This is a genomic window from Pseudomonas sp. NPDC098747, from assembly GCF_044760045.1.
GTDB lineage: Bacteria > Pseudomonadota > Gammaproteobacteria > Pseudomonadales > Pseudomonadaceae > Aquipseudomonas.
The window spans coordinates 10,787-68,457 of sequence record NZ_JBIWAL010000016.1 but is presented as its reverse complement, the minus strand read 5'-3'; the positions used below and the strand labels follow the sequence as shown (position 1 = coordinate 68,457).

At 59.6% G+C, this 57,671-nt stretch carries 43 protein-coding genes, 5 tRNA genes and 2 pseudogenes (1 of these 50 cut by a window edge); 32 read left to right on the top strand and 18 right to left on the bottom strand.

What is annotated here, in order from left to right; translation table 11 throughout:
* The 5 genes from ACIQVE_RS12760 to pvdM form a co-directional block, all read right to left on the bottom strand.
* Positions 1–2,135, bottom strand: the 5' portion of a protein-coding gene (locus ACIQVE_RS12760) for an amino acid adenylation domain-containing protein (protein ID WP_402808601.1). 2,041 nt of this gene lie to the left of the window's left edge; only the first 2,135 of its 4,176 coding nucleotides appear in the window; it begins with the start codon at positions 2,133–2,135; the stop codon falls past the left edge of the window.
* A 126-nt stretch (positions 2,136–2,261) separates the two neighbouring features.
* Positions 2,262–3,923 carry a cyclic peptide export ABC transporter gene (locus ACIQVE_RS12755; RefSeq protein ID WP_402808566.1) on the bottom strand — a complete coding sequence of 554 codons (1,662 nt, stop codon included), beginning with the start codon at positions 3,921–3,923 and terminating at the stop codon, positions 2,262–2,264.
* A gap of 151 nt (positions 3,924–4,074) precedes the next feature.
* A complete protein-coding gene (locus ACIQVE_RS12750; RefSeq protein ID WP_402808563.1) occupies positions 4,075–4,983 on the bottom strand; it encodes a formylglycine-generating enzyme family protein in 909 nt (302 codons plus the stop codon).
* 31 nt (positions 4,984–5,014) lie between these two features.
* The gene (locus ACIQVE_RS12745; protein ID WP_402808562.1) at positions 5,015–6,295 is read right to left on the bottom strand and encodes an aminotransferase class V-fold PLP-dependent enzyme; all 1,281 of its coding nucleotides are present in this window, start codon (positions 6,293–6,295) and stop codon (positions 5,015–5,017) included.
* Positions 6,292–7,662 (bottom strand): pyoverdine-tailoring dipeptidase-like protein PvdM, encoded by a 1,371-nt coding sequence (gene pvdM, locus ACIQVE_RS12740; protein WP_402808560.1) that lies wholly within the window; start codon positions 7,660–7,662, stop codon positions 6,292–6,294. The genes ACIQVE_RS12745 and pvdM overlap by 4 nt, the downstream gene beginning before the upstream one ends.
* Positions 7,663–8,010: 348 nt before the next feature.
* Between pvdM and ACIQVE_RS12735 the strand changes: the two genes are divergently transcribed.
* The gene (locus tag ACIQVE_RS12735) at positions 8,011–9,630 is read left to right on the top strand and encodes a PvdJ/PvdD/PvdP-like protein (protein ID WP_402808557.1); all 1,620 of its coding nucleotides are present in this window, start codon (positions 8,011–8,013) and stop codon (positions 9,628–9,630) included.
* 123 nt (positions 9,631–9,753) lie between these two features.
* Here the strand turns inward: ACIQVE_RS12735 and ACIQVE_RS12730 are convergent, their stop codons facing one another.
* From ACIQVE_RS12730 to ACIQVE_RS12720, 3 genes are read right to left on the bottom strand one after another with little or no spacing between them, the layout of a single operon-like run.
* Positions 9,754–11,148 carry an efflux transporter outer membrane subunit gene (locus tag ACIQVE_RS12730; protein ID WP_402808554.1) on the bottom strand — a complete coding sequence of 465 codons (1,395 nt, stop codon included), beginning with the start codon at positions 11,146–11,148 and terminating at the stop codon, positions 9,754–9,756.
* A 7-nt stretch (positions 11,149–11,155) separates the two neighbouring features.
* On the bottom strand, positions 11,156–13,129 hold the full coding sequence (locus ACIQVE_RS12725) for a MacB family efflux pump subunit (protein WP_402808553.1): 1,974 nt from the start codon (positions 13,127–13,129) through the stop codon (positions 11,156–11,158).
* The gene (locus ACIQVE_RS12720; protein ID WP_402808551.1) at positions 13,130–14,302 is read right to left on the bottom strand and encodes an efflux RND transporter periplasmic adaptor subunit; all 1,173 of its coding nucleotides are present in this window, start codon (positions 14,300–14,302) and stop codon (positions 13,130–13,132) included.
* 319 nt (positions 14,303–14,621) lie between these two features.
* Here ACIQVE_RS12720 and ACIQVE_RS12715 point away from each other — a divergent pair, with 319 nt between their 5' ends.
* From ACIQVE_RS12715 to ACIQVE_RS12660, 12 genes and pseudogenes are all read left to right on the top strand, one after another.
* Positions 14,622–15,104, top strand: coding sequence for a sigma-70 family RNA polymerase sigma factor (locus tag ACIQVE_RS12715; protein ID WP_402808549.1), 483 nt, complete (start codon positions 14,622–14,624; stop codon positions 15,102–15,104).
* A gap of 132 nt (positions 15,105–15,236) precedes the next feature.
* Positions 15,237–16,571 carry a lysine N(6)-hydroxylase/L-ornithine N(5)-oxygenase family protein gene (locus tag ACIQVE_RS12710; protein ID WP_402808547.1) on the top strand — a complete coding sequence of 445 codons (1,335 nt, stop codon included), beginning with the start codon at positions 15,237–15,239 and terminating at the stop codon, positions 16,569–16,571.
* 591 nt (positions 16,572–17,162) lie between these two features.
* A complete protein-coding gene (gene mgtA, locus ACIQVE_RS12705) occupies positions 17,163–19,862 on the top strand; it encodes a magnesium-translocating P-type ATPase (RefSeq protein ID WP_402808544.1) in 2,700 nt (899 codons plus the stop codon).
* An 82-nt stretch (positions 19,863–19,944) separates the two neighbouring features.
* A pseudogene (locus ACIQVE_RS12700) lies at positions 19,945–20,601 on the top strand (MgtC/SapB family protein); the annotation flags it as partial.
* A 198-nt stretch (positions 20,602–20,799) separates the two neighbouring features.
* Positions 20,800–21,189 carry a hypothetical protein gene (locus ACIQVE_RS12695; protein WP_402808541.1) on the top strand — a complete coding sequence of 130 codons (390 nt, stop codon included), beginning with the start codon at positions 20,800–20,802 and terminating at the stop codon, positions 21,187–21,189.
* Between the two features lie 94 nt (positions 21,190–21,283).
* A complete protein-coding gene (locus ACIQVE_RS12690; RefSeq protein ID WP_402808538.1) occupies positions 21,284–22,492 on the top strand; it encodes an EAL domain-containing protein in 1,209 nt (402 codons plus the stop codon).
* Between the two features lie 87 nt (positions 22,493–22,579).
* The gene (locus ACIQVE_RS12685) at positions 22,580–23,002 is read left to right on the top strand and encodes a chemotaxis protein CheY (protein ID WP_402808535.1); all 423 of its coding nucleotides are present in this window, start codon (positions 22,580–22,582) and stop codon (positions 23,000–23,002) included.
* Positions 23,003–23,137: 135 nt separating this feature from the next.
* A complete protein-coding gene (locus ACIQVE_RS12680) occupies positions 23,138–23,764 on the top strand; it encodes a response regulator (protein ID WP_402808532.1) in 627 nt (208 codons plus the stop codon).
* Between the two features lie 10 nt (positions 23,765–23,774).
* Positions 23,775–26,993: a transporter substrate-binding domain-containing protein gene (locus ACIQVE_RS12675; RefSeq protein WP_402808530.1), complete on the top strand. Its 3,219-nt coding sequence runs from the start codon at positions 23,775–23,777 to the stop codon at positions 26,991–26,993.
* A 201-nt stretch (positions 26,994–27,194) separates the two neighbouring features.
* On the top strand, positions 27,195–28,061 hold the full coding sequence (locus ACIQVE_RS12670) for a pirin family protein (RefSeq protein WP_402808528.1): 867 nt from the start codon (positions 27,195–27,197) through the stop codon (positions 28,059–28,061).
* A gap of 138 nt (positions 28,062–28,199) precedes the next feature.
* Complete coding sequence (locus ACIQVE_RS12665; protein WP_402808525.1) at positions 28,200–28,994, top strand: exodeoxyribonuclease III; 795 nt, start codon at positions 28,200–28,202, stop codon at positions 28,992–28,994.
* A 100-nt stretch (positions 28,995–29,094) separates the two neighbouring features.
* Entirely contained in the window at positions 29,095–29,937 is an 843-nt protein-coding gene (locus ACIQVE_RS12660; protein WP_402808522.1) for an arylamine N-acetyltransferase, read from the top strand.
* Here ACIQVE_RS12660 and ACIQVE_RS12655 read toward each other — a convergent pair.
* From ACIQVE_RS12655 to ACIQVE_RS12640, 4 genes are read right to left on the bottom strand one after another with little or no spacing between them, the layout of a single operon-like run.
* Positions 29,919–30,344, bottom strand: a complete 426-nt coding sequence (locus ACIQVE_RS12655; RefSeq protein ID WP_402808520.1) for a DUF4952 domain-containing protein — start codon at positions 30,342–30,344, stop codon at positions 29,919–29,921. The two genes, ACIQVE_RS12660 and ACIQVE_RS12655, sit on opposite strands and share 19 nt — an antisense overlap.
* The gene (locus tag ACIQVE_RS12650; protein WP_402808517.1) at positions 30,345–30,674 is read right to left on the bottom strand and encodes a hypothetical protein; all 330 of its coding nucleotides are present in this window, start codon (positions 30,672–30,674) and stop codon (positions 30,345–30,347) included.
* Between the two features lie 27 nt (positions 30,675–30,701).
* Positions 30,702–31,094, bottom strand: coding sequence for a hypothetical protein (locus ACIQVE_RS12645; protein WP_402808515.1), 393 nt, complete (start codon positions 31,092–31,094; stop codon positions 30,702–30,704).
* Positions 31,095–31,144: 50 nt separating this feature from the next.
* A complete protein-coding gene (locus ACIQVE_RS12640) occupies positions 31,145–31,639 on the bottom strand; it encodes a PAAR domain-containing protein (protein ID WP_402808598.1) in 495 nt (164 codons plus the stop codon).
* A gap of 209 nt (positions 31,640–31,848) precedes the next feature.
* Here ACIQVE_RS12640 and ACIQVE_RS12635 point away from each other — a divergent pair, with 209 nt between their 5' ends.
* On the top strand, positions 31,849–33,375 hold the full coding sequence (locus tag ACIQVE_RS12635; protein ID WP_402808512.1) for a nucleobase:cation symporter-2 family protein: 1,527 nt from the start codon (positions 31,849–31,851) through the stop codon (positions 33,373–33,375).
* A gap of 126 nt (positions 33,376–33,501) precedes the next feature.
* Here ACIQVE_RS12635 and ACIQVE_RS12630 read toward each other — a convergent pair.
* A tRNA-Asn gene (locus tag ACIQVE_RS12630) sits at positions 33,502–33,577 on the bottom strand.
* Between the two features lie 219 nt (positions 33,578–33,796).
* Here ACIQVE_RS12630 and ACIQVE_RS12625 point away from each other — a divergent pair.
* Positions 33,797–34,027 (top strand): hypothetical protein, encoded by a 231-nt coding sequence (locus tag ACIQVE_RS12625; protein WP_042558588.1) that lies wholly within the window; start codon positions 33,797–33,799, stop codon positions 34,025–34,027.
* Here ACIQVE_RS12625 and ACIQVE_RS12620 read toward each other — a convergent pair.
* Together ACIQVE_RS12620 and ACIQVE_RS12615 are read right to left on the bottom strand one after the other, a co-directional pair.
* Positions 34,024–34,224, bottom strand: coding sequence for a hypothetical protein (locus ACIQVE_RS12620; RefSeq protein WP_402808509.1), 201 nt, complete (start codon positions 34,222–34,224; stop codon positions 34,024–34,026). The two genes, ACIQVE_RS12625 and ACIQVE_RS12620, sit on opposite strands and share 4 nt — an antisense overlap.
* Before the next feature lie 162 nt (positions 34,225–34,386).
* The gene (locus ACIQVE_RS12615; RefSeq protein WP_150594675.1) at positions 34,387–35,583 is read right to left on the bottom strand and encodes an amino acid aminotransferase; all 1,197 of its coding nucleotides are present in this window, start codon (positions 35,581–35,583) and stop codon (positions 34,387–34,389) included.
* 337 nt (positions 35,584–35,920) lie between these two features.
* Between ACIQVE_RS12615 and uvrB the strand changes: the two genes are divergently transcribed.
* From uvrB to ACIQVE_RS12550, 13 genes and pseudogenes are all read left to right on the top strand, one after another.
* Entirely contained in the window at positions 35,921–37,936 is a 2,016-nt protein-coding gene (gene uvrB, locus ACIQVE_RS12610; protein WP_402808506.1) for an excinuclease ABC subunit UvrB, read from the top strand.
* Positions 37,937–38,090: 154 nt separating this feature from the next.
* Positions 38,091–39,572: a glutamate--tRNA ligase gene (gltX, locus tag ACIQVE_RS12605; protein ID WP_402808504.1), complete on the top strand. Its 1,482-nt coding sequence runs from the start codon at positions 38,091–38,093 to the stop codon at positions 39,570–39,572.
* Between the two features lie 192 nt (positions 39,573–39,764).
* Positions 39,765–39,840, top strand: a tRNA-Ala gene (locus ACIQVE_RS12600).
* 81 nt (positions 39,841–39,921) lie between these two features.
* A tRNA-Glu gene (locus ACIQVE_RS12595) sits at positions 39,922–39,997 on the top strand.
* 53 nt (positions 39,998–40,050) lie between these two features.
* A tRNA-Ala gene (locus tag ACIQVE_RS12590) sits at positions 40,051–40,126 on the top strand.
* An 81-nt stretch (positions 40,127–40,207) separates the two neighbouring features.
* Positions 40,208–40,283, top strand: a tRNA-Glu gene (locus ACIQVE_RS12585).
* Between the two features lie 182 nt (positions 40,284–40,465).
* The gene (locus ACIQVE_RS12580; protein WP_402808501.1) at positions 40,466–41,005 is read left to right on the top strand and encodes a TetR/AcrR family transcriptional regulator; all 540 of its coding nucleotides are present in this window, start codon (positions 40,466–40,468) and stop codon (positions 41,003–41,005) included.
* A 30-nt stretch (positions 41,006–41,035) separates the two neighbouring features.
* The gene (locus ACIQVE_RS12575) at positions 41,036–41,869 is read left to right on the top strand and encodes an alpha/beta fold hydrolase (protein WP_402808498.1); all 834 of its coding nucleotides are present in this window, start codon (positions 41,036–41,038) and stop codon (positions 41,867–41,869) included.
* A gap of 47 nt (positions 41,870–41,916) precedes the next feature.
* Entirely contained in the window at positions 41,917–42,360 is a 444-nt protein-coding gene (locus ACIQVE_RS12570; protein ID WP_402808496.1) for an acyl-CoA thioesterase, read from the top strand.
* Between the two features lie 171 nt (positions 42,361–42,531).
* Positions 42,532–43,491 carry a tRNA dihydrouridine synthase gene (locus tag ACIQVE_RS12565; protein WP_402808493.1) on the top strand — a complete coding sequence of 320 codons (960 nt, stop codon included), beginning with the start codon at positions 42,532–42,534 and terminating at the stop codon, positions 43,489–43,491.
* Between the two features lie 13 nt (positions 43,492–43,504).
* Positions 43,505–43,756: pseudogene (locus ACIQVE_RS12560) on the top strand (Hsp20 family protein); the annotation flags it as partial.
* Between the two features lie 187 nt (positions 43,757–43,943).
* Positions 43,944–44,642: a DUF1266 domain-containing protein gene (locus ACIQVE_RS12555; protein ID WP_402808491.1), complete on the top strand. Its 699-nt coding sequence runs from the start codon at positions 43,944–43,946 to the stop codon at positions 44,640–44,642.
* The gene (locus ACIQVE_RS12550; protein WP_402808489.1) at positions 44,639–47,344 is read left to right on the top strand and encodes a DUF805 domain-containing protein; all 2,706 of its coding nucleotides are present in this window, start codon (positions 44,639–44,641) and stop codon (positions 47,342–47,344) included. Before ACIQVE_RS12555 ends, ACIQVE_RS12550 begins: the two co-directional genes overlap by 4 nt.
* Here ACIQVE_RS12550 and ACIQVE_RS12545 read toward each other — a convergent pair.
* From ACIQVE_RS12545 to ACIQVE_RS12535, 3 genes are all read right to left on the bottom strand, one after another.
* Entirely contained in the window at positions 47,341–49,032 is a 1,692-nt protein-coding gene (locus ACIQVE_RS12545; protein WP_402808486.1) for an Hsp70 family protein, read from the bottom strand. The two genes, ACIQVE_RS12550 and ACIQVE_RS12545, sit on opposite strands and share 4 nt — an antisense overlap.
* An 85-nt stretch (positions 49,033–49,117) precedes the next feature.
* On the bottom strand, positions 49,118–52,396 hold the full coding sequence (locus ACIQVE_RS12540; RefSeq protein WP_402808484.1) for a PAS domain S-box protein: 3,279 nt from the start codon (positions 52,394–52,396) through the stop codon (positions 49,118–49,120).
* A 69-nt stretch (positions 52,397–52,465) separates the two neighbouring features.
* The gene (locus ACIQVE_RS12535) at positions 52,466–53,356 is read right to left on the bottom strand and encodes a LysR family transcriptional regulator (RefSeq protein ID WP_402808482.1); all 891 of its coding nucleotides are present in this window, start codon (positions 53,354–53,356) and stop codon (positions 52,466–52,468) included.
* 147 nt (positions 53,357–53,503) lie between these two features.
* Between ACIQVE_RS12535 and leuC the strand changes: the two genes are divergently transcribed.
* The 4 genes from leuC to leuB all read left to right on the top strand — a co-directional run bounded on the left by leuC (position 53,504) and on the right by leuB (position 57,649).
* The gene (gene leuC, locus ACIQVE_RS12530) at positions 53,504–54,934 is read left to right on the top strand and encodes a 3-isopropylmalate dehydratase large subunit (RefSeq protein WP_402808479.1); all 1,431 of its coding nucleotides are present in this window, start codon (positions 53,504–53,506) and stop codon (positions 54,932–54,934) included.
* Between the two features lie 2 nt (positions 54,935–54,936).
* Positions 54,937–55,581, top strand: coding sequence for a 3-isopropylmalate dehydratase small subunit (gene leuD / locus ACIQVE_RS12525; RefSeq protein WP_402808477.1), 645 nt, complete (start codon positions 54,937–54,939; stop codon positions 55,579–55,581).
* Between the two features lie 148 nt (positions 55,582–55,729).
* Positions 55,730–56,503: a class I SAM-dependent methyltransferase gene (locus tag ACIQVE_RS12520; protein WP_402808474.1), complete on the top strand. Its 774-nt coding sequence runs from the start codon at positions 55,730–55,732 to the stop codon at positions 56,501–56,503.
* 63 nt (positions 56,504–56,566) lie between these two features.
* Positions 56,567–57,649 carry a 3-isopropylmalate dehydrogenase gene (gene leuB, locus ACIQVE_RS12515; RefSeq protein ID WP_213028130.1) on the top strand — a complete coding sequence of 361 codons (1,083 nt, stop codon included), beginning with the start codon at positions 56,567–56,569 and terminating at the stop codon, positions 57,647–57,649.
* Positions 57,650–57,671: the final 22 nt, after the last annotated feature.

The following is a 57,671-nucleotide window of genomic DNA, read 5'->3' as shown; positions in this document are numbered from 1 at the left end:
ATATCCTGCCCGCGCAGCACCACCGAAGCGCCGCAGATCAGGGCCGGGTAAAGCTGATCGACAAACGCATCGAAATTGAAGGTGCCATATTGCAGCAGGCGGTCGGCCGGCGTCAGACCGTGGAACTCCAGGCCGGTTTGTGCGTGACGGGTCAGTGCCGCGTGAGTGATACCCACACCTTTCGGGCGACCGGTGGAGCCCGAGGTGAACATCACGTACGCCAGATTGTTACCGAAGGTGCGGCAGGGCGGATTGTCGGTATGACGGTCATCGAGAGGATCAATGTCATCGACACACACAACGTTGACCGACGGTGTTGATGGCAGACGTTCAAGCAGCGAATGTTGCGTCAGCAAGACGCCCAGACCACTGTCCTCAATCATCCAGCCCAGGCGTTCCTGCGGGTAGTCGGGGTCGAGCGGAACATACACGCCTCCAGCCTTGAGCACGGCCAGCAGGCTGATGATCATGTGCGCCGAACGTTCAACGGCGATGCCCACCCGGACTTCAGGGCCGACGGCGCATTCGATCAGGGTTCTTGCCAGTTGGTTGGCCGATGAGTTGAGCTGCGCATAGCTCAGTTGCAGATCGTCAACGATCAGCGCGAGCGCGTTGGGTGTTGCCAGTGCCTGACGCTCGAATAACTGGTGCACGCTAACGTCGGGCAAGGCCGAGGCGGGCGGGTTCCATTGCTCCAGCTGGACACGGCGTTCCTCAGGGGTCAGCAGTGGCAGCTCGCTCAGCGCGAGGCCCGGATCTTCAGTGATGGCCTGCAACAGGTTTTGCCAGTGGCCGGCGAGACGCTGGAGGGTCGCGGGCGTGTACAAGTCGCGACTGTATTCAAGGCTGGCATCGATGCCGTCGAGCGAATAACCGACGTCCAGCGACAGGTCGAATTTGGCCTGGGTTGTCCCCGCCGGCAGAAAGTCCAGCGCCAGGTCGCCCAGCGTCAACGGACCGTCCCCAGGCGCTTGCGTACGCCAGTTGAACAGCACCTGGAATAACGGATTGGCCTGTCGGTTCGACTGCAGTTGCAGAGCGTCGAAGCTCAACTCCAACGGGTAGTCGGCATGATCCAGCGCGGCGAGGGTTTCGCGGCGCAGGCGCTGGAGGAAATCCTTGCACGGCAGCTGCGGATCGATTCGTACGCGATAGACCTGAGCGCTGACGAAAAAGCCCACCAGCTCCTGGGTTTCGCTGCGATTGCGGCTCGCGTTCGGCACGCCAACCGTGAAGTCATGTTGGTTACTGTAGCGGCTCAACAACAGTTGCCAGGCGCCGAGCGCCACCACAAACGGCGTCAGTCCAGACTGCTGGCAGAACCGGTTCAGGTCCCGCGTCAGCGCAGCAGGCAGGCTGAAGTCGTATTTGCCGGCCGGGTGGGTGTTTTGTTCGTGGCGCGGGAAGTCGGTCGGCAGGTCCAGCGGCGGCAGAGTGAGTCCGAGGTAGTCACGCCAATAGTCGGCGCTGGCTGCGCACGCAGCACTGTTGAGGTATTCGCCACGCTGCCAGTTGGCGTAGTCGGCGTATTGAATGGCGGGTCGGCGCAACGGTGAAGGGTTGCCAACCCCGACCTGTGCATACGCTTGCATCAAATCCTGCATCAAAATGGCATTGGACCAGGCATCGGACGCGATGTGGTGCATGTTCATCAGCAGCAGGTGTTCATCGTCGGCAATCTGTAGCAGCGTCGCCCGCATCAGCGGCGCCTGCGTCAGGTCGAAGGGTTTACCGGCCTCGTTGGCAATGCGCTGGGCAAGCTGTGCTTGGCGAACTTCGCTGCTCAGGTCGCGCAGATCCTCGAAGGCGAGTTTCAGTGTCGCGCGCTGATCGACGACCTGCATCGCCACGCCGTCGATCTCGACAATCGCACTGCGCAGGACATCGTGGCGATCGATGACTGTGTTCAGCGCCGCTTCCAGATGCCGGGCTTGCAGCGTGCCTTTCAGGCGCACGGCACGCGGAAGATTGTACGCGGCGCTGTCGGGGTTCAGCTGTTGCACGAACCACAAACGCTGCTGCGCGAACGAGAGCGGCGCCGGGGTCAGGTGGGGGCGGGCGGGGATGCCTTGGAGTTGCACGCCGGCATCGGCCATCAACAGCGCCAGCACCTCATCATCGAGTAAGTCGTTCATCGGTCTCTCGTGGTTGGCAGCGCCATGGTCGCTGACGGCGTTGCCGGCAGCCGGGTCCACGGCGATAAACATTCAGGTTCAAGGCCGACAGAACGCACGTGCCGTCGGCAGACATGGCGCAATCGCTCAGGCGGTTTCGAGGGGCTTTTTGTGGGTGACGACCCGGCCACCTTCCATGCGCACCAGTTGATCGGCGACGTCGAAATAGCGGTCGTCGTGGGAGATCACGATGATGGTCTTGCCCATCTGTTTCAGTTCCGGCAGCAATTCGGTGTAGAAGATCCGCCGGAAGGCCGGGTCCTGGTCGGCAGCCCACTCGTCGAACACCAGCACCGGACGCTCCTCCAGCCAGGCGTTGATCAGGGCCAGGCGCTTGCGTTGCCCGGTGGACAGATCGGTGGTGCTGAACACGCCGTCCTCAATGCTCACCTTGTGCGCAATTTCCAGGCGCTCCAGATAACGGCCGGCGTCGGCGGGTACCTGTTGATCGCCTTGTACCAGTTCATCGAACAGGTAGTAGTCGGCAAAAATGGTCGTGAACAGTTGGCGGTAGTCATCGCGGGCGCGGGCATCAACCACCTGGCCATTGAGCAAGACTTCGCCGCGTTGTGGCGCGTACAAACCCAGCAGCAGTTTGATCAGGGTGGTTTTACCGCCGCCGTTTTCGCCGACGATAAACACGATGTCACCCTGAGCGATGTTCAGATTGACCGGGCCCAGCTCGAATGCGGCACTGCCTTTGACCGCTGGAAATGCGTAATGCACGTTGTGCATTTGCAGGTGCTGGACGGGGGCTTTACTTGCCGGCGCCGATTCGCTCAGCAGCAGGTGAGGTTCCGGTGAGGAAAACTGTTCGGCCAGGTCATTGATGCGTTTGAAGGCGATGTTCGCGCGGCTGATCACCGGCAACGTGGTGATCAGGTATTCCAGCGGGCCCTTCATGTACAGCAACACCAGCACAAAACCGCTGAGCACGGCTTTGTCAGTGCCCAGCCACAATGACTGGAGCGCCAGTACGAGGCCGATGACGACGAAGAACAGCATCGAGCCGAACGTCTTGGCCATGACAAAAATATTGACCGAACGGATGTGGGTTTTGCAGATAAAATCAGCGGTGCCTTCGATGCGTTGGCTGAACATGCGCTGGCGGCGCGGCCGGTGAATACGCAATTCCTTGGCGCCGGCGGCAATCGCGCTGTAATGCTTTTGCAGTTCATCTTCGGCTTCGCGAGCCGTTTCGAAACCTTTGATGCCTTTGTTGCGGGCGACGTATTGCACCGCAATGCCAATTACCAGGGCCACCAGCAGCAGGATAAACATCGGCAGCGAAAGGAACGCCAGATACCCCAGGCAACCGAGGGTCACGGTAAAGGCGATGGCCAGCGGCGCGAAGGAAAAGGCAAAGTCACTGACCGTGTCGACGTCGTGGGTCAGCACCGGAATCAAGCGGTGGCTGCGGAACCGTTCAATCTGTTCGATGGGTGCCAGCAGAACCTTTTCCCCCAGGGATTTACGCAAACCGGCAATGATGTGCTGGCCGACATGGTTGGTGCCGATGTCCGACAGAATCGAGGTCAACAGGGCAAATGCGCAGAGCCCGGCAAACGTTGCCAGCACCGAGGGCGATGGACTGCCTGAGCCGTTCAGGGCTTTGTTGATGGTCGCCAGCAGGGCGGTGACGCTGACGCCACCGAGCATGCCGAGCAGGATCGACAGCGCCACGACGACCCGGTAAGGCTTGAGCAGGCCGAGGACTTCACTGATGGCTCCGCGCGATTTTGTGGTCATGGAGGTTTCCGCTTTTAGTGCCGGTCAAGGCATTGGTTCAAAGGTTGGGCTGGTTAAAAGACGAAACCCGCGAGCAGCGATTTAGCCGCCCACGGGTTTATCGAGGACTCAGGCGACGAGTGAGCGGCCGGCGCCGCGGTAGCGCTCGGCGTTACAGGTCGCGCGCCACGCGAAAGCCGATCCAGTCGCCGCGCTCTTCGGGCGCCAGCGCATTGCGGTTGCCGGAGCGCGAGAACACCGGCGCTTCACCCCAGTCGTTGCCACGAATGCGCTTGAACTGGCACTTGCCGGTTTGCCACGCGCTGCCGTCGCTCGGCGCGCCTTCGTAGTTTTCGTTGTAGCAATCGGCGGTCCATTCGTAGACGTTGCCGTGCATGTCGTACACACCAAAGGCGTTGGCTGCGAAGCTGCCGGCCGGCGCGGTGAAGTTGTAGCCGTCGGCCGCGCCGTAAGTGTTGGCATGCTTGGCGATGCTGTATTCCTTGCCCTCATCGAACGGGAAAGGGAAGGGGTCGCTGGTGCCGCCACGGGCGGCGTATTCGCGCAGGGACTCGCTGACCAGTCGATACTGCTTCCCGGTTTTCTTCGACAGCCAGGCCGCGTAGGCGTTGGCCTCGGCGAAGTCCATGCACACCGCCGGATGCTTGTCGGTGTACTGCTTGCGCGGGTCGCTGTCGGCATAATCCGGGATCCCTGCCTTGCACGCGCGTCCCGGGCGGGGATCGCCATCCGGCATGACGTAACCGCTGTCCTTGAGGTAGGCGAACCACTCGCCCTTGAGGACTTGGAAGCGGCTGATCGCCAGTGGCTTGGCGAATGTCACCGGGTGCATCGGGCCTTCGTCGGGTTCGCGACCGACTTCGTCTTCAGGGGTGCCCATGGTGAATGTGCCGGTGGGCAGCGCGACCATTTCCGGGCAGTCCTTGCAGTCCTTGAACACCTTGCCCGGTGCGGCAGCGGTGGCGGCCTGGGCAGCGGTCGGCAACAGACAGGCGGCGAGGGCGGTCAGCATCAGCGCCGAGAGGCTCTTCACGGCAAAACGAGGCAATTCACTGTTCATTTCGAGTCTCGTCAAAAAAAAATGTTCGGGCTCACGGCGCTTTATCCAGAACCGCGAGCAGGCGGTCGATTTGCGCTTCGTCGTTGAGCAGCCCCGGCGCGGTACGGATTACCGGTCCGACATCACGCTCCACAGCATCGGCCACCACTTTGTTGGCCATCAGGTACGCAGCGATCTTGTCGCTGTCCTTGCCCTTGACCCGGAAGAAGGTGAACCCTGCGGACAGCTCGGGGCTCAATGGCGTGACCAGTTCGATTTGCGGGCGCTGTTGCAGGCGTTTTTTCAGGTAGCTGTTGAGCGCGTGAATGCGCGCCTCGACCTCGGCCTTGCCCAGTTGCAAGTGCAATTTGAAGGCTTCATCCAGCGCCCACCGATGCTCGAACGCGTGATAACCGCCGGGCGTCATCGTGGTGGCAAACGTCGTCGCTTCAGAGAACGTTGGAATGATCGGCGTGACGTAACGGACGTCTTCGAAGCGGCTGCAAATGATCCCGGTGCCACGCGGACCGAACATCCATTTGTGGGTGCCGGCGACGAAAAAATCGCAGTTCATCTGCGCGAAGCTCAGGTTGTCCACGCCAAACCCGTGCACGCCATCCACCACGTAGATGATCCGGTCGGCATCGCTACGTCCGCGGTTGTGCTTGTCAACGAGGGCGCCGATGTCACCGATCGGCAGCTTCATGCCGCTGCCCGAATGCACCCAGCACATACCCAACACGCGGGTTTCGGGGCGAATGGCGCTGTCGATGGCAGCGAGGATTTCGGCTTTGGTCGCGGTTTGCGGGTCCTTGAACAGACGGATCTTGCGCACCTGTGTGCCATCACGCTCCTTGCGCAGCGCGAGGATGGTGTGAACGGCATAGTGTTCGTGGGCAGTCGTGAGGATTTCCTGATCGGGGCGCACATGCACGCCGCCATAAATCGTCGCCAGACCTTCGGTGGTGCTACCGGTGAGGGCGATCTGTCTGGCATTGGCTTGCAGGTATTGACCCGCCCAGACCCGCACGTTTTCTTCGCGCTCCTCGATCACGCCCAGATCCCAGTCCATGGCCAGGCCGGGATTTTTGTCGAGGGCGGCGCGATGCCGTTCGATCGCTTCGCGCACAGGTTTGGGGTGCGAGGTGATGAGGAAGTTGGAGAAGTGCAGGTAGTCCGGATCCTGATCGAACAATTGTTGCAACTGCGCCCACTTGTTGCGCGGCAGTGGCGCAGCGGGCGAAGCACTGGCGATGCTCGGCAGGCTCGCACCCAATGGCAACGCGGCAGCAAGAATTCCCGCCTGCTTCAGGAAGTCACGACGATTGCTCATGGCTTGGCGGTTCCCTGCGCAGTGGCCAGCGCCGGTTTGGCGGATTTTTCCACCTGATCCCACACCCGCAGGAAGTTGCCGCCCCAGAGCTTGGCGATGTCGGCTTCGCTGTAGCCACGCGACAGCAGTTCGGCGGTGACGTTGCGGATCTCGCCAACGTTTTCCCAGCCTTTGACGCCGCCGCCTTCGTTGAAGTCCGAACTGATGCCAACGTGGTCGATGCCGATCTTTCTGACCGTGTAATCGATGGCATCGCCGAGGTCTTTGAGGCTGGCTTTTGGTTCGCCTTCGAGGATTGCGTAGAGCTGGCCGGCGTACTCGCCGAACTTCTGCTCCGACCACGCCGAGATGATCGGATCGCCGGGCATCAAAGCCATGGCCAGGTTCGGCAGCGGCGGCAGGTCGTAGCGTTTGCGCAACTCGTTGAGCTTGTCCTGGGTCTCTTGGGTGAGCGGTCGCAGGTATTGCGAGAAGCCGACGACCTGCACCACGCCGCCGCTGTTCTTGATCAGCTGCATTTCCTTGTCGCTGAGATTGCGCGGGATATCCACCATCGCCCGAGGAGCCGAGTGCGAGGCCACCAGCGGCGTGCGGCTCAGCTGCGCCACTTGCTCCAGGGCCTTGGTCGACATCTGCGACACGTCGATGATCACGCCCAGGTCATTCAGACGCTTTACCGCTTGTTTGCCCAGGTCGGAGAGGCCATCGAGGGCGTCCGGTGAATCATTGAAGAACGGCAGCGGACGCGACGAGTCAGCCCAGTCGTTGTTGCCGATGTAGCTGAAGCCGAACATGCGCATGCCGCGCGCCGTCCACACATCCAGCAGGTTCAAGTCGTTGCCCAGTGGATAGGCGTTGAGCATGCTGATGAAGATGGCGAACTTGCCTTCGCCGTGCAGACGGCGGAAATCGGCCGGGGTGTAGGCAATGCCGACCTGATTGGGGAAGTCGCGGACCATGCCGGAAATGATTTTGTAGCGCACTTCCTGCTGGTTGCGCGCCTCGTCGACAAAGCCTGCGGTGGGCCTGTGCGGGGCGTTGGCGCCGTTCCAGATTTCCGGCCAGCCAAAGATCGTCAGCGCCGCGCCCGACAGGCGTCCGCGATTGGCCTTGACCAGGTCGAACTGCTCGTTGCCGTCCTTGTCGACTTCATTGCCGGTGGTGCCGAAGTTCTGGGTGATGGTGATGTGGCTGTCGAACGAGAGCATGTGTTCGTGCAGTTCTTCGGCTTGCTGCATGACTTTGCGCGGGTAGCCGGGATTGTCCTTGAACCAGATATCCCAGACCGCGAATCCGGCCCCGGCGCTGATCGCCAGTGCCAGCGGCAGGCCAATGTAAAAAGCCTTTTTCGAACGTGGTTTTGTCATTGCCATCTCAGTCAGGTTCGCCGTCGAGGTGCAGGCACAGAGGCCTTTGCTATCTGGAAAGAACGAGTGGCTGGCCAGGAAATTTAGGCCAGGCTCCCCAATCACCAGCTGACAATGAGGTTATTGTGGCGAGGGGATTTATCCCCGTTGCTTGCGAAGCAGCCCCAAAACCTGCACCCCGGATATTCCTGACATACCGCATCGTCTGGCTTCGCGACTGCTGCGCACTCGAACGGGGATAAATCCCCTCACCACAAGTGATCTCTGTGGGGCGATGATTAAATTTGCCGCGACAATAAACGTTCTAGCTTGGATAAAGCCTGCTTCAGGGCTGACACAGGTAGGGCAATGAGGATTTCTCGACGATGGTTCATGGCAGGCCTGGCGCTGACCGGCGCTGCCGTGCCGGCAGCTTATTTCGGGCATCGCGAATGGACGAAGCCTGACCCGACGATCACTCCCGGTGAGGCGTCGTTCGACGTCGCCGACGTGGCCGGGCAACGCCTGGCGAACGCACTGCGCGGAGTTTGGAAGATCCGTTTTGTGGGGCGTGACGCTGGCCTCGATGGATTGCCGGCTCAGGGCCTGGAAGTGTTTATCGACATCGGTCAGAAAGGCCGAGGTGTGTGCGGCTTTCTCGACACGCCGCAGCGTCTGCGCTCTGCCGAGACACCTCGTTACCGAATTCTCGGCGATCTGGCCGGGGCCGAGGCTTCGACACTCAGCTGGCGGTTGCTCGGTACTGGCGGCAGCGTCGATTACGAACTGAACATGATCCTCGACGAAGTCTGGGCCGATTTCGGTAATGCCGGCAGCGGCACGCTCAGTGGCAGCGTGCAACGTCTTGACCGCCCGTTGGCATTGCCCGCGCAGGATCACCGCTTTATAGCGGTCAAGTGTCTGTTCCCCGAGGCGCGTCAACGCACACCGCTGAATCCGCCATTGCTGGCCTGGCTGGTGTCGCCCGAACATCGACTGTTCCACCAGGTATGGCACGCCACGCGCGACAAGTGGCACACCTTGTCTGAAGACAAACGCAACGCCTTGCGCGGTCTCGGCTGGCAGCCCGGCCCCCGTGATCAGGAGCGCGACGCCCGTGGCTCGCGCAAGGATCGCAACGGTTCGGGCGTCGATTTCTTTTTCATGCATCGGCACATGCTCGGTACGGCGCGCTCCCTGCAGGATCTGCCGTCGTGGGAATTCTTCCCGCTGCCACAGCCAGAGCTGGTGCGCGATCGTCAGGGCTTTGCCCGATATTTCGACAACCACGACGGGAGGTCGCTACCGCCAACCTGGCTCGCCCAGGGCGACGACGAATTCAGCCAATGGGTCAGCGATATCAAGACCGCCGAAACCTATCAGAGCAACTTCGAAGTCTGGGAGTCGCAGTACCGCGACCCGCAGTACCTGTCGAAGATGACCCTCGGCCAGTTCGGTTCCGAAGTGGAGCTGGGCCTGCATGACTGGTTGCACATGCGCTGGGCCTCGGTGCCGCGCGATCCATCCAATGGCCAGCCAGTGCCGCTGGCGCGTGATCTGGATGATTTCGCCGCACGCTGGTTCGCGCCGGAGAACGACTTCCTCGGCGACCCGTTTTCATCGCATGTGAGCCCGGTGTTCTGGGCTTTCCACGGCTGGATCGACGACCGCGTGGAAGACTGGTTCCGCGCCCACGAACGGTTTCATCCGGGACAAGTCACTCGCCTAGAAGTCAACGGCGTAAAGTGGTTTGCCCCGGGGCGCTGGGTCGAGGTTACTGATCCGTGGCTGGGGCCGACCACGCATGGTTGCAGCACCGTACCCGGCTTGCAGGTTGGCAAATCCGTGGAGATGGACCCGGAAACCATGAAGCTGGCGCTGCGCATCGTGTTCGGCGCAGACGAAAAGAAACTCGAAGGCTTGTTCCGGCGAGTGCCGAAGCGACCTTGGTACGCGCGGAATATGAAAGCCAAAATCAACCCGGCTTAGGGATCGGGTTAACGTTCATTCGCGAGCAAGCTCGCTCCCACATTCGACCGCGTTCCTTCAGCAGGAATGAGATCCAGTGTGGGAGCGAGCCTGCTCGCGAAAGCGGTCTGACAGCTGATCCGGTTACATCGTCCGCCACCCACCCCCAACTGCCTTGTACAACGCAATGCTCGCCTGCATCCGCGACAATCGCAGCTGCACATTTTGATCTTGCGCTGCATATAACGTGCGCTGTGTTTCCAGCACTGTCAGCAAGTCCTCGGCGCCGGCCTGATAGCGTCTCTGCGCAATGTTGAACGCGGTCTGCGCCTGGCTAAGTTCCTCGCTTTGCCACTGGCGCTGTTCATCGAGGCCGCGGATGCTGTTCAGCGCTTTTTCCACATCGGCAAAGCCGTTGATGATTGCGCCGCGATAGGTTTGCAGCAGTTCTTCCTGGCGGGCCGTTGCCTTGTCGCGCTCGGCGCCGAGTCGACCATTGTTGAAAATCGGCGTGACCAGCCCGGCGGTGAGGTTGTAAAACGGGCTGCGCCAGAGGTCGTCAGCCTGATTGGCACCGGTGCCGAGGCTGGCGGTCAAGGTGAGTTTGGGCAGCATGGCCGCGCGCGCTACGGTGACGTCCGCCTGGGCTGCTGCTAGTTGCGCTTCGGCGCGGGCGATGTCCGGGCGGCGGGTCAGCAACTCGCTGGGAACGCCGGCGGAGATCTGTGGCCATTGCAATTGATCGAAGTTTTCCTGGCTGAGCGGCACGTCTTGCACCGCTCGGCCGAGCAACGCAGCCAGACTGATCTGTGCCTCCCGGGCCTGTTGCTGGACGGCTGGCAACTGGCGCTGCTGCGCGGCCACCAGGCTTTTTTGCTGAGCCAGCTCAAGCGCTGTGGCGGAGCCTGCGTTGTAGCGGGTCTGCACCAATTGCAGAACGTTTTGCGCGTTGGCCAGATTGAGTTCGGCGATGCGACTCTGTTCCTGCAAGGACAGCAACTTCGCATAGCTGTTGGCGACGCCACTGAGCAACGTCAGCTCGACGGTGGCGCGGTCGAACTCGCTGGCTTGCAGGCTGAACTGTGCACTGTCGCGCGAGGCGCGCTTGCCGCCCCAGAAGTCGATTTCGTAGCTGGCACTCACGCCGACATCGAAGTAATCCACAGCCTTGTTGGTGCTGTCGGCATCGAGTTGACGGTAGCCATCGCCGCGCAGCAGTTTCTGCCGATTGGCGTTGCCGGTCCCCTGTATTTCCGGCAGTTGCGATCCACCGGCAATCACCGTCCCGGCGCGCGCCTGACGCACGCGCGCGATGGCGGCGGCGAGGTCGTAACTGCCGACCTGGGCCTGTTCGATCAGTTGGTTGAGTTGCGGGCTGGCGAATCGTGTCCACCAACGCAAGTCATCGCGTTCGGCATTGGCGCTGTGAGGTGACTGCCAGGCGGCGGGCGGCGCTATACCGCTGTCGGGGCGTTGGACGGGACTGCCGCAGGCACTGAGGATCAGGCATACGGTCAACAGGCTGAGGCGCGGTTTCATAGATCGATCATTCACTGGTAAGGGCCGTGACCGGGTCGAGCCGGGCAGCTTTGCGGGCCGGCATGAAGCCGAAGACAACACCGGTCACCAAGGCGCAACCAAAAGCGCCCAACACGGCCATCAAAGAAAAGGCCACGGCGACTTCGCTGAGAATCAGTACACCACCGACCATCAGCGCTAGCGCCACTCCGGCGATGCCGCCGACCACCGAGAGCATCACCGCTTCGGTGAGGAACTGGCGCAGAATGTCGCGCTGGCGAGCGCCGGTGGCCATGCGGATGCCGATCTCGCGAGTGCGTTCACGTACGGTCATGAGCATGATGTTCATCACGCCGATCCCACCGACCAGCAGCGAAATCGCGGCAATCGAACCGAGCATCAGCGACAGGGTATTTTGCGTGCGCGCTTCGGCCTGGATCATCGCGGCATTGTTGGTCAGCTCGAAATCCTTTTTGCCGTTATGCAGGCGCAACATCAATTGTTCGATGGCGTGTTCGGTGTCCTTGACCTTGCGCGCGTCAGTGGCGGCGATGGCCACGTATTCGGGGTCGCGTGTGCCGAACAGGCGCACGCTGGCGGCGGAGTAGGGCACGGCGATGCGGTTGTCGCTGTCCGAGTCGCCGGAGCTGGCGCCTTTTTCCGCGAGCACGCCAACCACCTGGAAAGGCACGTTCTCGATCAGGATGTATTGGCCGATCGGATTGTCCACATCCTTGAGCAGTTTGGTACGCACCTTGTGGCCGATGACCGCGACGGCTGCCGCGTTCTGCTCGTCGGCCTCGGTGAAGTAACTGCCCTGAACCACCGGCCAGTTGAAGATCGCCGGGAAGTTGGTGTCGTTGCCGCCGACATAACTCAGGTGGTCGGCATTGCCGAAACGTACACCGGCCTCGGCACCATTGACCGGCATGATCCGCTGTACTTGCGGCAGGCTCGCCAGCGCATGGACATCGTTGAGGGTGACAACCCCCGGTGGCGTACGCGGATTGGGTGCCGAGCCGCTGAGGTAAATGATGTTCGAGCCGAACGCGCCCATCTGCGCCATGACCTGACGCTTGCTGCCTTCGCCGACCGCGAGCATCACCACCACGGAAGCCACGCCAATGATGATCCCCAGCAGGGTCAGCGCCGTGCGAAAGCGGTTGATCCACATCACCCGCCACGCGGCGTGCAGTGCGTCGACCAGTTCGCCTTTCCAGGCACCGGTGGCTTCGGCACCTTCGCTCAGACGCTTGCGCAGATCGACCGCCTGCAGTGCGCCGGGATTGGCGCTAGTTTGCGCTTCGGGATTGTCCCGCGCGCTGTCGCTGATGATCAGGCCGTCGCTGATTTCGATGATGCGTTTGGCCCTTGCGGCGACCTCGCGATCATGGGTGATGAGGATCACCACATGGCCCTGGCTCGCCAGTTCGTCGAGCAGCGCCATCACCTCTTTGCCGCTGTGGCTGTCGAGGGCGCCGGTCGGTTCGTCGGCCAGAATGATATGGCCGCCATTCATCAGGGCGCGGGCAATCGACACCCGTTGTTGCTGGCCGCCGGAGAGCTGATGCGGTCGGTTGCCGGTGCGCGAAGCGAGGCCTAGCCGGTCAAGCAGGGCGGCGGCGCGAGCATGGCGTTCGGCGGCGGGAATGCCGGCGTAGATGGCCGGCATCTCGACGTTTTCCTGGGCCGAGCCGGAGGGGATCAGGTGATAGCCCTGGAAGACAAAACCAAAGGCTTCGCGGCGAAGCCAGGCCAGCTCATCGCTGTCCAGGCCTGCGACGTTTTCCCCGGCAAAGCGATATTCGCCGGCGGTGGGACGGTCGAGACAGCCGAGGATGTTCATCAGCGTCGACTTGCCCGAGCCGGACGCGCCGACGATGGCCACGAATTCACCGGCATGGATCGACAGGTCGATACCGCGCAGCACGTGCACTTCAGGCGCGTCGCCGCCGCCGTAGGATTTACGGATGTCTTGCAGGTCGATCAGAGGTGTTTGCATTTAACCTCCGCTGCCGTCAGCCGGGCCGATCAGCAAGTGGTCGCCTTCGTTCAGGCCATTGAGGATCTGCACTTTCAAGCGATCGCTGATACCGATCTGCACTTCGCGGGATTGAATTTCGCCATTGGCGGCGATTACCCGGGCGGTCTGGCGGTCAGCTTGGGCGCTGCCTTGCAGGGCGGCGACCGGCGCGGTCAGAACGTCTTTCGCCTGGTTGGCAACGAAGAACACTTGGGTGGTCATCTCGGCCATCAAGGCGTTATCGGCGTTATCAACGTCGAGCAGCACGGTGTACAGCACCACTCGGGCACTGCCGCTTTTGCTCGAACTGGACGGGCTGCCACCGCCCTGACTGGTCTGGTCCAGCGGTTTGGGCGGCACCGGCAGGATCTGCCGCACGGTACTGTTCCAGCGCCGGTTGCCGCCGCTGAGGGTGGTGAAGTAGGCGGACATGCCGGGTTTGACGTGGCCGATATCCGCCTCGGACACCTCGGCCCAGACCGTCATGGGCGAGAGTTTGGCAATGCGCAGAATCAGCGGTGTTTGCTGCTGGGCATTGAGGGTCTGGCCTTCGCGGGCATCGAGCGCGACCACAGTGCCTGCCATTGGCGCATAAATGCGCGTGTAGCCGAGTTCGGCCTGATCGCTGCGCAGGCTGGCTTCAGCTTGGCGGATCTGCGCGCGGAACATGTCGATGCGCGCCTGCGTGGCCTTGAGCTCGGCGCGGGCGGTCTGCACGTCTTCTTCACGGGTGGCGCCGCCAGCGGCCAGATTCTGCTGGCGCTGATATTTCTGCCGCGCCAGTTCATGTTGGGCCTGTTGTTCCTGCAACTGCGCCTTGAGGTTTTCGATGGAAAACTGGCTGGCGTCGAGTTTGGCCTTTTGCGTGGCCGGATCGATTTCCACCAGCAACTGACCCTCCTTGACCACGTCGCCGACTTCCACGTGGATTTTGCGGATCTGCCCGGACGCCTGGGCGCCGACGTCCACGTAGCGTCGTGGCTGGAGGGTGCCCAGTGCGGTGACGCTGCTTTCGATGTCGCCGCGGCTCACTTGCACGGTGGCGAACTTGTCCCGGCTGGGCGGCAAAATCTGCCAGGCAGCAACGGCAACAACGGGAATCAGACAAAGGGCTACGAGCAGGGCGCGTCGGGCGGGGCGGGGACGTTTCATGCAGGGTTCCGGCCAGTGGAAATCGACCCGTCACTCAGTCGGCACCGCACGCGGGCCACGACCGAACGCTGGCGCAGAACGCGACAGACACGGGGAGCTGTCCTTTAAACGAGGAAAGGGGCGGTAAATTTAAGCGCTGAAAAACGCGCTAACAGGTATAGGCGGTAACAATTTATCGGGCAAATCGAAACAAGTCTTTAAATCTATATGAGAATTACTATAAATTACGCATCTGAAATTGCCACCATCCTGCCATTGTCGTTTTGACCGTTGCGGAGCTGGCTCAAGGATCGAAACCGCATCGCTGCGGCCAGGAGTCATGTTGGAAAACTACTATCGCGAGCTGGTGTGTTTCCTGAACGCCAAGCTGGGCAACCGCCAGGTTGCCGAGGATGTGGTGCATGACGCCTATCTGCGGGTCCTGGAGCGTTCCAGCGACACACCGATCGAGCAACCTCGGGCGTTTCTTTATCGCACCGCGCTGAATCTGGTGATCGACGACCATCGGCGCAATGCCTTGCGTCAGGTCGAGCCGCTGGAAGTACTCGACCATGAAGAACGCTATTTTACCCCGTCTCCACACGGCACCCTCGATCACGGCCAACGTCTGGAGATGCTCCAGCGGGCGCTGGCAGAATTGCCACCGCTGTGTCGCGACAGTTTTCTGCTGCGCAAGATCGAAGGTCTGTCCCACAACGAAATCGCCGAGAGCCTGGGCATTTCCAAAGCGCTGGTGGAAAAGCACATCGTCAATGCCATGAAACATTGCCGGGTGCGGATCAAACAATGGGACGCCCATTGATCTTTCCTCGTTAAATTTTTTTTCACCGTCCTCGTTCCTACTCAACAGACGATCTGCTGTCCTGCTTCGGGCCGGTCAGGTCACCCAGGCTTTAGCCCCACGGTTGAGGGGTTCATCCAGAGGACACTGGAAATGACACAGGCAATTGCATCGCCCATCGTTCACGATCTGATCGGCGTCGGTTTCGGCCCTTCGAACCTGGCGTTGGCCATCGCGCTGCAAGAGCGCGGGCCGACCCAGGGTGAACTGGATGTGCTGTTCCTTGACAAGCAGGCCAACTACAGTTGGCACGGCAACACCCTGTCGACCCAGAGCGAGTTGCAGATTTCTTTCCTCAAGGATCTGGTGACCCTGCGCAATCCGACCAGCCCGTACTCGTTCGTCAATTACCTCAAGTACCACGGTCGTCTGGTCGATTTCATCAACCTCGGCACCTTCTATCCGTGCCGCATGGAGTACAACGATTACCTGCGTTGGGTCGCCGGGCAGTTCACCGAGCAGAGCCGTTATGGCGAAGAAGTGCTGACCATCGAGCCGGTGCTGCACAACCATCAGGTTGAAGCGCTGCGCGTTATTTCCCGCGACAGCCAGGGGCAACAACATTTGCGCACCACCCGTTCGGTGGTGGTCAGTGCCGGTGGCACGCCGCGTATTCCTGAGGCGTTCAAGACGCTCAAGGGCGACAACCGGGTGTTCCATCACTCGCAATACCTGTCGCAGATGGCCAAGCAGCCGTGCGTGAACAATCAGCCGATGAGCATCGCGATCATCGGTGGCGGGCAGAGCGCGGCGGAAGCGTTCATCGACCTCAACGATTCGTTCCCGTCGGTGCAGGTCGACATGATCCTGCGCGGCTCGGCCCTCAAGCCTGCGGACGATAGCCCGTTCGTCAACGAAGTGTTCTCGCCGGAGTTCACTGATCTGGTGTTCCAGCAGAACAGTGCCGAGCGTGAGCGTCTGGTCAACGAGTATCACAACACCAACTACTCGGTGGTCGACATTGACCTGATCGAGCGCATCTACGGCATCTTCTATCGCCAGAAGGTTTCCGGGATTGCCCGTCATGCGTTCCGTACCCTGACCACCGTCGAAAGCGCCACCGCCACCGAACACGGCATCGAGTTGGCCGTGCGCAATAACGCCACGGGTGAAGTGACCGTGCGCAATTACGACGCCGTGGTACTGGCCACCGGTTACGAGCGTCAGATGCACCGCAAATTGCTGGCGCCGCTGGAAGAATATCTGGGCGAGTTCGAGGTTGATCGCAACTACAAACTGATCACCGCCGAGCGCTGCAAGGCTGGCATCTACATGCAGGGCTTTTGCCAGGCCAGCCATGGTTTGAGCGACACGTTGCTGTCGGTGCTGCCGATTCGTGCCGATGAGATTGCAGGCTCCCTGTATGAACATGGCAAGCATCGTGGGCACCGTTCGATGGCGGATCTGCTGTTGGCGACTGCCAGCTAAGTTATTTGGCGCATGCAATAACGCCATCGCGAGCAAGCTCGCTCCCACAGGGGGGCTTCAGTGGACACAGTTTTTGTGTTCAACAAAGATCTCCTGTGGGAGCGAGCTTGCTCGCGAAGGGGCCCTCAAGAACACCAACAACATTCCTTCCTGAACCCTTCCTGAAGATCCAGCACATTCCCCGCCACACTTCCTTTCACGGGTTTACTCTCCAGACATCGAGGCGTAAGCTTCGCGCGTTTTCATCAATAGCGGAGACCCACAGTGGGTACTTGTTCGAGTGACAGTTGTCGGCCGGTCTCGGTAACCGGCAGATTCTCGGCAAGATAACGCGCATTTTTTTGCCGTTGTCTCGCCGTAAAAGCGAGCAGCGGCATCCCGTACATGGCCAGTCCTTGGTCGTGTCTCGACGTCCTTCTCATCGACGCTGAACAGAGCGTGATGTCGACTTTAAAGTCGCCATCGCAGCCCTATCGACACGCCTGTCTTTTTTGACCGGCGCGCCATGCCTTGCCGTGCCGGTTTTTCCGGCGGACGAGGCGCGGTCGTACCTGCTTGATGGTTTCCCGGCTGACCATAGGGGCAACAGCCATGAAATTTACGCTCAAGGAATTTTTCGCAGGTTTTCTGCGTACCCGTCACTTCGCCCGGCACTTCCGTCGCCTGGCGTTGCTGGAAACCATCAACGACGCCACGGTCAGCCGTGAAGTCCCGCCAACCCTGGCTAATACGCTGGTCGATGCCGCACACAGCGACAGCGGTGTGCTGCTGTCTTCACTGGGCACGCACTCCGACGGCCTTACCGATTTCGAAGTCGATGCACTGCGTGCGCAATACGGCCTCAACGAAGTCGAACACGAACAACCGCTGCCGTGGTGGACCCACCTGTGGCACTGCTACAAAAACCCGTTCAACCTGCTGCTGACGCTGCTGGCGGTGATCTCGTGGCTGACCGAAGACTTGAAAGCAGCCGTGGTGATTTTCTCCATGGTGGTGCTGTCGACGCTGCTGCGCTTCTGGCAGGAAAGCAAATCCAACCAGGCCGCCGATGCGCTTAAAGCGATGGTCAGCAACACCGCCACGGTGATGCGACGTGATGCGCCGCGCAGCGAATTACCGATCAAGCAATTGGTGCCGGGGGATCTGATTGTATTGTCGGCCGGCGACATGATTCCGGCTGATTGCCGTGTGCTCAGCGCCAAGGATCTGTTCGTCAGTCAGGCCGCGATGACCGGTGAGTCGATGCCGGTGGAGAAATTCCCGCGTCAGACTGATCGCGATACGCGCAATCCGCTGGAGCTGGACAACATCCTGTTCATGGGCACCAACGTCGTATCCGGTACAGCGGTGGCGGTGATTCTCACCACTGGCAACAGCACCTATTTCGGTGCGCTGGCGCAGCGGGTCGGCGCTGTCGATCGCGCGCCGACGTCGTTCCAGCATGGCGTCAACAAAGTCAGCTGGCTGTTGATCCGTTTCATGTTCGTGATGGCGCCGTTGGTGCTGTTCATCAACGGCTTCACCAAGGGCGACTGGACCGAAGCGCTGCTGTTCGCATTGTCGGTGGCCGTGGGTCTGACCCCGGAAATGTTGCCGATGATCGTCACCTCGACCTTGGCCAAAGGCGCGGTGTTTCTGTCGCGCAAGAAAGTCATCGTCAAACGTCTCGACGCGATCCAGAACTTCGGCGCCATGGACGTGCTGTGCACCGACAAGACCGGTACGCTGACGCAGGACAAGATCTTTCTCGCGCGTAACGTTGATGTCTGGGGTGAGGACTCCGACGACGTGCTGGAACTGGCTTACCTGAACAGCTACTACCAGACCGGCCTGAAAAACCTGCTGGATGTGGCCGTTCTGGAACACGTGGAAATCCACCGTGAACTGAAGGTCGGCACCGCGTTTCGCAAGGTCGATGAAATTCCGTTCGACTTCAATCGTCGGCGCATGTCGGTGGTGGTCGAAGGGCGCGACCAACCGCATCAGCTGATCTGCAAAGGTGCGGTGGAAGAAGTGCTGGCGGTGTGCAGCCGCGTGCGTCACGGCGACGTCGATGAAGCCTTGAGCGATGAATTGCTGACCCGGATTCGTCAGGTCACCGCAGCATTCAACGCTGAAGGCTTGCGCGTGGTGGCGGTAGCTGCCCGCTCGATGCCTGAAGGGCGCGACACCTACAGCCTGGCCGATGAACAGGAACTGACGCTGATCGGTTATGTGGCATTTCTCGATCCGCCGAAAGAGAGCACCGCGCCGGCGCTCAAGGCCTTGGCCGAGCACGGTGTGGCGGTGAAAGTGCTGACCGGTGACAACGAGTTGGTCACGGCGAAGATCTGCCGCGAAGTCGGCCTCGCTCAGCAAGGTTTGCTATTGGGTAATGATATTGAGCGCATGAGCGACGCCGAACTGGCGGTGGCGGTGGAAACCACCAACGTTTTCGCCAAGCTGACGCCGTCGCACAAGGAGCGCATCGTGCGCATCCTCAAGGGCAATGGCCACGTGGTCGGGTTCATGGGCGACGGCATCAACGACGCGCCGGCATTGCGCACCGCTGACATCGGTATTTCCGTGGACAGCGCGGTCGACATCGCCAAGGAAGCGGCTGACATCATCCTGCTGGAAAAGAGCCTGATGGTGCTGGAGGAGGGCGTGCTTGAAGGGCGGCGCACCTTCGCCAACATGCTCAAGTACATCAAGATGACTGCCAGTTCCAACTTCGGCAACGTGTTCTCGGTGCTGGTCGCCAGCGCGTTCATTCCGTTCCTGCCGATGCTGCCGATGCATCTGCTGGTGCAAAACCTGCTCTACGATATTTCGCAGATCGCCATTCCGTTCGACAACGTCGATGAGGAGATGCTGAAGAAACCGCAACGCTGGCAGCCTGGCGATGTCGGGCGCTTCATGCTGTTTTTCGGACCGATCAGTTCGATCTTCGACATCACAACGTTCGCCTTGATGTGGTACGTATTTGATGCCAACACCCCGGATCACCAGACGCTGTTCCAGTCCGGCTGGTTCGTGGTGGGGTTGCTGACCCAGACGCTGATCGTGCACATGATCCGCACGCCGAAGATTCCGTTCGTGCAAAGCCGTGCAGCCCTGCCGCTGCTGGTGATGACGGGGATCATCATGGCGGTCGGCATCTTCCTGCCGATGGGGCCGCTGGCGCACTACTTCAAATTGCAGGCGTTGCCGTCGATGTACTTCGTGTTCCTGCCAATGATTCTGCTGGCGTACATGGCGCTGACTCAGGCGGTGAAAGGTTTCTACATCCGCCGGTTCGGCTGGCAGTAAATAGTTCGGCCAATACTGTCCCCTGTGGGAGCGAGCTTGCTCGCGAAGGCGTCGAGTCAGTGAAACATCTGTCAGCTGACACGCCGCTTTCATTCTCGGCGGCCTGATCGGCTTCGAGCGCCAGTACCGGCAACGCACTGCCGGCCTGCGCACCAACGTGTTGGTGGCGGTCGGCGCGGCGATTTTCGTCGACATGGCCAACCGTCTCGCCGGGGCCGAAGGCGCGGTGCGTGTGGTTGCCTACGTGGTCTCCGGCATCGGTTTTCTAGGTGCCGGGGTGATCATGCGCGAAGAAGGCAACGTTCGCGGCCTCAACACCGCTGCCACCTTGTGGACCTCCGCTGCGGTCGGTGCCTGCGCCGGTGCCGACCTGCTGGCCGAAGCCGTGCTCGGCACGCTGTTCATCCTCGCCGCCAACACGTTGCTGCGGCCGATCGTCAATAACATCAACCGCCAGCCACTGGACGTGGTCTCGGCCGAAGTCACCAATATCGTCTACGTGATCGCCCGCCGTTCACAGCAAAAAGCCGTGCTCGCCTTGCTCGAGGCCGAGCTGGAGCGGTGTAACTACCCGGCCAGCGATGTCGACGTGCACGCCTTCGGCACCGATGAAGTCGAGATCGAAGCGACGCTGGCGACCACCTCGGTTGATGGCGATGAGCTGGATGCACTGATCGCGCGGATCTCGACGTCGGCGCTGGTGGTGCAGGCGTTCTGGAGTCCAAGTACGACTGAATGACGTTACCAAAATGCAATGGGCTATCCATGGCCTTTGATCAATGAAGTAAGCCACGCCGGGGCACCGTAGCGTGGCTTTTTTCTTTTGTGCCTCCAGAAAATTCTGCTCGTTTATCAGACTCGTCTTACATGTTTTACGGCGTCTATTGATTAGAGTGTCCCGCTGATTTGGAAATATTTCCTACGGCCGTCGAAATCAATGTCCTACAAACACTGGCGAATTCTCATCGCTGAAGAGCAGCCCGTGCTGCACCGCCGAATCGGCAAATCGCTTAACGAACTGGGTTACAGCGCGCTCACATCCGTGCGTTCGTTTCGGGAATTGCTGGGCGTGACCCATTACTCGTTCGAACCGTTCGAGCACTTTGATTTGCTGGTCATCAACGGTGAGCTGATCGCTGCCGCCGGGATTGATCCGGTGCGGTTTTTCCAGAGCAACTCGCAGATTCGTCACGGGGTGATTTATGACGCACGCCGTGGTCAGGCACAGGCAGAAACGATTTATGCCAATCAACGACGCCAGTTGACGCTGATCCGTACTCCGGATCGGCAGAACCTGGCTGCACTGCTCGAACACCTCGATGCTTAAGATACTTCTTATGAGATTTGGGACTTTTCCTAACGAGTCCTACGCAGAAACACAGGACACTTGTACGAACTCCACAATCAGCAAGGCAACGATCATGTCCCTTCAGACGCTTCGAATTCTGGTGCTTGAAGATCACGCGTTCCAACGCTCTGTTGCAGTCAGTATTTTGCAAGGCCTGGGGTGTCAGCAGATATACGAAGCCTGTGACGGCGAGCAGGCGCTGGCGCTGTTGAAGGTGGTCGGCTGCGTGGACATTGCCCTGTGCGACTTGCAAATGGAGGGCATGGACGGCCTGCAGTTCTTGCAACGCGTGGGCGCCTCCGGGCAGGTAAAGTCGGTCATCATCAGCAGTTCGTTGTCGGCCGATCTGCGCCGCGCGGTGCATCAAATGGTCACGCTGCTCGGTTTGGACCTGTTGGGCGATGTCGGTAAACCCCTGCATACCCAAGTGTTGGCCGATCTGCTGGACAAATATGTTGAGCGACCGAGCCTTCGCGAGGCAACGTCGGCGGTCGTCACGCTGGCCAGTGAGGTGTCCGTGCGGCGGGCGTTGTCCGATGGCCAATTGCACGCCTGGTATCAGCCAAAATTCGATCTGCGCAGCGGTGAAGTCTGCGGTGTAGAAGTACTTTGCCGCTGGCTGCACCCGACCCGAGGAATTATTTCGCCCGCGCTGTTCATGCCGGTGCTGGAACGCTGCGGCTTGCTCGACGAGTTGCTGTTCTCTCAGCTCGATCAGGCCCTGGATATCCAGCGCAGCGCCCGGGAGCAGGGTTTCGTCCTGAATCTGGCGTTCAACCTGCAAGCCGTGCAGTTGGCCAACGCTGAATTGATCTCCACCCTCAAAGGCATTCTGGCGCGCCACGCCGCTCAAGGTGCGGGCCTGACCTTCGAACTGACCGAAAGCGGCTTGCTGGAAGCGCCGGCTACCAGTCTGGAAAGTCTGGTGCGGTTGCGGATGATGGGTTGTCGCTTGTCGATCGATGACTTCGGTGCCGGGTATTCCTCGCTGCAACGCTTGTGTCAGTTGCCCTTCAACGAGATCAAGCTCGATGCTGATTTCATTCGTAACCTTGAGCGTGAACCTCGTTGCCGGGCAGCCATCAGCAGCACCTTGGCGCTCGGCGAAACCCTCGGCATGACCGTGGTGATCGAGGGCATCGAGACCGATGCGCAACGCCGAGAGCTGCTGGCTCTGGGTTGCACGCAAGGGCAGGGCTACTGGTACGCAAGACCGATGGCCGGAACCGATTTGCTGAACTGGCTGCAACGGCGCAGTTATCAGCAGATCTCGGGCGAATGACTTTTTTTAGGAAAAGTCCTACAGAACCTTCTGTTGAGGTTGCGTAGTCTTGCCGCACCCAGAAACCTGATCACCGGAGGATTGACCATGATAAATAAAGCTCTGCGTATCCTGATCGCCGATCCGCAGCATTTTCACCGGATGAAAGTCGAGCGCCTGTTCAACGGCCTCGACTACTACTGCGTTGCCCCGGTGCAGAGTATCGCCGAGCTGTTGACGCTGGTGGAATACGGCTGCGAACCGTTCGATGTGGTGGTTATCAACGCCGAACTGGCGGTGGGGTCGCTGGATCTGCTGGGGTTTTTCCTCGATAACCCGCAGGTGTGTCATGCGCTGATCTACAACGAACCCTCGGCGCCGTTGCAGGTGGCATCGGGTTTCGTGCAGGAGAACGTGCAAATCAGCCATGCGGCGTTGCCCGGCGGGCAGTTGATCAGCGACTTGATGGCGCTGGTCGATGCACCCCAATGGAAACAGGATGGGGTTGAGCGGCGTCGGGCTCATGCATAGAAATACGCTGGCCGCAACTGTCAGATCTGACAGGTGATTTCCATTCCATTGCGTGTAACAGTCGCGGCGCAGCCCTTGAGCCTGGATCAGCCGATTCCGGGGGGCTCATTGCCAGATTTTGTACCGGGAGTGGAAATGAAGTCAGCGCTGATCGTCGACGATCATCCGGTGGTGCGCGCCGCCATCCGAATCGTGCTGCAAACCGAAGGCTTCAAGGAGATTCACGAGGCGTCCAGTGGCAACGAGGTGGTGCAACTGCTCCGCGAGCATCGGCCCCGGCTTGTCGTGCTTGATTTGCGTTTGCCTGCACTCGACGGGCTGGACGTACTGGCGCGGATCAAGGCCAACGATCTTGACTGCCGAGTCCTGGTGTTCAGTTCTCACGATCCATTGTTTTACCAGGAGCGCTGTCTGCGCGCCGGGGCGATGGCTTACGTGACCAAGACCAATCAATTGCAACAGCTGCACAAAGCCATACAGGCCGTGATGTCGGGCTACACCTATTTTTCCGCAATGCCGGACAACGTCAGTGTGTTGAACGCAGTGCAAGCCACGGAAAAACAGATGATCGATCAGCTGTCTGATCGAGAGTTGAGCATTTTCGTGCAACTGGCGCAGGGCAAGGCTAACAAGGCGATTGCCGAGGACATGCACCTCAGTCACAAAACTGTCAGTACCTACAAAACCCGACTGATGAAGAAGCTCGGAATGGGTACACCGGTGCACTTGCGCGATTTCGCCAAGCGCAATCACTTGATCTGAGCATCCGGACATGAGCCAGGGAGGGCGTGTCTGTTGGCTGTGGCTGAGCCTTGTAACCTCGTGCTGGGCAAGTGAAACGCCGCAGGTGCTGGAGGTGTTGACCCGCTCCGGACTGGATAATGTCCAGATTCGTCTGGACGAACAAGACCGCCAATGGCTGAGTCGGCATCCAGTGTTGCGCATGGGCATTTCCGGTCGCGATTACCCCCCGTTCGAGATCACCCGCAATCAGCATGAACTGGAAGGGCTCACGGCCGATTACGCCGACCTGTTGGCGCAACTGCTTGGCCTCAGAATCGAAGTCCGGCGTTTTGCCAACCGGGATGCGGTGATGGCGGCACTCAAAAGTGGCGATCTCGACGTACTGGGGACATCCAACAGCTTCGAGATCGCCGACCCTGCGATCGTTCTGTCCCGACCCTATGCTGAAGATCAGCCAATGCTGGTGACCCGGCTTGAAGAGTCCATGCCGATGGATCTCGCGGGTAAGCGTGTCGCCATGGTCGAGGATTACATGCAGTGGGCGACGGTGCAGGCGTTCTACCCCGAAGCGAGCGTGCAACTTTACTCCTCGGCAATGGATGCACTGGGAGCCGTGGCGTTTGGTGCAGATGATGTTTATCTGGGTGACTTCATCAGTGCCAGCTACTTGATCAACACCAATTATCGCAACGACCTGCAATTGGCCGGGCCAGCGGGGCTTGATGCCAATCCGTTCGGTTTTGCGCTGATGCGTAGCGATGTGCACCTTAAACGTCTCGTCGACAAAGCGTTGGCGGCGATTCCCATGGAACAACGGCAACGCATCGAACTGCGCTGGAGCGTCGGTCTTGCCGAGATGGCCGAACAATCACGGGTGCAGCTCAGTGTCGTTGAGCAGCAGTGGCTGGACCAACATCCGGTGGTGCGGGTCGGCGGCATCGAGGATTTTGCCCCGCTGAGTTTTTTTGACGCGGGTGGCCGTTTCAGTGGGCTTGCGGCGCAACTGCTGAGCCTGATCGGCCAACGCAGCGGGCTGAATTTCGAGATCGTGCGCGGGCTGTCGCTGGATCGCCAGATCGAGCAACTGAAGGCCGGTGAGCTTGACGTGTTGCCCGTGGTGACGCCCAGCAGCGAGCGTGAAACCGAACTGCAGTTCACCCGGGCCTATCTGAACAATCCGTTTGTGCTGGTCAGTGAGACAACGGCGACGAGCCCGCGCAATCTCGATGACCTGGTGGGTAAACGGTTAGCGATTTATCGCGGCCACCCCTTGCGCGACTATTTGCAGGAGCGCGTACCTGAAATACGTTTTGTCGAAGTCACAAGCCCCGCTGAAAGCATGGCGTTGATTGCCAAAGGGCAGGTCGACGCCACAGTGAGTTCGTTGCTGGTAGCGCGGTTTCTGATCGCGCGTCACTACCGCGATCGTCTGCGTATTGCCAGCACCGTCGGCGATCAACCGGCCCGCATTGCCCTGGCCACTGCGCCGCAGGCTTCTACGCTGCATTCGATCCTGAACAAGGCATTGCTGAGCATTGCCCCGCAGCAGATGGACGAACTGGTTGAACGCTGGGGCCATGATGTAGTGGTAGAAGAGAGTTATTGGCTGCGTCATCGCCGCGATATTCTCCTTGGGTTTGCCGGTGCGGCGGGCCTGCTGTTGGCGGCGTTTGTGTGGATTGGTTTTCAGCGCTGGCAGATCCGCCAGCGCCAGCAGTGGTTACAACAATTACAGCTAGCCAAGGACGCCGCGGACGACGCTAACCGGGCCAAAACCACGTTTCTGGCAACCATGAGCCATGAAATTCGCACGCCGATGAATGCATTGATCGGCATGCTCGAGTTGGCGCTCAAACGCGCCGATGAGGGCGTGACGGATCGCTTGGCCATTCAGGTCGCATCCAATGCCGGGCAACAGTTATTGGCACTGATCGGCGACATCCTCGACATCGCGCGCATTGAAACCGGGCATTTGTCCCTGGCGCCTGAACGGGCCAACCTGCGGGAACTGGTGGTGTCGGTGTGCCGGGTGTTTGAGGGGCTGGCGCGGCAGAAACGCTTGCTGTGGCACGTCGAGCTCGGTGCACACAGCGACGTTGATGTATTGATTGACCCGACGCGCTTCAAGCAAGTGTTGTCGAACCTGCTCAGCAACGCGATCAAGTTCACTGAAGAAGGCGAAGTGAGTCTGAGGCTGACAGTGACAGCAGTTTCGGCCTTGCGACTGGCCGTGAAAGTGGTCATCGAAGACAGCGGCATCGGCATCAGTGCGCAGGACCGGCAAAGGTTGTTCAGCCCGTTCGTACAGGCAAGCAACAACGCCGGATCGGTGCGCAGTGGTTCCGGATTGGGCCTGGTGATCAGTCGCAGCCTCTGCGAAATGATGGGCGGCACGTTGCGCCTCGACAGCGAACCTGGCCAGGGTACGCAGGTGCACGTCAGCCTAGAACTGCCGCTGCTGGCCGCCATCACGCTTGCCCCGGCAACGCTGCAAACGCCGGATACGCCAGTGTGCTCACTGAGCGTTCTGGTGGTAGACGATCATCCGGTGAACCGCTTGTTGCTGTGCTGGCAGTTGAGTGAACTGGGCCATCGCACGGTGGACACCGAGGACGGCTATGAAGGACTGGAGCGTTGGCGGGCACAGCCGTTCGATGTGGTGATCACCGACTGCAACATGCCCCGGCGCAACGGCTATGAACTGGCGCGGGCTATCCGTGACGAAGAAGCCACGAACGGTCGCGCGCCTTGCCTCCTGATCGGTTTTACCGCTAATGCCCAGGTCGAGGAGAAGATTCGTTGCCTCGATGTCGGAATGGACGAATGCCTGTTCAAACCGATTCGTCTGGACGATCTGCAACAGGCGTTGTCGGGGGCCAGCCATTGCGTCAGTGGTGTCGAACCGATCGAAGACCGGGCATTGACGGAAATCGACCTGAGCACGCTGGAGCAGATGGCTGGCGTTGATCACTCGATGATTGAAAGCCTGCGTGAAGAAGTATTGCGCAGCCTGCATCACGATCTGCAACGCCTCGACGATTTGAACCAAGAGCATGACCGCAGCGGGCTGCGCGAGCTGGCCCATCACATCAAGGGCGGCGCGCAGATGGTGGGCGCAGCGCGTGTGGTGTCGGCGTGCGCTGATCTTGAGCAGGCGTGCCACGAGGTTGAAACCGTGGCCGTCGTCATGGCGATCACGACGCTGCGTGAGGCCATGCACGGCCTCGCGCAGCGTCTTCAGGACTGAGGGCTAAAATCCGCCGTTTAATCCCAGGCAGGCGCAATGCCTTTCGGGCTGGTCAGGCGTTGGCCGCGCCCCGGTCTTCAGCCTTTCGGGAACTCACTGTCCTCCAGATAGAACGCTGAAGCTGATTTTTGCCGTCTAGTGCATTAGTCGTCATGCAATTAAGCTTAATCCATTGCGTCATTCACCCATTTGGAGCCCGCCATGAAAAACATCATCGGTATCTACACCAGCCCTCGCGGCCATTGGGTCGGCGATGGTTTTCCGGTTCGTACACTGTTTTCCTACGACAACCTCGGCAAACACATCAGCCCGTTTTTGCTGCTCGATCATGCGGGGCCCGCCGAATTCACGCCGACCACCGAGCGGCGCGGCGTGGGTCAGCATCCGCACCGTGGTTTTGAAACCGTAACGATTGTTTACGACGGTGAAGTGCAGCACCGCGACTCGACGGGTAGCGGCGGTACCATCGGCCCGGGTGATGTGCAATGGATGACCGCCGCGTCCGGGATACTCCATGAAGAGTTCCACTCGGAAAACTTCGCCAAAACCGGCGGCAAGCTGGAGATGGTTCAACTGTGGGTCAACCTGCCGGCCAAGGACAAGATGGCTGCGCCGGGTTACCAGACAATTCTCGATGGTGACATTCCGAGCATCGCGCTCAAGGACAATGCAGGCAGCCTGCGTTTGATCGCCGGTGAGTTCGACGGTCACACAGGTCCGTCGCGCACCTTCACGCCCATCGATCTGTGGGATCTGCGCCTGAACGCTGGCAAGTTGCTGACGCTGGATCTGCACGAAGGGCGCAATACTGCGCTGGTGTTGTTGAAAGGCTCGGTGCAAATCAACGGTGCACAAGCAGCGCGTGAAGGACAATTGGTATTGTTCGAGCGCGATGGTCATCAGCTGACTCTGGAGGCCAGCGAGGACGCGGTGGTGTTGCTCCTCAGCGGCGAGCCGATCGACGAACCGATCGTCGGCCACGGCCCGTTCGTGATGAACACCGAGCAGGAAATCCATCAGGCCTTCGCCGACTTCCAGTCCGGGCGTTTTGGTCGGATGCACGGGTAATTTCAGAGACACCAACAATCCCCTACAGGGTTTTATGGTGTTTTTGTGAGGGGGGCGCCTCAGAGGGGGGATCCGATGCAACCAGTGCGGGGGTGACAAGGTCAGAATCTCCACACCCTCTGGCACGAGCCTCGGACGATGAAAAACCTGCGGATCGCCACGTTCAACGTCAATGGTCTGCGCGCGCGGTTGCCCAACCTGCTGGAATGGCTCAAGCGCGAGCAGCCGGACATCGTTTGTCTGCAAGAACTCAAATCGCTCGACAGCGCATTCCCTGCATGCGAACTGGAAGCTGCCGGTTACGGCGCGATCTGGCACGGTCAGGCGGCATGGAACGGTGTGGCTATTCTCGCCCGCGATGCGCAACCGCTGGAGAGTCGGCGCGGCTTGCCCGGTGATCCCGAGGACAAGCACAGCCGTTATCTGGAAGCAGCGGTGCACGGCGTGCTGGTCGGTTGCCTGTACCTGCCCAACGGCAACCCGCAGCCGGGGCCGAAATTCGATTACAAACTGGCGTGGTTTGAACGGCTGATCGCCTATGCGAAGGATCTGCAAAGCAGCGATCACCCCGTGGTGCTGGCGGGTGACTACAATGTCGTGCCCACCGACCTGGACATCTACAACACCCGCTCATGGCTAAAGGATGCGTTGCTGCAACCCGAAAGCCGCGAGTGTTATCAGCGCTTGCTGGGGCAGGGCTGGACCGATTCGCTGCGGCATCTGTATCCCGAAGAGCGCCTCTATACCTTCTGGGATTATTTTCGCCAGCACTGGCAAAGCAACTCCGGTTTGCGTATCGACCATCTGTTACTCAACCCGGCGCTGAGCCCCTACTTGCACGATGCCGGTGTGGATGCCTGGGTGCGCAACGAACCGCACGCCAGCGACCATGCGCCGACGTGGGTTCGCATCGGTTCACGCAAAAAACGCTAGGGGCGATTGGTGAAATCAATTGTCGAATTCATTGCCCGATACCGTATACATGGCGACCATCAACGCAGTGACTTGCGGCCCCATGCATAAGGACTGAGCAATGAGTGAGCCCCGCCTGACGAATCTGAAACTGTATTTACAACGCCTGGGTTTCGCGGCGCCACCGCCACCAACCCTGGAAACCCTGCGTCAGTTGCAATTGCGCCATACCGGCGCTTTCACCTTTGAAAATCTCGCGACGGTTGCCGGCGCCCCGGTATTGATCGATCTTGCCTCGATTGAGCAGAAAATCTTGCACGGTGGACGCGGCGGTTACTGCTACGAACTCAATCATCTGTTTTTTGCCTTGTTGTTTGAATTGGGCTTTGACGTTCGGGCCATCAGCGGGCGAGTGGTCATGAATCAGCCCGAAGGCACTTGGACCGCGCGCACCCATCGATTGAGTCTGGTAACCCTCGACGGCGTGCGCTACATCACCGATGTCGGTTTCGGCGGCATGGTGCCAACCGCACCGCTGATGCTCGATACCGATGCCGAGCAAGCCACACCGCACGAACCGTACCGCATCGAAAAACAACCCGATGGCTACATGCTGCGCGCCAACGTCGGGGGCGAATGGCGGCCGATGTACCTGTTCGATTTGCAGCGCCAGGAAGATATCGATTTCACCATCGGCAACTGGTACGTCTCGACGCATCCGCAATCACCGTTTGCCAATCGCCTGATGGTTGCGCGCACTGGCGATGGCTGGCGGCGTACATTGAACAATGGCAGTTTCGCGATCCATCGCATGGGGGCCGACAGCGAGCGGCGTGATGTCGTGGATGTAGAGGATTTACTCGATCTGCTTGAGGTTGAGTTCGGGATACGGGTTGCGAACCCAGAGTTGTTGAGGCCGGTGCTCAGACGCCTTCTCGAGCCGGTTCAGGGATACTCAGCGTAAGCATCGACCTGGATCGTGAAGAGATTGATCTCGGCCCACGACTCTCGTTGCCTGACCTCTGTTTCTTCTGAGCCCATGCTGATCAGGTAGTTGATGCCTGTTGCTGGATCCCTGAAACCATTTTGGGTTGAGTCCCAGACACAACAGGCGCGCGTGATCGGCGATATCCCGAAGTGCTGCTCAAGGTACTGTTCGGCTTTCGAAGCATTGGCCCCGGATACTTCATAACTGGCTGAAAATGGCCGGCCCATGCGGTCAAGCGCCTGCTTGCAGCCTTTGAATTCAACAAACGATGGCTTGTCTGCGAGCTTCGACAGAAAGTCATCACAGCCAAAATCGGCACTGGCGCTGTTGGCAATTACCAGCAACAGCGCGGGTATCCATCGGATAAGGAACAGCCGTTTCATTTATTTCTCCACCAGCAGTTCGCCGACATATTTCCCGCCTTCACCTTTGACTCGCCGGCAAATGAGGTAATCGTAGACATCGTTCCATTTGATCAACTCATAAAAAGTGACGCAGCCGTCGGACAAATGGCCGACATGGATGTAACGGCTACTATTGCCTTTCGCGCCTTGCAGTTCGATTGGAAACCAGACATCTGTGCAATGCAGGCTGCCTTTGGTCTTATAGCCGCCGGTTGAAATGTTCCCGTGGGAGCGGTCGGGTGCCATGATCCGGTGGCGGCCGGGCGGGATCGGTGTGTATTGGCCGCCCCACTTACTATTGAGGGTCACCTTTGCCGTTTTGCCGTTGAAACTGACCTAGGCCCATTGCTGAAGGATTTTACCTTTGAACTCCGATACGGCATGCGCCGGTGCGCCGGTGTATTTGACCTTCACAGTCGCCGGTCCTGTGGGCGGCGTGTCTATCAGGTACTTCAAGGCATTTTCGGTCTTCAGGCTGGCGGTCTGCCCGACGAATTCCGAGTTGCCATCGGCAATCCGAAAGTAGGTTCGACCACCTGACTCCTTGGCGAGTGTCACTTTGGTGAATTCGCACAGCGCGACGAGGGTGCCCTTGGGTTCGAGCTTTACGCTCAGCCAGCCGTCGTCGCCAGCGCGTTTGGTGTATTTGGTGACGACGGTAGACGGGTGGGTACTGCCACTCTGCCTGTTCGAGGGGGCGAGGTTATTGTTCAGGATCGCAAGCGCCATGCTGGTTACAGCTCCTTTCAGATAATTTTCAGCAGACTGATTCCGCCTGTTCAGGCCAGGTCGTCGGGTTCCAGATGCAACAGTTCGGTTGCTCTGGTAGAGACGCGTTGGGTCAGCCCCCGTTCATTGGTGACTCCGCGGAAAATCTTGCCTGAGGCGGTGGTGATTTTATAAGCGAAGTCCGGCACAGGCTGGCCTTCGGCGTCCGACAGGGTGAATTGCTCGTCGAAGCCGAGGTAGATCGGGGGAACTGGGCTGACCGCTGCGCCACCGCCACTTTGGCCAATGATGACCGTGCCGGAGCCGCCGATGATGACATCGCCATGAGTGCCAAGGCTGCCTTGCGTGGCGGCATTTTTTCCGTTGATGAAGACCGTTGCCGAAATATTGCTACTGATGGTACTGCCGCAAGAGGCAGGATCCCCGAGGCGCGCGGCTGGCAATCCATCGAAAAAAACGTCGGGCGAGCCGGAAGCGATTTTCTGTGCGGCATGCCCAGGGCAGTTTGTGGCGTCTGTAGCGCGTGCAGCTGGTTTTCCACTCATGCTGAATTCCATATCTGATCCCGGAAAGGGTTTCCGTTAATCCATACGGCATGCCGCCGATCCTGCCACGCGCCGAGGTTGAGCTCAATAGCTCTTCGCGGTTCGGGTTTCGGATAACTGGAGATGATATTTTGTATACAAAGCGATAGACACTTGTCGCGACTTTTGAATACAGTGTGCGCATAACAAAAACCAGGGAACCCCCCACCATGAAAACGCCCCATGTTTCACACCAACGGCCCGAGGACGAAAATCTCGGGGTCGGCGCGAATATGGCTTACGGCCTGCAACATGTTCTGACCATGTATGGCGGTATCGTCGCGGTGCCACTGATCATCGGTCAGGCCGCCGGGCTGTCGCCCGCGGACATTGGTTTGTTGATTGCTGCTTCATTGTTTGCGGGGGGGCTGGCGACGCTGCTGCAAACCCTGGGTCTACCGTTTTTCGGCTGTCAGTTGCCGCTGGTTCAGGGCGTGTCGTTCTCCGGCGTTGCGACCATGGTGGCGATCGTCAGCAGCGGCGGGGAGGGTGGCTTCCAGTCGGTGCTTGGCGCGGTGATTGCCGCGTCACTGATCGGTTTGTTGATCACCCCGGTGTTCTCGCGCATTACCAAGTTCTTCCCGCCGCTGGTGACCGGCATTGTGATCACCACCATCGGCCTCACGCTGATGCCGGTTGCCGCACGCTGGGCCATGGGCGGCAATAGTCACGCGCCGGACTTCGGCAGCGTGCAGAACATCGGTCTGGCGGCGGTCACGCTGGTGTTGGTGTTGCTGCTGAGCAAGGTCGGCAGCTCGACCATCTCGCGCTTGTCGATCCTGTTGGCCATGGTGATCGGCACAGTGCTGGCGGTGTTCCTTGGCATGGCGGACTTCTCCAGCGTCACTCAAGGGCCGATGTTCGGCTTCCCTACGCCGTTCCATTTCGGCATGCCGACCTTCCACTTCGCAGCGATCCTGTCGATGTGCATCGTGGTCATGGTGACCTTGGTGGAAACTTCGGCAGACATCCTGGCGGTCGGTGAAATCATCGAGACCAAAGTCGATTCCAAGCGTCTGGGCAATGGTCTGCGTGCAGACATGCTGTCGAGTATGTTTGCGCCGATCTTCGGTTCGTTTACCCAAAGTGCCTTCGCCCAGAACGTCGGGCTGGTGGCGGTGACCGGGATCAAGAGCCGTTATGTGGTCGCCACCGGTGGTTTGTTTCTGGTGATTCTCGGTCTACTGCCGTTCATGGGGCGGGTGATCGCGGCAGTGCCGACTTCGGTACTCGGCGGTGCCGGTATCGTGCTGTTTGGCACGGTGGCGGCGAGCGGTATCCGCACGCTGTCGAAGGTTGATTACCGCAACAACGTCAACCTGATCATCGTCGCGACCTCGATTGGTTTCGGCATGATCCCGATTGCTGCGCCGAGCTTCTACGATCAATTCCCGAGCTGGTTCGCGACCATTTTCCACTCGGGCATCAGCTCGTCGGCGGTCATGGCGATCCTGCTTAACCTGGCGTTTAACCACTTCACTGCCGGCAACTCTGACCAGCAGTCGGTGTTTGCCGTGGCGGAGGAGCGAACTCTGCGCTATCGCGATCTTGCAGCGCTGCGTGAGGGTGACTACTTCAGCGATGGCAAACTGCATGACTGCGATGGCAAGGAAGTACCGGTGATCGAAGTCGACGCGGATCACGACCATGGTCACGGTGCGCCGAAGGTTCTGGTGAAGAGCAGCGAGCACGTCTGATCGCTGATCGAATAAAAAGGCCGATCTGTTGTGAGACAGATCGGCCTTTTGGTTTCCGTGGAGATGATCTTTTTCGAGCGCCCACAAAAAAGCCCCTGAACCTTTCGATTCAGGGGCTTTAGTATTTGGCTCCACAACCTGGACTCGAACCAGGGACCCAGTGATTAACAGTCACTTGCTCTACCAACTGAGCTATTGCGGAATTGGTGCGTATGTTACTGATTCAAAAAGAGAAGTCAAGCGTCTGTTATTGATTTGTGTGATTCGTCAGGACGGACGGTGGTTTGTAGGCGATTGGCGGTTACCAGAATCGCCTCAGAGGACTACCATGGCCGCCCGGAAGTGGTCACACGCGCTGCCGGCCATTCGCCGAAAAGGTACGCGCCATGAATCACACATCACTGCACATCGAGGTGCTCGCATGACCACCGCTCAAATCAGCCTGCCAAAAGGCGTCGGCCCGCACGCCGAAAAACTCTTCGATGCAATCACCCAGGCCAGCACCGCTGAAGAATTAAACCGCGCTGGCGGCAAGGCAGAGGGTTTTGTCCTCGGCCTGGAAACCGCCAAGGCCATTAAAAGCCAGATCGCCGAATCGCTGTACGTTGTCTATGACGATGCCGCCAGCCAACGTGCGAGCGAATTGGCTTAACTGCCGAAAGTGATGGTGCCCATCATCAGCTTGGCGTAAGCCGCTGTGGCTGCCAGTTGCACAAGCCACAGGGCCAGGCCACCGAGAAACACCCCGGCTGCCACTTGCAGCACCAGGCTTTTTTCGCGTTTGGCCGGTGCGCGAGGGATGAAATCATCCATCTCGTCACGGTCGGCGCGCAGGTTGTCGTTTTTCATGGGGTTTCTCGCAAAATTCTCGGATTGACTCATACCCTGTGGGAGCGGGCTTGCTCGCTCCCACAGTTAAATCTGTGTGCAGTCTAGAGGGTGTGGACACATTTTCGGGACAAATAAAAACGGGAAGCCTGAAGGCTTCCCGTTTTTCATCGCGGCGCGAAATCAGATGACCTGAACAATCGCATCCGTTACAGCCTTGATGTTGCTCTGGTTCAGCGCAGCCACGCAGATGCGGCCGGTGTCCAGGGCGTAGATGCCGAACTCGTTGCGCAGGCGATGAACCTGTTCAGTGGTCAGGCCGGAGTAGGAGAACATGCCACGCTGGCGGCCGACGAAGCTGAAGTCGCGCTGTGGCGCTTTTTCTGCCAGCAGGCTGACCATTTGCTCGCGCATTCCGCGAATACGCAGGCGCATTTCCGCCAGTTCGGCTTCCCACTGCGCGCGCAGTTCCGGGCTGTTCAGCACGGCGGCGACGATGCTTGCACCGTGGGTCGGCGGGTTGGAGTAGTTGGTGCGGATCACGCGTTTGACCTGCGACAGCACGCGCGCGCTTTCTTCTTTCGACTCGCTGATGATCGACAGCGCGCCAACGCGCTCGCCGTACAGCGAGAACGACTTGGAGAACGAGCTCGAAACGAAGAAGGTCAGGCCCGACTCTGCGAACAGGCGCACAGCCGCGGCGTCTTCGTCGATGCCGTCACCGAAGCCCTGATAAGCCATGTCGAGGAACGGCACGTGACCTTTGGCCTTGACCACTTCCAGTACGTTGTTCCAGTCCGCCGGGGTCAGGTCGACCCCGGTCGGGTTGTGGCAGCAGGCGTGCAGGATAACGATCGAACCGTTCGGCAGGGCGTTGAGGTCTTCGAGCATGCCGGCACGGTTTACGTCGTGAGTGGCTGCGTCGTAGTAACGGTAGTTCTGTACCGGGAAACCGGCGGTTTCGAACAGCGCGCGGTGGTTTTCCCAGCTCGGGTCGCTGATCGCCACAACGGCGTTCGGCAGCAGTTGCTTGAGGAAGTCGGCACCGATTTTCAGTGCGCCGGTCCCGCCGACGGCCTGAGTGGTGATGACGCGACCGGCGCTGATCAGCGGCGAGTCGTTACCGAACAGCAGCTTTTGCACGGCCTGGTCGTAGGCGGCGATGCCATCGATCGGCAGGTAACCGCGCGAAGCGTGTTGAGCGACGCGAATCGTCTCGGCTTCGATAACGGCGCGCAGAAGTGGAATTCGCCCCTCTTCGTTGCAGTAAACACCTACGCCCAGGTTGACCTTGGTGGTCCGGGTATCGGCGTTGAATGCTTCGTTGAGGCCCAGGATTGGATCGCGGGGTGCCATTTCGACAGCGGAGAACAGGCTCATTTTTGCGGCGGCTCTGAATGGGGAGTGGAGGGACGTGTCGCGCTCCAGCCGGATGCACTAGAGCGGTGCACAAACGGGGAGCTAGTATAGAGGCCATCACCGAGCAATGGCGACAGGCGATTCGGCTTTTAGGGTAAGTTTTTCCGATTATTTCTTGACCGTTAGTCGATTGAGCGTGTCAGAGTTTTTACCGGATGTAGGGCGTTTGCCTTGAAAGCCAAGGCAATCGCCACCACATTCAGCACAATCCAGCTTTTTTCTTGCGCGACATCGGTCGTTTGCGGTCGTCCCCGTGGTGTTCCGCTTTGCTCGGAACCCCGCGATCCCAGAGGTGTGTATGTCCGAATTCCAGCTAGTCACCCGCTTTGAGCCCGCCGGCGATCAGCCGGAAGCCATCCGCCAGTTGGTGGAGGGCATCGAGGCTGGGTTGGCGCACCAGACGCTGCTCGGTGTGACCGGCTCGGGCAAGACCTTCAGCATCGCTAATGTCATCGCGCAAATTCAGCGTCCGACTCTGGTGCTGGCGCCGAACAAGACCCTCGCTGCGCAATTGTACGGTGAGTTCAAGGCTTTTTTTCCGAACAACTCGGTCGAGTATTTCGTTTCCTACTACGACTACTACCAGCCCGAAGCCTATGTGCCGTCGTCCGACACCTTCATCGAGAAGGATGCGTCGATCAACGACCACATTGAACAGATGCGCCTTTCCGCGACCAAAGCGCTGCTGGAGCGCAAGGACTCGATCATCGTCACCACGGTGTCGTGCATCTATGGTCTGGGTAGCCCGGAAACCTATTTGAAGATGGTGTTGCACGTCGATCGCGGCGACAAGCTCGATCAGCGTGCGCTGCTGCGGCGTCTGGCCGACCTGCAATACACCCGCAATGACATGGATTTTGCCCGCGCGACCTTTCGCGTACGCGGCGATGTGATCGACATCTACCCGGCGGAATCGGATCTGGAAGCCATCCGCATCGAGCTGTTCGATGACGAGGTCGAGAGTATTTCCGCGTTCGATCCGCTGACCGGCGAAGTCATCCGCAAGATGCCGCGCTTTACCTTCTACCCTAAGAGCCACTACGTGACGCCGCGTGAAACCCTGCTTGGCGCCATCGAGGGGATCAAGGTCGAGTTGCAGGAGCGTCTTGAATACCTGCGCAGCAACAACAAACTGGTGGAAGCCCAGCGTCTGGAGCAGCGCACCCGTTTCGATCTGGAGATGATCCTCGAGCTGGGCTACTGCAATGGCATCGAAAACTACTCGCGCTACCTCTCGGGTCGTGACTCCGGCCAAGCGCCACCGACCTTGTTCGACTATCTCCCGGCCGACGCCTTGCTGGTAATCGACGAATCCCACGTCAGCGTGCCGCAAGTCGGCGCGATGTATAAAGGTGACCGCTCGCGTAAAGAAACCTTGGTGGAATACGGTTTTCGTCTGCCTTCGGCGCTGGACAACCGGCCTATGCGTTTCGACGAATTTGAAACCATCAGCCCACAAACGATTTTTGTCTCGGCCACGCCGGGCAATTACGAGGCGGAGCACGCCGGTCGCGTTGTCGAGCAACTGGTGCGTCCGACCGGTCTGGTGGACCCGCAAATCGAAATCCGACCGGCATTGACTCAGGTGGATGACCTGCTCTCGGAAATCGGTAAGCGCGTGGCGCTGGAAGAACGTGTGCTGGTCACCACGCTGACCAAGCGCATGTCGGAGGATTTGACCGATTACCTCGCCGACCACGGCGTGCGCGTACGTTATCTGCACTCGGATATCGACACGGTCGAGCGGGTCGAGATCATCCGCGATCTACGCCTCGGCACCTTTGATGTGCTGGTCGGGATCAACCTGTTGCGTGAGGGCCTGGACATGCCGGAAGTGTCACTGGTCGCAATCCTCGACGCGGACAAGGAAGGCTTCCTGCGCTCCGAGCGCTCGCTGATCCAGACCATCGGCCGTGCGGCGCGTAACCTCAACGGCCGGGCGATTCTGTATGCCGATCGCATCACCGGTTCGATGGAGCGCGCAATTGGCGAGACCGAACGCCGTCGCGACAAGCAGATCGCCTTCAACCTCGCAAATGGCATCACCCCAAAAGGTGTGTTCAAGGACGTCGCTGACATCATGGAAGGCGCCACGGTGCCCGGCTCGCGCAGCAAGAAGCGCAAGGGCATGGCCAAGGCCGCCGAAGAAAACGCCAAGTACGAGGCCGAGTTGCGCTCGCCAAGCGAGATCACCAAGCGCATTCGGGCGCTGGAAGAGAAGATGTATCAGCTTGCTCGGGACTTGGAGTTTGAAGCGGCGGCGCAGATGCGTGATGAAATTTCCAAGCTGCGCGAGCGTCTTTTGGCTGTGTGATGGTGCGGTGAATTATCCGGCCATTCACCACGGCCAACGGACCTGACAGACACAAACCTGGCTTAAATACCCTGCCCGCTGGAGCGGGGCGGGTGTCGCCTGTTACCATTCGCCGCTTATTGATCTTTGCTTTTCATTATTTTCGAGACATGCCATGACCACCGTCCGCACTCGCATCGCGCCATCGCCTACCGGGGATCCCCATGTAGGTACCGCTTACATCGCATTGTTCAACTACTGCTTTGCCAAGCAGCATGGCGGTGAGTTCATCCTGCGGATCGAAGACACCGATCAGTTGCGTTCGACGCGCGAGTCTGAACAACAGATCTTCGACGCCCTGCGCTGGCTCGGCATCGAGTGGAGTGAAGGCCCTGACGTCGGCGGCCCGCATGGCCCGTATCGTCAAAGCGAACGTGGCGATATCTACCAGAAATATTGCCAGCAACTGGTTGAACTGGGTCACGCTTTCCCGTGCTTCTGCACGGCAGAGGAGCTGGACCAGATGCGCGCCGAGCAACAGGCCCGTGGCGAAACTCCACGTTACGACGGCCGTGCGCTGTTGCTGTCCAAGGAAGAAGTCGCTTCTCGCCTGGCCGCCGGCGAGCCCCACGTTATCCGCATGAAAGTGCCGAGCGAAGGCGTCTGTGTGGTGCCGGACATGCTGCGTGGCGATGTCGAGATCCCGTGGGATCGCATGGACATGCAGGTGCTGATGAAGACCGACGGCCTGCCGACGTACTTCCTCGCCAACGTGGTCGACGATCACCTGATGGGCATCACCCACGTGCTGCGCGGCGAAGAATGGCTGCCGTCGGCGCCGAAGCTGATCCTGCTTTACGAGTACTTCGGCTGGGAGCAACCGGAGCTGTGCTACATGCCGCTGCTGCGTAACCCGGACAAGAGCAAGCTGTCCAAGCGCAAGAACCCGACCTCGGTGACGTTCTACGAGCGCATGGGCTTCATGCCGGAAGCGATGCTCAACTATCTGGGGCGCATGGGCTGGTCGATGCCGGACGAGCGTGAGAAGTTTTCGCTGCAGGAAATGGTCGACAACTTCGACCTCAAGCGTGTGTCCCTCGGCGGGCCAATCTTCGACGTCGAGAAACTGTCGTGGCTCAACGGCCAGTGGCTGCGTGATCTGCCGGTAGAAGAGTTCGCCAGCCGCTTGCAGACCTGGGCGCTGAACCCGGAATACATGATGAAGATCGCGCCGCATGTGCAGGGCCGTGTTGAAACCTTCAGCCAGGTCGCACCGTTGGCCGGGTTCTTCTTCGCCGGCGGCGTTAATCCGGATGCCAAACTGTTCGAATCGAAAAAGCTCTCGGGCGATCAGGTTCGCCAGTTGATGCAATTGATTCTGTGGAAGCTGGAAAGCCTGCGTCAATGGGAGAAGGACAGCATCACTGCGACGATTCAGGCGGTGGTCGAGTCGCTGGAGCTGAAACTGCGTGATGCGATGCCGTTGATGTTCGCGGCGATCACCGGGCAGGCGAGTTCGGTGTCGGTGCTTGATGCGATGGAAATCCTCGGGCCGGACCTGACCCGCTTCCGTCTGCGTCAGGCGATTGACCTGCTGGGCGGCGTGTCGAAGAAAGAAAACAAAGAGTGGGAAAAACTGCTGGGCGCTATCGCCTGAGGCTGTGTTGCGCTGTCGGAGGTTGTGATCTCTTTTGATCCGGCTCTTCGGCAGCATCCCCGTTTTACGGGGGGGGGCGGTAAGTGATTGTTATGTCGGCAAAAAACTTTGAAATATTTTAAAAATAAGTTTGACAGCCCTCAGAAGCGCCATTAAGATTCGCCCCGTCCTCAGCGATGACATCAACGATGAGGGGCTTTAGCTCAGCTGGGAGAGCGCCTGCATGGCATGCAGGAGGTCAGCGGTTCGATCCCGCTAAGCTCCACCAATTTTACAAGTTCAAGGTCTGGCCACACCGGCCTTGAATCGATCAGCTCTCAGCACTGATCAGTTGTATAGAAGGGTTTACGTCCCCTTCGTCTAGTGGCCTAGGACACCGCCCTTTCACGGCGGTAACAGGGGTTCGAGTCCCCTAGGGGACGCCAGTTTTACAGAAGTGATGTTGCAAGATGTCACTCCGCCGCGAGGCGAAAAATCCGGGGCTTTAGCTCAGCTGGGAGAGCGCCTGCATGGCATGCAGGAGGTCAGCGGTTCGATCCCGCTAAGCTCCACCAATTTTACAAGTTCAAGGTCTGGCCACACCGGCCTTGAATCGATCAGCTCTCAGCACTGATCAGTTGTATAGAAGGGTTTGTGTCCCCTTCGTCTAGTGGCCTAGGACACCGCCCTTTCACGGCGGTAACAGGGGTTCGAGTCCCCTAGGGGACGCCACGATTACCCGCTCTGCGGGATTTTATAAGGGTCATTCAATTATTGAATGGCCCTTTTGTTTGTCTGGCGTTTGGCCAACTCTCCTTTTTCCATACACTGTGCTTCAGACCAACGGTCATATTCTTGACTTGTGGAATATTATTATGCGAATAATATTCTAGTCGTAATATTCGGAGGCAACGATGAACGATAAAAAAGCTCAAACCCGCGAACGCATCCTCAAGGCTGCCAGCGCCGCACTGATCCAGCGCGGCCCGGCAGACCCAAGCGTGGGCGAAGTGATGGGCGCAGCCGGCCTGACTGTCGGCGGTTTCTATGCGCACTTCGAAAGCAAGGACGCGATGATGCTCGAAGCGTTCAAGCAGTTGCTGGGTCGGCGTCGCGACCTGATTGCCGACATGGACACCGAACTGACCGGCGAAGAACGCCGCTCGCTCGTCGCTGCGTTCTACCTGTCGCGTAAGCACCGTGACTCCAGTGAGGCGGCCTGTCCGATTCCTGCCTCCATTGGCGAATTGGGCCGTTTGCCTGAGTCGTTCCGCATTGCGCTGAACGAACACCTGGAATTGATGATTGCGCAGTTGGCGTCCAGCCCTGAGGACACCGACAAAGCCCTGGCTGACGTGGCCTTGATGGTGGGTGGTCTGGCACTCGCAAGAGCGCTCGGCCCGGGAGACTTATCCGATCGATTGCTGCGCGCTGCCAAGTCGGCGGTGCGTTGACCTGAAGGCAACACGCCTGAGGAGAGAGCGATGAACACGTTGAAGTGGGTTCGTGGCGTTAATGGCACCTTGGGCTGGATTGCACCGCATCGGGTGGCGAGCAAAATGCGTCTGGCGTTCATGACGCCGCGCGCTCTGCCACTGCGTGATTGGGAATTGCCGCTGCTGGCCAATTCCGAACGGATCACTTTGCGCTTCGGTTTGTCAGCTTTGCGCTGGGGCCACGGTCCTGCGGTTTTGCTGATGCACGGTTGGGAAGGGCGGCCCACTCAATTTGCGGCGCTGATCACTGCACTGGTCGACGCCGGTTATACGGTGGTTGCACTCGACGGCCCGGCCCATGGTCGCTCACCGGGGCGTGAGGCCAATGTCGTGTTGTTTGCCCGCGCCATGCTTGAAGCCGCCGCAGAACTGCCGCCCTTGCAAGCCGTCATTGGTCACTCCATGGGCGGCGCCAGTGCGATGCTCGCCGTGCAGTTGGGCCTGCGCACCGAAACCCTCGTCAGCATTGCCGCGCCCGCGCGCATTCTTGGCGTGCTGCGCGGATTTGCCCGCTACGTGGGGATGCCGCCCAGAGCGCGTTCCGCATTCATTCGCCAGGTCGAGCAAGATGTCGGCATGCGTGCCGCCACCCTCGACGTCGCGCACTATCAACTGGATATGCCCGGCCTGATCGTGCATGCCGAGGACGACAACTTTGTCTCGGTCAAGGAATCCCAGTTAATCCACGAATCCTGGTTCGACAGTCGTCTGCTGCGCCTTGAAAGCGGTGGTCATCAGCGCGTGCTGGCCGACCCACGGGTGATTGATGGCGTGTTATCACTGCTGACCGGTCGCAGCCTTCAGGCGCGCCAATCGGCGTGAGCATCCGTTACACTGCTTCGGTTGAATAATCTGACCGGGAGTGTGGCATGGGCTGGGATCGGGCGACGCCGTTTACCATTGATCTGCAAGTGGGCGCCGAGGACATCGACGGGCTGGGGCACGCCAACAACGCGGTGTACGTGACCTGGCTTGAACGTTGCGCCTGGCGCCACTCGCAGCGTCTGGGGCTGGATCTGGTCGAGTACCGGCGGCTGGATCGGGCGATGGCCGTGGTGCGCCACGAGATCGATTACCTGGCGGCGGCCTATGAAGGTGACGAGTTGCAATTGGCGACCTGGATCGTCGATTGGGACCAGCGCCTGAAAATGACCCGGCATTTCCAGCTGATCCGCCCAAGCGACCACACCACGCTGCTGCGCGCCCAGACCACGTTTGTCTGCATCGAACTGTCCACCGGCAAGCCCAAGCGCATGCCGGCGGAGTTTATCGAAGGCTATGGCCCGGCGATCCAGATAGCTGAGATTGTTTAGCTCTAATGTGGGAGCGAGCTTGCTCGCGAAGGCGGTGTGTCAGTAACGGTTGTATCAACTGACACGTCGCCTTCGCGAGCAAGCTCGCTCCCACAGGGATATGGGTTGTTCTGCGGATTTACGCGCAATCCAGTAAACTGCCGCACGTTTTTCCTCAAGTAGTGTTTCCCCATGCAAATTGCTCTGGCGCCCATGGAGGGGTTGGTCGACGACATCCTTCGTGACGTGCTGACCCGCGTTGGCGGCATCGACTGGTGCGTGACCGAGTTCATTCGGGTCAACGACCAGTTGCTCACCCCGGCCTATTTCCACAAGTTCGGCCCTGAACTGCTCAACGGTGCCCGCACCGCGTCCGGTGTGCCGCTGCGTGTTCAGCTGTTGGGTTCCGATCCTGTGTGTCTGGCGGAAAACGCTGCGTTGGCCTGCGAACTCGGCTCCGAAGTGATCGACCTCAACTTCGGCTGCCCAGCCAAAACAGTCAATAAATCCCGTGGCGGTGCGGTGCTGCTTAAAGAGCCCGAGTTGCTCAATCAGATCGTCGAGCACGTGCGTCGCGCCGTGCCTGCGCACATACCCGTTACGGCCAAAATGCGCTTGGGCTTCGACAGCCCGGATGGTTCGCTGGTGTGCGCCACGGCATTGGCCGAAGGTGGCGCCGAGCACATCGTGGTTCACGCACGGACCAAAATGGACGGTTACAAACCGCCCGCACACTGGGAGTGGATCCCGCGCGTGCAGGAAGTGGTCAAGGTGCCGGTGTTCGCCAACGGTGATATCTGGAGCGTCGAGGACTGGCGTCGTTGCCGCGAAATTAGCGGCGTGGAAGACATCATGCTCGGTCGTGGTCTGGTTTCGCGCCCGGATCTGGCCAAACAGATCGCCGCTGCCCGTGCGGGTGAAGAAGTGGTCGAGATGACCTGGGCCGAGCTGCTGCCACTGATCCAGGATTTCTGGCTGCAAGCCAAAGCGCAGATGACCGCGCGCCAATCGCCGGGCCGCTTGAAGCAGTGGCTGGCCATGTTGACACGCAATTATCCAGAGGCGGTCGAGCTGTTTACCGTGCTGCGCCGCGAGACGGAACTGGATCACGTCTCGCGTTTACTCGGTCTGTCGGTCGCCGAAGTGGCCTAAAAAATCTGCAAAGCAAGTCGAGAAGGGTGTGTTGACCATCAGTGGCGGCAAGCGTGACGTCAACGAAGACGTGACGTTCCTGCACCAAGGCATCGCTCAGCGTGCTTTCAAGCTGTCCTTCCGTCTGGCCGATCACATCGAGATCAAGGCTGCGGATCTGAGCAACGGTCTGCTGAGCATCGACCTGTTGCGAGTGATCCCGGAAGAAGCGAAGGCCAAACGCATCCCGATCAACGGGACGCAGAAGCCGGTTCTGCAGCACTGATTTCACGCGCAGACACACAATCGTCTGAACAGGCGCTGAGTCGCTGAACGAAGGCCCCGATACGTCGGGGCCTTTTTTGTGCGCGTTGCAAAAGTGTTCGCAACGTTTGCCGCTATTGCCACGGCTCTTTACAATCCGCGCAGTTTTGCCGACCCCATTTTTCGCCGGTCGGCCTGGAGCCTTTTTCATGGATGAGATTCAACAGCGTTGGCTGTGCGCCCTGTCTGCACCGATGGTGGCGCTTAATCCCGGAGCCGAATACGACGAGCCGGCGTTTTACTCCGCACCGGAATTTATCGATTTGCAATGCAGCTGGGGTATCAATGACCGGCAGCAATTGTTGAGCATGTTCGAGCGCATGACCGACAACGGTCATGCCAGACACCTTAAAGGCGCCTATCACGCGTGGCAGCGCTGTCTGCCCGGCGAATGGCGGGCGCTGCTGGAAACCCTTGAACCGCGTGAGCGCATTCTGCACGAATTCGCCAGTCGCACTTTTGGCGAGTGCGGGCCGGGCGGCATTTTGTCCTGGGACTATGGCCGCATGGGGTTCCTGCTGCGTTGCGCGGTGCGCAACCAATGGATTGATTTGCCCGAAAGCACTTGGCTGCACGGACGGTTGGCGGTCAGGGCGCAGTATCACTACAGCAGCTGGAAATCCTATTTCAACGGGTTTTTGATTGGCCGCGGATTCTGGGGGAGTGAGAACGAGGGCAACGACACCTTTGCTTGCGAGTTGGATCGACAGGGCGAGCAACCCAACAGCGTGCAAATCGCTCGTGGCCTTCAGCAGAACATGCCGGTTTTTCTGGACAAACTGCCTTGGCATCTGGATCTCGACTTGCCGCAACGTCCCGAATCGCTCAAGGAGTTCGACTGGTCATGAGTTGCTGGATCCGCCTGGGCATCGAGCCCACCACCGACGAAACCCTCATTCGCAACGCCTACCGCACACGCCTGCCGGAACATCACCCGGAGACCGATCCCGAAGGTTTTCAGGCGCTGCGCATGGCCTACGAAAAAGCGCTGCGTCTGGCACGCGAAGGCGATGAAGAGGAACCCGAAGAGTTCGAGGAATTCGAAGAGCCGGAGCAGACAGTCATCGAGGTGCCGCAGGCCTTCGTCGATTTCTGCGAGTTGCTTGACGATCCTGTGCGGCGTTTCGATTTTGCAGCCTGGCAGACGTTTATCCGAGGGCTGGATCAACTGCCCCTCGAGTCTCTCGATGACCTCAGTTGGGGCTTGTACCATCGGCTGGCTGACGCCGGGCCGCTGTCCTATCGTTGCGCGAACCTGTTGGCCGAGCGCATGGCCTGGGACCAGCAGTTGCTGGACCTGTCGTTTGACGACGCAGAGCGTGTCGAAGCGTTTCTGCAACGGATCAAGGCGGGTGATCCGTTCGATACGGATCTGATGAGCGTCTGGTCAGAAGCTGCGCAGACCGAATCCTTGTGGTACGCGCGCAGTCTCGATTTCATCTTCGCTCAGCGTCCGCTCGATGAGTTCGCCGACTTTGCCAGTCGGCACACCTGCCTGCCGTTGCCGAACGATGAAATGTACATCAAGCGGCTAGTGACGCAGTTCACTCAGGCGGGCATGGGTGGTGCAGGGTGGCTGCAGTGTTGCGTAGAGCAGCAGGGCAAAAATCCGGATGATGTCGATTGGCTTTACCTGCTGGCCTGTCAAAACACGCTACTGGGCCTGGACGATCAGGCGTGGCCATGCTGGATCCGGCTCTGGCAGGAGCATCGCCATCCGAAGGCCGAAAGCCACTTGATGGCAATGTGCGCAGAACGTCAGCCGGACTTTCTGCCGCTGCTGATTCAGGCATTTGATCGAGCACAGGCGTTCAGTGACTGGTCCAGCGAGCTCGACCATGTCAGTCAGCAATATGGCAGCCCTTCGCAGAGACCGGAAACCTTGGTGCGTTGGATGGGTATTGGCGACCTCGAACTTCAGGGGCTGGCCAAGGCCTTCGTCGACTGGCGCATGAGCGACGATGAACTGCCGTTGCTGGCGCTGTTGCTTGGTAACCATGGCGACCCAAGGTTGCAGCGACTCTATCGACATGCCTGGGCATTGCATCGCGGTGACGTGCCGCTGTTACAGCAAATGCTCGACGAGCCGTTGTCGGTGGATGCCCTTGAGGCGTTGGTGCTGAGCGGATTCAAGCAACAGGCCGGGCAGCATGTGCGTTGGTTGACGCAGGCGCCGATCCCGCTGGCGATGAACGCCTACACCGATGAAAATGCACTTTCGCCACAATTGCCCGAAGCCCTGAAAGAAGATTCGCCGCACAATCTCTGCCGACTCTGGTTACGCCGATTGCGTCCTTACAGCCGCGTCGCGCTCGAACGCATTGCCGAAGATTTCAAACTGCACGATGCGCGAGCCACCGTTGATTTGTCATCGCTGGCGATGCTGTTGCAACTGAGCCAGCGCGACGTGCTGTTGCCGCCGCCAGGAACGGCGGAAGAGTTGTGGCAATGGCACGCTCAAACACTGTTCCTGTTGGCGTTGCTGGGGCAAACCGAGCGTTGGTTACCATTGATCAATGCGCGGCTGCTGGAGCAACTGCCATACAACCCGATCCATCCGCTCAGCCGGTTGCAGCCGTTGTTGCAGCGCTTACTGCGTGAGCAGGGTAACTGCGAGGGCTTGCTTGGCCTGCTGCAAACGGCAGACCCGGTGCATGCGCTGCTGGCCCGACAAATGTGCGGTGTGCAGGAAGCGCTCGCCAGCCTGCGATTGTTGAGCAACGACCGCCTGTTCGAATGCATGCGCAGCGATCTGAGTGCGTTTGACGATGACCTGCTGGGGCGGATGCTGTTGACGGCAGTGCTCTATCACTGCGGACTGTTTGACGCCAAGCAGCGGCGCTTCCTGCTCGACAGAATTACCGAAGTCGTCAATCCCCAGGATTGGTTCGACGGTTTCCGCCACAGTTTGATCAAAGGTGAGCCAGCGCGCCCACCACGCCAGTCACGGGAAGACGAGGGCGTTAACGACATCGACGCGTTTTACCTGGCGCTCGACGTGCTCAAGGATCTGGTGCTTTACGGCAACGCCGGCGTGCCACGCCAGAAAACCCTGATGCGCCTGCAACGGGCCAAGGACGATACGCAGAACGGGCTCGGTTCACGGTTCGCCTTCAGCGCATTGCTGTCGTGGTCGGAGCGCTTGTTGTTGGCCAAGGCTGACACACTTCCGGCCGCCGCCACGGCGTTCTGGCGTCTGGGCACACGGCTGGGGCGTGAGGCATTTATCGGGCAGGTGATCGGTATCGTGTTGCTGACGCCGCTGTTGGCATTGTTCAGTGGCTCAATGACTTCGGCCTTCGTTGTGTTGGCCGTGGCGCTGCTGCTGTTGCTCAGCGCCATGCTGCGGCGCCTGCACGACATGGGCCGAGGCATTCCGACCTTTTTGGTGCTCGCGGGGCTGACGCCGGTTTTGCCGTTTCTGCCGCTGGTGCTGTTCGGTTTTCCCGGCGAGAAGCTGCCCAATCGCTATGGCGTACCACCGGAGAGTTTCCGTGAGGATCCATTGTCCGGTGGGTTGCAGGCAGCTTTGCGTCGGCTCATTGGCTAGAGGCGCAGCTCATCCAGCGCGTTGTTGAGCTGTGAGCGGTGGTTGGCGATCTCTGAAGATTGCTGGCCACCGAGCACGGTGGTGAAACTGTGCAGCCATTCGGCAATGCGCTCGCGCTCCGTCCCCAGGCTCTGCATCCATGCACGCTCCAGACGTGCCAGCAGCGTGCGGTTGGGTAATGCATCGCGCGGGTGAACCTTGAGCGCGGCGAGCCGGTCATGGCTGTTTTGTCGGGCCTGTTCATCGAGTCCGGTGGGGCTGCGGTCGATGCTATGGCTGTACCGTGCACCGGTTTCCAGCAGCGTGACGTCAACTTCGAGCAAGCCATTGATGTCGTAGCTGAAACGCACATCCAGTTGCTGGATGTGCTCGGTGGGCATCAGCGTGACATTGAAAGCGTCGATAAGAATGTTGTCGCGTACCCACGGACGTTCGCCCTGATACACCGCAATGCGGATTTTTTCCTGCCGCGGATGCGTCGTGTAATAGCGCTCCACCCGTGACGTCGGAATGACGGTGTTGCGTTCGATGATGGGCGAGAAGGCGCCTTCGATACCCTTGCCGCGCATGGTCTCGATACCCAATGTGTAAGGGCAGACGTCCGTCAGGATCAGCTCTTCCACCGCACCGTCGCGCGCCTTGCACGCCGCTTGCGTCGCCGCGCCGAGCGCAACAATGGTGTCGGGATCCAGATGACGATAAGGCAGACGCCCGAACAGCGTGGCGACCATCTGCTGCACCGCCGGCATCCGCGTGGCGCCGCCCACCAGTACCAGGCTGTCGAGATCACGCGGCTTGAGCCGGGCATCGCGCAGGGCTTGTTCGATCGGTGCGCGCAAACGGCCGAGCAGCGGCTCCCAAATCTTCACTGCAGCGGCTTCGTCCAGCGACCATTCAAACGTCTTGTCAGCATGGCGCCAGCTCAACTGCTGCGTGCCTTCACCGAGTTTGCACTTGAGCTGCTCCAGCGCATCACCCAGGCTGGCCATGCCTTGCGCATCGACCATTGACGGGGTCAGTTGCCAGGCCTTGAGGCATGCCTGTAGCAGTGCGGCGGTGAAGTCTTCGCCACCGAGAAAGTTGTCGCCGGTGGACGCATGCACTTCGATCAGCGGCAGCGCATATTCCAGCACCGTGACATCGAAGGTGCCGCCGCCCAGATCGAAAATCAGCGTGCGTTCGAATTTCTGCTCGTGCAGCCCATAGGCCATGGCGGCAGCGGTCGGCTCGTTGATCAGGCGCGTCACGGCCAAACCGGCCAGTTCGGCGGCAAACATCGTGCGTTTTCGTTGCTCGTCGCTGAAATAGGCCGGTACGGAAATCACCGCCTCGGCTACCGGGTGGCCGAGAAAGGCTTCCGCGTCCTGCTTGAGTGAGCCGAGCACCAGTGCCGACAATTCTTCGGGGCTGAACTGACGACTGCCGAGTTGAATCTGCTTGTCGCTGCCCATGAAGCGCTTGAAGGCGGCGGCGCTGCGTTCCGGGTGCGTGGTCAGTCGGGCGCGCGCAGCTTTACCGACCAGAATCGTGTCGTCCTCATCGAGGCTGACCACCGACGGAGTCAGCACGTCGCCGAGGGCGTTGGGAATCAACCGGGCCTGACCGTCCTGCCAGACGGCGATCAGGCTGTTGGTGGTACCAAGGTCGATGCCCAGCAGGGCCGGGCGAGGGAGGGTTGCATCCTGCATGATTGATCTCGAAACGGCGCAAAAACGCGACCCTACAGGTTGCCGTCAACACTGGCAATTACCGGTCTGGTGCAAGCCGAGCGCGTTATGGCAGCAGCTTTTTCAAGCTCTCCAGCGGCATCGGCCGGCTGTGCAGATAACCCTGATACAAATGGCAACCCAGTCCCTGCAAAAACTCAAGCTGCTCCGGGGTTTCCACGCCTTCGGCAATCACTTCGAGTTCCAGGCTGCGGGCCATGGCGACGATGGCGCGGATGATCTCCGCGTTGTTCGGGTCGGTGGTTGCATCGCGGATAAACGACTGGTCGATTTTCAGCGTGTCCACCGGCAAGCGCTTGAGGTACGTCAACGATGAATATCCGGTGCCAAAGTCGTCCATGGCGAAACTCACGCCGAGCTTTTTCAGGCGACGCATTTTGCTGATGGTGTCCTCCAGGTTCTGGATGACGATGCCTTCGGTGATCTCGAGTTTCAGCAGCGAGCACGGCAGGCCGTGGCTGACCATGCTGTGTTCGATACGCTCGACGAAGTCGTTCTGGCGGAACTGCCGCGGGCTGATGTTGACGCACAGGCTGAAGTTGAACGGGTCGACCAGTTTCAGCGCGATCAGTTGTTGGAACGCCGCGCAGGCTTCGTCGAGGATCCATGTGCCGACTTCCAGAATCAGGCCGCTGTCTTCCAGCACCTTGATGAACTCGGTCGGTGACTGCGCGCCGAGTTCCGGGTGGTTCCAGCGCACCAAGGCTTCGGCGCCGATGATGCGGTTGTCCTGCGCGTCGATCTGCGGCTGGAAATGCACGTTGAATTCGCCGCGCGACAACGCCAGGCGCAAGTCGGTCTCCATGCGCAGGCGTTCGCTGGCCGCTTTTTGCATGGTGTTGTGATACATCTGCGTGGTGTTGCGCCCGGAATCCTTGGCTCGGTACAAGGCAATGTCGGCACGTTTGAGCAGGTCGGTCGGGGTCGAGCCGTGATCCGGGATCAGCGCCACGCCGATGCTCGGCGTCACTTGCAGGCGCTGGCCGTCGAGGAACATCGGTTCCGACAGCAATTCACGAAGGGTGTCGGCCAGTTCGCGCACCTGCACGCTGACTTCATTGCGCGTGCCTTCCAGGCCACTGAGCAACACCACGAATTCATCGCCACCCAAACGCGCAACCGTGTCTTCCATACGCACGCTGGCTTCGAGCCGCGCAGTGATGATCTTCAGCACCGTGTCACCGACCGGATGGCCGAGGGAATCGTTGATGTGCTTGAAGTGATCGAGGTCGAGAAACAGCAAGGCACCGCGCAGGTTGTGGCGTTTGAGCAGGGCGATCTGCTGGCTCAGCCGATCCATCAACAACGCACGGTTGGGCAGGTTGGTCAGTGGGTCGTGATAAGCCAGGTGGCGGATTTGTGCTTCGGCGTTTTTCAGTAGGCTGACGTCTCGGGCGGTCAGGAGCAGGCAAGCCGTTTCATTCAGGGTGATTGGCTCCACCGAGACTTCCACCGTGAGGATTTCCCCGCGCTTGTTGCGCCCGAGCATTTCTTGATGGTGCACGCGGCCCTTGATCTGCAATTCGGCGAGCAGGGCCGAACGTTGTTTTTCCTCGGCCCAGATACCGACTTGATACACGGTTCTGCCAACGACTTCTTCGGCGCGATAACCAGTGAGGCGACAGAAACCGTCGTTGACCTCCAGATAGCGCCCGGTGTCGCGCTCGGTGATGGTGATCGCGTCGGGGCTGGAGTGAAAAGCCTTGGCGAATTTTTCTTCGCTGGCTTTCAGGGCCGCTTCCGAGCGTTGTTGCTGGGTGATGTCGCGCAATGTAGTGACGATGCACGGTTGATCGCCGACGCTGATCTGCCGACTGGAAATCACGCAGGTCAACGACTGGCCGTCCTTGTGCCGGACGATGATCGCGACATTGCTCAGGCCCTGTTCGCGGATCACTCGTTCGATGCGTTGCAGACTTTTCGCCGAAGCGTCCCACAGGCCAAGGTCTTCGGCGGTGCGGCCGATCACGTCGGTGGCGCTCCAGCCAAAAGTCTGGGTGAAGCTGTTGTTGATTTCGATGAACTCGCCGCTGTCCTGACGGGTGACGCAAATCGGGTCAGGGCTGACCTGGAACAGCGTGGCGAATTTCTCTTCCGACGCCACCAGTCGTTGCTCGCGTTCGACCTGATCGGTGATGTCGAGCAACGTACCGGCCATGCGCAACGGCGCGCCGTTGTCGTCGCGATAGAGGCGGGCGCGGCTCTCCAGATAACGTGAACTGCCGTCCGGCAGTTGTACGCGATAAGTCAGTTGATAATTGCCGGCCGGGCCTTCACGCAGGCTGCGATAGGCGTCGCGCATGCTGTCGCGCTCTTCGCCGGGCACGCCTTCGAAAAACTCGTCAAACGATTCATGGAACGGTTTTGGGTCGAGCCCGTGCAATTGCGCCGCGCGCGCCGAGCCATAGAGCATGCCGCTGGGAATGTGCCAATCCCAAGTGCCGAGCTGCGCCGAGTCCAGCGCCAGGTCGAGGCGTTCCTGACTGTCTTTCAAGGCGTGTTCTGCGGCTTTGCGGTCGGTGGTATCGAGGAACGTGCTGAGCAGATAAGGCTGGCCTTCGAGTTCGACCTTTTGCGCGCTGAGAATGCCGTCATGAATCTGCCCGTTGCTGGCGCGAAACTGCACTTCCATGCTGACCAGTTCGCCCTTGGCCTTGGTCTTCTTGACCAACTCGGCGCGTTGCTCAGGGTTTACCCACAAGCCCAGTTCCAGCGTGGTGCGGCCAATCGCGCTCTGTACCGGCCAGCCGAACAGACTTTCGAAATACTGGTTGGCTTCGCTGATCAAACCGTCTTCCTGGCGGGTCAGCAGCACCATGTTCGGACACAGATGAAACAGTGTAGCGAAGCGTTTTTCCGAGCTGCTGAGGGCCTGTTCGCGTTGCCGCTGGTGGGTGATTTCGCGAATCACCCCGATCATTCGGGGGCGACCGTTTTTATCTGGCAGCAGACTGCCGTTGATCTCCAGCCAATGCAGGCTGCCGTCGGGCCAGCGGATGCGGTGGTGCATCGCCTGCTCCAGCGGTGCGCCGGCAATGACCGCGTGGAAGGCGCGGACGGCTTTCGCCCGGTCTTCGGGCGGCAGCAAGTCGAGGTATTCCAGGTCTTCCGGCAGTGGCTGACGCGGATCGAAGCCGAACAATGCCTGAGTGCCCCGTGACCAACTGATCTGGCCGCGCTCGATGTCCCAATACCAGGCGCCGAGCCGTGCGCCGTTGAGCGCTGCCAACAATTGCGGCGCGCTCTCCCAGCTCTGCTCGGAATGTCGCGGATCAATGGCTTGAATGCGCGGCATCGGCGGAATTCGGTCAACAGATTTCGGCATTATTGACGGGCCTTGAGCGGATAGTGACGTTTGGGCACAGGGACAGCGGCTCTATAGGATTAGCACAAGTTAGCCTGAAGTCCCTGGCAGATCGATTTGCGCATCCAGCAAGGCCATAAACGCTCTTGCCGCATTCGATAGCGTCCGTTCGGTGTGCACGATATAGCCTAGCTGGCGACTGAGCTGTATGCCCGGCAATGCGATGCTCGCCACCTGTTCATCAAGCATGGTGCGCGGCAGCACACTCCATGCCAGGCCAATGGAGACCATCATTTTGATGGTTTCCAGGTAATTGGTGCTCATGGCGATGTTCGGCGTCAGCCCTTGGGCCTCGAACAAACGTTGGACAATATGGTGAGTAAATGTGTTGCCGCCGGGAAAAACCGCCGGATGACCGGCAATGTCCGCCAGACTGACGGCGCCGTTGCTGATCAACGAATGCTCCGGGGCAACCACGAAATCCAGCGGGTCATCCCAGACCCGCGTGGCTTTGACCAGCGTGTGCGGCTCAGGGGCAAGCGTGATGACCGCCAGTTCCGCGCGGCCGTGGAGTATTTCTTCGTAGGCCACTTCCGAATCGAGAAACTGAATATCCAGCGCCACCTGTGGGTAGCAGCGGGTGAACTCCCTTAATAGAGGCGGTAAACGATGCAGGCCAATGTGGTGACTGGTGGCCAACGTCAGGCGGCCGCTGACTTCGCCGGTCAGATTGGTCAGCGCACGGCGGGTGTCGTCCAGCACATTGAGAATCTGATAAGCGCGCGGCAGCAGGGCGCGGCCGGCCTCGGTCAGGCCGACTTCGCGACCCAGTCGATCGAACAGGCGCACCTTGAGTTGCTGCTCCAGACCGGCGATACGCTTGCTGATGGCCGGTTGCGTCAGGTGCAGCCGTTCACCGGCGCCGGAGAAACTGCCGGTCTCGGCGATGGCGATAAATGCGTTGAGGTTGGCCAGATCCATGGTGGTATTCCAGTTGGTTATCCAAAGCATAAAAAATATGAATTTGAGTTATTTAATCTAACCCCATAGGATCGACCTCACAAGCCAAAGGGTTATTGAATCTCTCAAAACCCGGGGCATAGAAACACGCTGATGAGGAACCGTCTGATGGCCGGCAAAACGCTCTACGACAAGCTCTGGGATTCGCATTTGGTCAAGCAGCGCGACGATGGCTCTGCGCTGATCTATATCGATCGTCACATCATCCACGAAGTGACTTCACCGCAAGCCTTTGAAGGTCTGCGTCTGGCCGGGCGCAAGCCTTGGCGCATCGATGCCAACATCGCGACCCCGGACCACAACGTACCGACGACCCCGGAGCGCAAGGGTGGCATTGAAGCCATTGCCGACCAGGTCTCGCGTTTGCAGGTGCAGACCCTCGACGACAACTGTGATGAATACGGCATCGTCGAGTTCAAGATGAACGACATCCGCCAAGGCATCGTCCACGTCATCAGCCCGGAGCAGGGCGCGACCTTGCCGGGCATGACCGTGGTCTGCGGCGACTCGCACACCTCGACCCACGGCGCGTTCGGCGCATTGGCTCACGGTATCGGCACTTCCGAGGTCGAGCACGTGCTTGCTACTCAGTGCCTGGTCGCCAAGAAAATGAAAAACATGCTGGTGTCCGTCGAAGGCCAATTGCCGTTCGGCGTGACCGCCAAGGACATCGTCCTCGCGGTGATCGGCAAGATCGGCACCGCCGGCGGTAACGGCCACGCCATCGAATTTGCCGGCAGCGCGATCCGCGATTTGTCGGTCGAAGGCCGCATGACCATCTGCAACATGTCCATCGAAGCCGGCGCCCGCGTGGGTTTGGTGGCAGCGGATCAAAAGACTGTCGATTACGTCAAGGGTCGTCCGTTCGCACCGAAAGGCGCGGAGTGGGAGCTGGCCGTTGAGTCCTGGAAAGATCTGGTCTCCGACGCCGACGCCAGGTTCGACACCGTGGTTGAGCTCGATGCCTCGCAGATCAAACCGCAAGTCAGCTGGGGCACCTCGCCTGAAATGGTCTTGGCCGTTGATCAGAACGTGCCGGACCCGGCCAAGGAAATGGATCTGGTCAAACGCGACTCGATCGTCCGTGCCTTGAAATACATGGGTTTGACCGCCAATCAGGCGATCACCGACATTCAGTTGGATCGCGTGTTTATCGGTTCCTGCACCAACTCGCGGATCGAAGATTTGCGCGCCGCCGCTGTGATTGCCAAGGGTCGCAAGGTGGCTTCGACCATCAAGCAAGCCATCGTGGTGCCGGGCTCGGGTCTGGTGAAGGCGCAGGCCGAGTCTGAAGGTCTGGACAAGATCTTCCTCGAAGCCGGTTTTGAATGGCGTGAACCCGGTTGCTCCATGTGTCTGGCGATGAACCCGGACCGTTTGGAGTCCGGCGAACATTGCGCCTCGACCTCCAACCGTAACTTCGAAGGCCGTCAGGGCGCGGGTGGTCGTACCCACCTGGTAAGCCCGGCCATGGCCGCTGCGGCGGCGGTGAACGGTCGTTTCATCGACGTTCGTGAATTGATTCAGGGAGTACAGTAACGATGAAGGCATTTACCCAGCACACTGGTCTTGTTGCGCCTTTGGATCGTGCCAACGTCGACACCGACCAGATCATTCCCAAGCAGTTCTTGAAGTCGATCAAGCGCACCGGTTTCGGCCCGAACCTGTTCGACGAGTGGCGTTACCTTGATGTTGGCCAGCCGTACCAGGACAATTCCAAGCGCCCGTTGAACAAAGAATTCGTGCTCAACGCCGAACGTTATCAAGGCGCCAGCGTGTTGCTGGCCCGCGAGAACTTCGGTTGCGGCTCGAGCCGTGAGCACGCCCCGTGGGCGCTGGAAGAGTACGGTTTTCGCAGCATCATCGCGCCGAGCTACGCCGACATCTTCTTCAACAACAGCTTCAAGAACGGCTTGCTGCCGATCATCTTGAGCGACGCTGAAGTCGATGAATTGTTCAAGCAGGTTGAGGCTGAGCCGGGCTATCAATTGCAGGTCGATCTGCAAGCGCAAACCGTGACGCGTCCGGATGGCAAGGTTTACAGCTTTGAGATCGATGCGTTCCGCAAGCATTGCTTGCTCAACGGTCTGGACGATATCGGCCTGACCTTGCAAGACCACGAAGCGATTGCGACGTTCGAGGCCAAGCATCGCGTGAGCCAGCCGTGGTTGTTTCGCGACGCATAAGCAGGTTTTGAATTGAGGCAGTTCGGGCTGGCCCCTTCGCGAGCAAGCTCGCTCCCACAGTTGAAATGCGTTCCAAATGTGGGAGCGAGCTTGCTCGCGAAGACGGTAGTCCAGGCGATACATAGCTAAAGCCCATAAGGAAGTTCCCATGACCAGCACCGCCCAGCACAGTCAGGTTGTACAAAAGCAATTCGGTGAGCAGGCCGCCGCCTACCTGAGCAGCGCGGTTCACGCGCAAGGCACCGAATTCGCACTGCTACAAGCTGAGCTGGCAGGGCAGGGCGAAGCACGGTTGCTGGACCTGGGTTGTGGCGCCGGTCATGTGAGTTTTCACGTGGCGCCGCTGGTCAAGGACGTGGTCGCCTATGACCTGTCGCAGCAGATGCTCGACGTCGTGGCTGCCGCCGCCGTGGATCGCGGCATGAGCAATATCTCCACGGTCAACGGTGCTGCCGAGCGTCTGCCGTTTGCCGATGGCGAGTTCGATTTTGTGTTCAGCCGTTATTCGGCGCATCACTGGAACGATCTTGGTGTGGCCCTGCGCGAAGTGCGCCGGGTATTGAAGCCGGGTGGTGTGGCGGCGTTCGTTGACGTGTTGTCGCCGGGCAGCCCGTTGTTCGACACTTACCTGCAAAGCGTCGAAGTGCTGCGCGACACCAGCCATGTGCGCGATTATTCTGCCGGCGAGTGGTTGCGGCAGGTCAGCGAGGCGGGTTTGCATACGCGTAGCACTGCGCGGCAACGTCTGCGCCTGGAGTACAGCAGTTGGGTCGAGCGCATGCGCACACCTGAAGTGATGCGCGCCGCGATTCGCCAGTTGCAGCAATCGATGGGCAACGAGGTGCGCGAATATTTTGAGATTGAAGCCGATGGCTCGTTCAGTACAGATGTGATCGTGCTTTGGGCTGAAAAACAGTTTTAGAACGACAAGAATTTTTCCGGGCGCGCCAGTTGATGGCGCACCGACTGAAGACACGAGGAAAGCATGAGCAAGCAGATTCTGATTCTCCCAGGCGACGGTATTGGTCCGGAAATCATGGCCGAAGCGGTCAAGGTGCTGGAACTGGCCAACGACAAGTACAGCCTGGGTTTCGAGCTGAGCCATGACGTGATCGGTGGCGCGGCCATCGACAAACACGGCGTGCCACTGGCCGACGAAACCCTCGACCGTGCCCGCGCTGCCGATGCAGTCCTGCTGGGCGCTGTCGGTGGTCCGAAATGGGACACCATCGAGCGTGACATCCGCCCTGAGCGCGGTCTGCTGAAAATCCGTGCGCAACTGGGCCTGTTCGGCAATCTGCGGCCGGCGATCCTGTACCCGCAACTGGCCGATGCTTCGAGCCTGAAGCCGGAAATCGTCGCAGGTCTGGATATCCTGATCGTCCGTGAGTTGACCGGCGGCATCTACTTCGGCGCGCCGCGTGGCACTCGCACGCTGGAAAGCGGCGAGCGTCAGGCCTACGACACCCTGCCATACAGCGAAAGCGAGATCCGCCGCATTGCCCGCGTCGGTTTCGACATGGCCATGGTGCGTGGCAAGAAACTGTGCTCAGTAGACAAGGCCAACGTGCTGGCCTCCAGCCAACTGTGGCGTGAAGTGGTCGAGCAGGTTGCCAAAGATTATCCAGAAGTCGAACTGAGCCACATGTACGTCGACAACGCCGCCATGCAACTGGTGCGCGCGCCGAAGCAATTCGACGTGATCGTCACCGACAACCTGTTCGGCGACATCCTCTCCGACGAGGCGTCGATGCTCACCGGTTCCATCGGCATGCTGCCGTCGGCCTCGCTGGATTCCAACAACAAGGGCATGTACGAGCCTTGCCACGGTTCGGCCCCGGACATCGCCGGCAAAGGTATCGCCAACCCGTTGGCGACCATTTTGTCGGTGTCGATGATGCTGCGTTACAGCTTCAATCTGCATGACGCGGCCGATGCCATCGAGAAAGCCGTTAGCGTAGTTCTGGATCAAGGCCTGCGCACCGGCGATATCTATTCGGCCGGTTGCACTAAAGTCGGTACGCAGGAAATGGGCGACGCAGTAGTCGCCGCGCTGCGGAATCTGTAATCTCTCGGGCCCGCTGCGAAAT

Bases quoted from the DNA above. Each gene is read 5' to 3' on its own strand.
- ACIQVE_RS12550 (WP_402808489.1), top strand. From the start codon at position 44,639: ATGAGTTGCTGGATCCGCCTGGGCATCGAGCCCACCACCGACGAAACC.
- ACIQVE_RS12555 (WP_402808491.1), top strand. From the start codon at position 43,944: ATGGATGAGATTCAACAGCGTTGGCTGTGCGCCCTGTCTGCACCGATG.
- ACIQVE_RS12665 (WP_402808525.1), top strand. From the start codon at position 28,200: ATGAAAAACCTGCGGATCGCCACGTTCAACGTCAATGGTCTGCGCGCG.
- ACIQVE_RS12580 (WP_402808501.1), top strand. From the start codon at position 40,466: ATGAACGATAAAAAAGCTCAAACCCGCGAACGCATCCTCAAGGCTGCC.
- ACIQVE_RS12635 (WP_402808512.1), top strand. From the start codon at position 31,849: ATGAAAACGCCCCATGTTTCACACCAACGGCCCGAGGACGAAAATCTC.
- pvdM (WP_402808560.1), bottom strand. From the start codon at position 7,662: ATGACAAAACCACGTTCGAAAAAGGCTTTTTACATTGGCCTGCCGCTG.
- uvrB (WP_402808506.1), top strand. From the start codon at position 35,921: ATGTCCGAATTCCAGCTAGTCACCCGCTTTGAGCCCGCCGGCGATCAG.
- ACIQVE_RS12570 (WP_402808496.1), top strand. From the start codon at position 41,917: ATGGGCTGGGATCGGGCGACGCCGTTTACCATTGATCTGCAAGTGGGC.
- ACIQVE_RS12730 (WP_402808554.1), bottom strand. From the start codon at position 11,148: ATGAAACCGCGCCTCAGCCTGTTGACCGTATGCCTGATCCTCAGTGCC.
- ACIQVE_RS12725 (WP_402808553.1), bottom strand. From the start codon at position 13,129: ATGCAAACACCTCTGATCGACCTGCAAGACATCCGTAAATCCTACGGC.
- leuB (WP_213028130.1), top strand. From the start codon at position 56,567: ATGAGCAAGCAGATTCTGATTCTCCCAGGCGACGGTATTGGTCCGGAA.
- ACIQVE_RS12545 (WP_402808486.1), bottom strand. From the start codon at position 49,032: ATGCAGGATGCAACCCTCCCTCGCCCGGCCCTGCTGGGCATCGACCTT.
- ACIQVE_RS12575 (WP_402808498.1), top strand. From the start codon at position 41,036: ATGAACACGTTGAAGTGGGTTCGTGGCGTTAATGGCACCTTGGGCTGG.
- ACIQVE_RS12745 (WP_402808562.1), bottom strand. From the start codon at position 6,295: ATGAGCAATCGTCGTGACTTCCTGAAGCAGGCGGGAATTCTTGCTGCC.
- ACIQVE_RS12735 (WP_402808557.1), top strand. From the start codon at position 8,011: ATGAGGATTTCTCGACGATGGTTCATGGCAGGCCTGGCGCTGACCGGC.
- ACIQVE_RS12710 (WP_402808547.1), top strand. From the start codon at position 15,237: ATGACACAGGCAATTGCATCGCCCATCGTTCACGATCTGATCGGCGTC.
- ACIQVE_RS12680 (WP_402808532.1), top strand. From the start codon at position 23,138: ATGAAGTCAGCGCTGATCGTCGACGATCATCCGGTGGTGCGCGCCGCC.
- ACIQVE_RS12690 (WP_402808538.1), top strand. From the start codon at position 21,284: ATGTCCCTTCAGACGCTTCGAATTCTGGTGCTTGAAGATCACGCGTTC.
- ACIQVE_RS12695 (WP_402808541.1), top strand. From the start codon at position 20,800: ATGTCCTACAAACACTGGCGAATTCTCATCGCTGAAGAGCAGCCCGTG.
- ACIQVE_RS12520 (WP_402808474.1), top strand. From the start codon at position 55,730: ATGACCAGCACCGCCCAGCACAGTCAGGTTGTACAAAAGCAATTCGGT.
- gltX (WP_402808504.1), top strand. From the start codon at position 38,091: ATGACCACCGTCCGCACTCGCATCGCGCCATCGCCTACCGGGGATCCC.
- ACIQVE_RS12615 (WP_150594675.1), bottom strand. From the start codon at position 35,583: ATGAGCCTGTTCTCCGCTGTCGAAATGGCACCCCGCGATCCAATCCTG.
- ACIQVE_RS12565 (WP_402808493.1), top strand. From the start codon at position 42,532: ATGCAAATTGCTCTGGCGCCCATGGAGGGGTTGGTCGACGACATCCTT.
- leuD (WP_402808477.1), top strand. From the start codon at position 54,937: ATGAAGGCATTTACCCAGCACACTGGTCTTGTTGCGCCTTTGGATCGT.
- ACIQVE_RS12720 (WP_402808551.1), bottom strand. From the start codon at position 14,302: ATGAAACGTCCCCGCCCCGCCCGACGCGCCCTGCTCGTAGCCCTTTGT.
- ACIQVE_RS12655 (WP_402808520.1), bottom strand. From the start codon at position 30,344: ATGAAACGGCTGTTCCTTATCCGATGGATACCCGCGCTGTTGCTGGTA.
- ACIQVE_RS12625 (WP_042558588.1), top strand. From the start codon at position 33,797: ATGACCACCGCTCAAATCAGCCTGCCAAAAGGCGTCGGCCCGCACGCC.
- ACIQVE_RS12540 (WP_402808484.1), bottom strand. From the start codon at position 52,396: ATGCCGAAATCTGTTGACCGAATTCCGCCGATGCCGCGCATTCAAGCC.
- ACIQVE_RS12685 (WP_402808535.1), top strand. From the start codon at position 22,580: ATGATAAATAAAGCTCTGCGTATCCTGATCGCCGATCCGCAGCATTTT.
- ACIQVE_RS12620 (WP_402808509.1), bottom strand. From the start codon at position 34,224: ATGAAAAACGACAACCTGCGCGCCGACCGTGACGAGATGGATGATTTC.
- leuC (WP_402808479.1), top strand. From the start codon at position 53,504: ATGGCCGGCAAAACGCTCTACGACAAGCTCTGGGATTCGCATTTGGTC.
- ACIQVE_RS12750 (WP_402808563.1), bottom strand. From the start codon at position 4,983: ATGAACAGTGAATTGCCTCGTTTTGCCGTGAAGAGCCTCTCGGCGCTG.
- ACIQVE_RS12640 (WP_402808598.1), bottom strand. From the start codon at position 31,639: ATGAGTGGAAAACCAGCTGCACGCGCTACAGACGCCACAAACTGCCCT.
- ACIQVE_RS12660 (WP_402808522.1), top strand. From the start codon at position 29,095: ATGAGTGAGCCCCGCCTGACGAATCTGAAACTGTATTTACAACGCCTG.
- ACIQVE_RS12645 (WP_402808515.1), bottom strand. From the start codon at position 31,094: ATGGCGCTTGCGATCCTGAACAATAACCTCGCCCCCTCGAACAGGCAG.
- mgtA (WP_402808544.1), top strand. From the start codon at position 17,163: ATGAAATTTACGCTCAAGGAATTTTTCGCAGGTTTTCTGCGTACCCGT.
- ACIQVE_RS12670 (WP_402808528.1), top strand. From the start codon at position 27,195: ATGAAAAACATCATCGGTATCTACACCAGCCCTCGCGGCCATTGGGTC.
- ACIQVE_RS12755 (WP_402808566.1), bottom strand. From the start codon at position 3,923: ATGACCACAAAATCGCGCGGAGCCATCAGTGAAGTCCTCGGCCTGCTC.
- ACIQVE_RS12535 (WP_402808482.1), bottom strand. From the start codon at position 53,356: ATGGATCTGGCCAACCTCAACGCATTTATCGCCATCGCCGAGACCGGC.
- ACIQVE_RS12715 (WP_402808549.1), top strand. From the start codon at position 14,622: ATGTTGGAAAACTACTATCGCGAGCTGGTGTGTTTCCTGAACGCCAAG.
- ACIQVE_RS12675 (WP_402808530.1), top strand. From the start codon at position 23,775: ATGAGCCAGGGAGGGCGTGTCTGTTGGCTGTGGCTGAGCCTTGTAACC.